Raw genomic sequence first — 57,671 nt, 5'->3', positions numbered from 1 at the left:
GGACAGCACCGCAAAGCAGCGTTTCCGCCGCGAAGCGCGCGCCGCCGGACGAATGCATCATCCGAACGCCGTCAGTGTCACAGATTTTGGCGCGACCGCCGACGGCTATCTCTACATCGTGATGGAGTTGCTGGAAGGTCAAACGCTGCGCGACCTGCTCGCGCGCGAGGCGCCGCTTGATATCGCCCGCGTCGTTTCGATCATGCTGCAGACATGCGCCGCAGTGAGCGCCGCCCACGATGTTGGATTGATTCATCGCGATCTCAAACCGGCAAACATTTTCATCGAGCAACGCGCGAACACGCCGGCCGTCGTGAAGGTGTTGGATTTCGGCGTCGCCAAGTTCGCCGTCGAAGAGCAGGCTGACGACGACTATCAAACGTTGACGCAGGTCGGGGCCATCATCGGCACACCGCGGTACATGTCGCCCGAGCAATGCTCCGGCAGCGGCGGTGTCACGCCCGCGTCGGATGTCTACAGCCTGGGAATAATTCTTTACGAGATGCTCTCAGGCGTCGTGCCGTTCAATGCTGAGACGCCTCTGGCGATCGCGCTGCGCCACGTTAGTCATACGCCGCGCCCTTTGCGCGAGATCGTGCCGGACGTGCCGGAGCAGCTTGCGGCAATTGCTCACAAAGCCCTGGCAAAACATCCGGGCGAACGCTATCCAGATGCGAACGAGTTACGGCGGGCAATCTTTGCGGCGGGCCAGGAGCTTGGTCTGGAACATGCGACGAGCGCCGCCGCCATGCCGGCAATCGAAACACTACGAGATGCCGGACAAGCGAGTCCGTCGGGGCGGCTGGTGATCGATATCGGGACTTTGCGAGAAGCGCAATCGTCAGGCGGGGCGATCGCAACCGTCGCCGATGACTCCACCAGGATCAGCGAATCCGATACCCGCCCGCCGTTACGACGCGAGATCTCTCGACTGAACATCGGCCTGGCTGACTCAAATAGAAGAAACCGCGTCTTCATTGTTGCGGCGCTCGTCGTAGTTATTGCGCTTCTGGCGTCCGTCGTAGTCGGGGGAAGGTGGTGGCGCGGCGAAAATTTTGCGGGAGCCAGTGCTAATCCAACAGCGGCCGCTTCACCAACACCAACACCGACTCCGGAAGTAACACCATCGCCCAGCCCCGCGCCATCGCCAAGACCAAAGCCAAAGAAACGCCAGAAAGAGCCTTCAAGAGCGAAAAAGGTTTGGGATAAAGTGAAAGGGATCTTTCGATAATTTGTGGTTTCGACTGGAGCGCAACCGTCTCGGTTGCGTTTATACATAGCAAGCGAGGCGCTTGCGCTGCAGTCCGGGGCCTGGGTCCTGCAACCCACCGTTTCGCAAGCTCAATCTTTCCATATTATATTGCTACCTCCATTTAGCTTCCGATGACTATCGCGAAAAAACCCATTCAAGTTGGCACAGCCACGTTCGGTGACGGACGGCTCGCCGTAATCGCCGGACCATGCGTCATTGAATCTGCAGAGCACGCGCTGATGATGGCCCGCGAGTGTCAGCAACGTGCGCGCAACGCTGGTCTGGATTTCGTGTTCAAGTCTTCGTTCGACAAGGCGAACCGGTCGTCGGTCAAAAGCTTTCGCGGGATTGGCATGAAAGACGGCCTGGAGATCCTCGCCGCGATTAAGCAAGAACTCGGTGTGCCCGTCCTGACCGATGTTCACGACATTGCGCAGATCGAAGCTACGGCCGAGGTCGTCGATGTGCTTCAGATTCCCGCGTTTCTTTGCCGGCAAACCGATCTTATTGTCGCGGCCGCAAAGTCAGGCCGCGCCGTCAACATTAAGAAAGGCCAATTTCTGGCCCCCGAGGATGCGCGAAACATTGTTGAGAAAGCACGCTCAGCAGGCAGCGATCGCGTGATGCTGACTGAGCGGGGCGTCAGTTTTGGCTATAACAATCTCGTCGTCGATATGCGTTCGTTTCCGATCATGAGTGAGTTCGGAGTTCCCGTTGTTTTCGACGTGACCCATTCGCTGCAATTGCCGGGTGGGCTGGGTCATGCAACCGGCGGCTTGTCGCAGTACATCGAACCGCTCGCCCGTGCCGGAGTGGCTTGCGGCGTAGATGCCGTGTTCATGGAAGTTCATGATGCGCCGGAACGCGCGCCCTCAGACGGCCCAAACATGCTGCCGCTGGAAAGAATGGGCCCGTTGCTCGAAAGCTTGAGAGACATTCATGCGCTGGTGCGCGGTTCGAATTGAAAAATTGAAAATGAAAATTGGAAATTGCAAATTCCTTCTTTCGCTTCTTCTGATTGTGTTTTGCGTTTCGGGCGGCGCGGCGCAGGAAGAAGCGCGCGCCGCCTGGCAAGTCACAAACTTCGATATTAACGTCGCGAATTTTGGCAGTGAGCGCGCGCTGAATGCTCGCGCCGTGCTGACTGTGCGAAACATCGGTCGCGGCTCGGGTACTACGCTGACGCTGCGCATAAACTCGAAAGCTGAAATAAAGAGTATTACGATCGGCGCCGCCACCGCCGTCTATCGTTCGCAACCCGAACCACGCGGTGGAGGTCAACGCGTCATTATCACTTTGCCGAGCACCGTCGCGGCGAATGAAAGCGTTGTCGCGACGGTCGATTATCGATTGCCGGTCGAAGAGAATGCAGGTCCCGCGGCGATCTCGCCTGTTGCGACACAGTTCCTCCCGTCCTCGATGTGGTATCCGGCGCCTAACACTGCGTTCGCGGTGCGCGGTCAGGATTACGCGCCGTTTCGCTTGACCGTGAATGGCTCAACGGCAATCACGTCCGGCGTGGAGAAGAGCGCGGGCGTATTCGAGCAGACGCTTAACGCTCTACCATTCTTCACGACTGGGAATTGGGATCGAGTTGAAGGATCCGCGAACGCGAAAGGCATCACCACGTTCGTGCCAAAAGGCGCGGGCGACGATGAGCGCAAACAATCCGACAACCTGATGCGACTGGCGGCGACCGCGCGTGAGTTCTACGCCGGGATGCTGGGCGCGGCTCCGGATGTGCCGATTCGCCTGGTGGCCGTGAAGCGCGGCGCTGGATTCGACGACGCCGGCACAATTCTCCTCAGCGAAGGCTCACTGCGCCGAAAGAAAATCGATTCGACGACCGCCCTGGCCGTGGCCGAAGGGGTCGCGCGAATCTGGATTGGTGCGAGCACCGCAGTTCGTGGAGAAGGCCACGGCGTTGTCCGAGAAGGCCTGGTGCGATTCTTCGCTAACCAGTTTCTCGAAAAAGAATTCGGCGCGGAAGCTGCCGCCGAAGAGCGCGCACGCCAACGGCTTTCGTATGCGGCAATCGCCAAGCGTGACGCGCCGCTGTCGCGCACGACGCCGCTCGACCCGACTTACTTCAATTCCGTTGGCAACAAAGGCGCGATGATGTGGCGGCTGGCCCACCACCTCGTTGGGCGCGAGCCGTTCATCGCGGCGGTGCGCGAGCTGTTGGCGTCGGGCAAGACCGAAACAGACGGATTGACACTCGCGCGGCTCCGCGGCGTTCTCAATGAACGTGGAGGTGCGGCGCTCAAAACTATTCTCGATCAGGAACTCGATCAGCCGACCGATATGGATTTGTTGGTGGGCGTACCGCGACAAGAAGCGGGACAGTGGCTGGCCGCCGTGCGAAACGTCGGTTCGTTTCCGGTGAAAGTTACGGTCGCCGCGGTCACCAACAATGGGCAGCGCGTGACGGCAGAAGCGACCATTCCCGCTCAGGATTTTGGACAAGTAAGTTTTCAGAGCGCCGCGCCGCTCACGCGTGTCGAGATTGATCCGGAAAAATTTTATCCGCAGCTCGACTATACGAATGATGTGGCGCCGCGACCGGTGGAAGCTGCTGTTTCAATCGGCGAGGCGATGCGATTGTTCGGTACGCAGGAGTACGCCAAAGCTGAGGCGCTGGCGCGGCAACTTTTGATCGCGGCGCCAGAAATGCAGGAGGCGCGCGTCCTTTTCGCCCGGGCGCTGCTGGCGCAAGCCAGGATTGACGATGCTGAACGCGAGTTGCGGCGTTTGAGCGAAGAGCGTTTACCGACACCAGCGGCCCTGGCCTGGTCCGCAATTGGCCTCGGCGAAATTGCCTTGCGCCGCGGTCAGGCGAAGGACGCTGCGCGGCTTTTCACCGACGCGGTGCGGGCCGACGCTGAGTATGCTTCCAGCCTGAATGCGCGGGCCGCTCGTATTCGCGCGGAGGCGGCGGGCGGAGCGCCGCCAATCGATGAAGCCGCGAAGGCTTTCGTTGCGCAAATGGACACGGCGCTGCGCACTGGCCGGCAGGCGGAGATTACGCCGCTGATGGTGCCGGGTGAACTGTTGAGATTCGTGCGGGGAGCGGTCGGTACTCAACCCGAAATTTGGCAGACTCGCGTGCTGCGGACAGAGCAGCTCGACGCAAACCAGGTGGCCGTTGAGGTCTCAATGCAGACAAAACAACTCGGCGTAGAGCACTCGGGCACCGCGGTGCTGATTTTGGCGCGTCTGGGGAATGGCTGGAAGCTGAACGCGATCGAATTGTTTGAAGTGAGATAGAAATAAGTTTCGAGTTTCGAGTTTCGCGTTTCGAGTTGAAACGTGAAACGTTAGAGCTTGAAGCTTCGAATTTGAAACTTGGAACTCGAAACTCGAAACTCAAAACTCGAAACTGAGGACTTGGCTCGTCGTGCCAAGCGCCTCAAGTTACTCTTGATGGACTGTGACGGAGTGTTGACCGACGGCCGAATTTGGCTAACGGCGGATGGTGAAGAGCAGAAGGCCTTTCACGTTCGTGACGGGCAGGGAATTGTCCTCCTTCATCGCGCGGGAGTCCGCACAGGAATTATCTCAGGTCGCGCCTCAGCAGCCACGGAAAGGCGCGCGGGCGAACTCAACATGAGCTTTCTGCACCAGGGCGTTGACGACAAAGTCCGAGTGCTTGAAGAAGTGCTGCGGGAAGCCGGGGTTTCACCCGGGGAATGCGGCTACATCGGCGATGACGTGGGAGATATCGAAGTCATGACGCGAGTTGGTCTGGCCGTGGCGGTCGCCGACGCGGCTGACGAAGCCAAACAGATCGCGCATTTCGTCACAACGGCCGCGGGTGGAAAAGGCGCCGTCCGCGAAGTGTGCGAGATGATCGTGGCGGCCCAGAAACACGAATCCAAAATGTCAGCTTAGCTCCGTTTTTCTCGGCCCCGCGAACGCTCTCATCACGGCGTCCTGACAATTGACAGAAGGAACATCATCCTTCATCCTTTCTCCGTCTTCCTGGCTCTTGCGGGTGTAACTCAATGGTAGAGTGTCAGCTTCCCAAGCTGAAAGTTGCGAGTTCGAGCCTCGTCACCCGCTCCAAATTCCTTAGTGATTCTTAAACTCAAGTTTCAAAAGTTAGAGGAACTTTAGAAACGTCCCGCAAACCGTCCCGCAAATCCTGTTGGCTTGAGTGTCAGTCTCCAGAGATGACACTCGCAACGGATCTTAAGAACGTTGGAGAAGGTACCATGTAGTCTGACGAAAGATATGAGCCGTTATTTACGCGCCTGGCGGTCGTCAAAGGATCGCTTCGGCTGGCTTCCTATCGACAGGTACGGTAACGGAATGATTGATAATGGCACTGAGCTGTTCGGCAATTTCACCTCTCAACCTGAAGCGCCTCCTGGCGATCGAAATGGGTTTCTTGCCCTCGCTGAATTCGACAAAACTGACAGAGGTGGAAACGCCGACGGGAAGATTGACACAGCAGATGCCATATTCTCTTCGCTTTGGTTGTGGCAAGATGTTGACCATAACGGTGTTTCCGCGCAAACTGAGTTACATCGTTTGAATGAGTTAGGTTTAAGCGTTTTAGAGCTTGACTTTAAAACCTCAAAACGAAAGGACGAATACGGCAATCGTTTTCGCTTTAGGGCAAAGGTAAAGGACGCTCATGGCGCACAGCTCGGGCGTTGGGCGTGGGACGTATTCCTCACGTATTAAGTGCCCAAGCGCGGACGCGACTTTCTTTCGGAGGCGTGCCGTATGATTAAGAAGAATAAATCGATAGCGATCGGTGCGATCCCTTCGCTGATTATCGTGACGATCGTTGCTCTGTCATTGGTATCTTGCTCGGCTATAAGAGGTTGGCAGAAGGCTAATAAACAGGGAGACGAAAGCGTCTTGCGCGACCGTCTAAAAACTATTCGTTATGGGATTCGCCTATACGCGACCGAAAAGCAGGAACTTCCGCAATCGCTTGAAGATCTCTATAACTGGAAAGTACCGCGCTTCATAGATCCAATGACCGGGCAGAGTGACTGGGAACCGATAATTGGCGAAGATCCTAGTATCCTGAAAGGCAAGCGCGGAGTCATCGACGTTCATAGCCGCTCAACGCAAAAATCTCTTGCTGGAATTCCTTACAATACATGGTGAGCTCGCATAGTCGGGGCCACTTATTACGCTACGCTCACATTAAAGAAGACCCAATAAGAAGCGATACGACCGCACGCGCGTATGCGCATTACAAGAAAGACCCGCAACGTTGAGTTACGAGTCTCCGCCAAGGACTTGGACACCTCCTTTTAAACTTGCGACCGTATTGTGACCGCAGTTCCTATAACAGTATCGGTACTGCATAATGTTGCATATAGAAACGTAAGAACTGGAGAAAAATCGCCGTAGCTGCAAGCTTTTTTGGTTGTGAGCGTCCGAGTCCCGATTCTCGCCGGAGATCTGCCGCACAACTTGGCGCGTGGACTTGGTGAAGAGCTGGGCCAAACGGAAGCAGGCCACCCCGCCCAAATCGCGCAGCTATGAAGAAAAACAGCGTCCCCCAAAACGTCCCCCAGCTGGACGCAAATCAGGCACGGTATGCGTTGCATGCACGTTGATTTTTCCTGAGTCATTTTGTAAGTTGTGCAAATAAAGGAGCGGTGACTTTGATTCCCAAGCTGAAAGTTGCGAGTTCGAGCCTCGTCACCCGCTCCAATTTTGCCCGAAACACCAAACTCATGCTCAGGCTGCTGTTGCCCGTTTTGCCTCTATTGTTGTTGGCGACGCCGGCGTTAGCCCAGGACGTTTCGGCGGATGAGACTCCGATCGCGGTTCTCAGTTACAAGTGGTCGAAGGACCGGCGCGCGATGGAATTGGTTGAGAACTCAAGTCGAAACAGTCCGCAGCCCGCAATGATTCCGCAGAACAAGAATTTTCAGCGGAATGCACGGATTAACGATCCTGCCGGCGTGCGCGATCCGAATGGGGATACGATAGATGGCCGCAGTGCTGAGCTGGACCGAATAACCGCGGCGGCCCGCGAAACCAAACCACAGACTGACGGTTTCACTTATCAGACAAAAGTCCAGAACAACAGCGCGAAGCCTGTCGCGGTACTGTTCTGGGAGTATCAGTTCCGCGAGAAAGGCAATCCCACGATCCTTTCGCGCCGGCAGTTCGTTTGTCTGGCAAAGCTTAAGCCGTCCAAGACGCGAGACCTCGAGATTTTCACACTCGCGGCGCCCAGTTCGGTCGTGAGCGTGAAGTCGTTGAGTAAGAAATCTGAACCGGCCTTTGACGAGGCGGTCATCGTCAATCGCGTCGAGTTCGAAGACGGTTCGACCTGGCAGCGCAAAGACTGGAACTACGACGACGTAAAGCTGACCGCCAAGCCTGCCGCCGATCCGAAGAAACTGCGGATGTGCCGAGGCCTGTAAGTTGCCACTGCATACTCTGTGCGAAGCTCTTATCTCTGCCTGAGCACAAGACTTCTCGCTCTAGTAAATAATCTTGTTGACTTTTGCCAACGCTCGCACTATCGTGCGCGCCATTCGTAAGCGAGGCTGAAGCCCCGAGCCTGCAGAGTCGCACTCTCGCCGAGTCAGCCTTCACGACAAGTAACTAGTTCAATCAACTTTTACCGTTCCGTTGATTCGCAATTGACGGTCAGCGTTGGAGTGTGCCACATCCGAGTTATTCGGCTCGCTCGACCGTGGTAATTCCAACCAAGCTTCAAGAGAGGTCAATCATGCTACTTCAGTCCAAACAGAAAACCATCTGCCTCAGGCGGCTGACTCTTACGCTGATCCTGCTTACGACTGCGTCGGTGGTTGCGTCCGCGCAGACAAATACTTTTCCAGCCAGTGGAAACGCCGGCGTGGGGACGACGTCGCCCACGGCCGATCTGGAGGTCAAAAATTCCTCGCACGTTGGCGTTACTGTCAATTCAGGCACGGGTTCAACCGATGCATCGATTCTGTTTCAACGGAGCGGGGTGAACAAGTGGTTCCTGCAGTCGCGTAATAGCGGCGCTCCGACTGATTCGTTTGTGATATACGACGCGGTTAATTACACGTTTCCGTTCGTGCTGACTCGATCTGGCAATGTCGGCATTGGTACCACTGCCCCAAATCAAGCGTTAGCGGTCGGGGGATGGAACCAATCAGCATATGGATTTACAGCGCAATTCTATAGTGGCAACACAACGACCCCCACAAACCAGCTAAATATTACCGATACTAAGGATACGTGGGGACTTATTTTCGGATCAAACGGAGCAGGCGTCGCTCAGACCGGCTATCATGGTCCAAGCTGGGCCCATGTAATCAACGTTAAAAATGCGCCACTCTCTTTGGGCGCCAACAACACCGCCGTACTGAACCTCACTAGCTCCGGCAACCCTGCCCCACACTGCGGCACCGCACTTCTTAACAACAGCAATGCATGGGGCGGCAGCGTTGCATACTACCCGCTGCTCGGATCCACGGGATGTCCTGGAGGAGTACAAGGACTCATCATGTTGAGCGCGCCGCATATTCCATACTCACCAGGCGGTGCCGGCGCCTTCACGCGCATGGCTGACAGCGTCGCGGCCACCAATTATTGGGATGTCGGGCTGCTCGGTGATCAGTACATGATACGTCGTAATTCAGGGTCCGCGTTCGTTACCGTAACGAACGGGGGCAACGTTGGCATCGGCACGACGCCAGCAGCTGGCTATAAGCTGGATGTCGCCGGTGAAATTCGCTCGAGTAGTGGTGGGTTCAGATTTCCTGACGGTACTGTTCAAACTACGGCCGCCACAGGCGGGGGCGGAGGTTCACAATGGACGCCCGGCACAAGTTCCATCCACTACAACGGCGGCAGCGTCGGCATTGGCACGTCTACTCCGAGCTCGCTGCTGAATCTTCACGTCACTTCGGGCGATGTCATTCAGAGGTTATCGAACGCTGGGGGCATCGGCGGGGCCCTCGACCTAAGGTACAGACATGAATCATCACAGCATCGCATCGGATTCACGGATGGCGGAGGGAATTGGTTGTTCTATACGCAGTACGCTGATCCGAATACCAGTGCGACTGCCTACTTCCCCGGAAACGTCACAGTCAACGGAACCATCAACGCGAAATACCAGGATCTGGCCGAATGGGTCCCATCGTCTGAACAACTTGCAGCCGGCACCGTCGTAGTTCTCGACACAAACAAATCCAATCAAGTCATCGCATCAGGCACAGCCTACGACACACGCGTCGCGGGAGTGATTTCGGCCCAGCCGGGCATCACTCTGGGTGAAGGTGGGGAAGGCAAAGTGCTGGTTGCCACCTCCGGCCGCGTGCGCGTGAAAGTCGATGCGTCCCGCGGCGCGATCCAGATCGGCGATCTACTCGTGACGAGTGACGCCGCCGGAGTCGCGATGAAGTCACAAGCGGTCAATCTCGGCGGAGTTCAGATTCATCGCCCGGGCACGATCATCGGCAAAGCACTCGAACCATTGGCCAAAGGCAAGGGCGAGATTTTGGTGTTGTTAAGTCTGCAATGAGCTAATCGAAGGGGAGGTTCACATGGGAATTGAAAGAGTCACAAGATTTTGGTTGGCGCTTGCCAGCGCGCTGTTGTTATTGGCGGCCCCGGTAGTCATCGCGGCGCAATGGACGACAAACGGAAACGACGTCTACAAGACAAATACGGCCGGCAATGTCGGGATTGGCACGACGAGCCCCGCGGCCAAAGTGCAGGTCCAGCAGGACGTGAACGGGGATAATTCGATCTATGTGTTGAATAACGGAGGCGGCACCTTGTCACGGAGCCTAATCCTTTTCGGCGAGGCATCCAGTAACGCGAAATACGCGTACTTCGGCCATTTTGGGGCCAATTACGTCGGTTCCGGGCCCGCGCAGCCCCGCGCCACATTGTTTGTGGGCGCGGACGCGGGGGGCTTCAACCTCGTTTCTTATGGCGGCGCGTCAGAGACGGGCGGAAAGATCAGCTTCTGGACTTCCCCAGACGCGGGCGGCGGTGGCAACGCGGCCGTCGCGGAGCGTATGAGGATTACTTCTAACGGGCATGTCGGCATTGGCACGACCAGCCCCGCATACAAGTTGCAGGTGAGATCTGGCAATGGCGCCGGGCTATTTGGCGATCCGACAGGTACACAGCTCTTCTATCAAATTCGTCCGGACGCAGGAAAACAGGGCTGGCTTGCTTTTACCGAAGATGCCGTTGCAGACCGGTGGGCAATTGGAATTAAGAACGGCGATCCGAAACTTTATTTTTCATCCGGCAACATCGGCACGCTAACCGATCGCATGAATCTCGATGCGGCCGGCAATCTTGCAGTTGGAGGCAATCTTACCGTCAGTGGAAATATCAATGCCAAGTATCAGGACCTCGCCGAATGGGTGCCATCGTCTGAACAACTTTCAGCCGGCACCGTCGTAGTTCTCGACACAAACAAATCTAATCAAGTCATCGCCTCAGGCACAGCCTACGACACGCGCGTCGCCGGAGTGATCTCCGCACAGCCCGGCATCACCCTGGGTGAAAGCGGTGAAGGCAAAGTGCTGGTCGCCACCACCGGCCGTGTGCGCGTGAAAGTCGATGCTTCCCGCGGAGCGATCCAGATCGGCGATCTTTTAGTCACAAGTGACGTCGCCGGAGTGGCTATGAAATCCGAAGCCGTTGAGTTCGCCGGCCGGAAAATGCACATGCCGGGGACGATCATCGGCAAAGCGCTTGAACCACTCGCAAAAGGTTCAGGTGAGATTTTGGTGTTGTTGAGTTTGCAGTAATCACCCAGGTCAACGGCTAATTCGATGTAACTCCAGACAATTTCGAAAGAGGTTAATCATGACACTTCAATCCCTGCGGAAAACTATTTGCCTCACTCGTTTCATTCTGATACCCACGCTTCTGATTCTGGCATCAGTTAGTGCGGCTGCGCAGACAAATACGTTTCCGACGACTGGAAACGCGGGCGCGGGCACCACTAGTCCAGACCGCAAGCTTGAAGCCCAGGATTCTGGAGGCCCTCAGTTGCGGCTTACCCATACCGATGCAAGTGTGTACGCCGACTTTCAAACCCTCGGTAGCGGTCATTTAATAATTTCCCCTACGGGCCCGGACATAACCGGAACGAAGCCGTTTACTGTCGCAGCCGACTCTGACGCATTTAGGTTCTATACGAACGCGGACACAAACCTGCGGTGGTCATTGACTACTGACGCATCTGGGCTCTTCCACATCGTGCAAAAGGGCGACGGTTGGGCCGGTCAGGGCACTCGCTTCTCAATGAACCGAAGTGGCAACGTGGGCATTGGCACTACGAGTCCGAGTCAGAAACTAAACGTTATTGGAAACGGCCTCTTCGGCGACATCACGAGTCGCACTCTGCTCTATTCAACGTACGATTCCCAACTGAACCCGTTTCTCGAAATCGGCTATGGCACCTCGCATTCCGCCATTACGCCGTTTCCGACTTTTGTTTTAAGCAACAATACAACCTCAACCACCAATGGTGAAGGAATCATCGGTCAGATCGCCTTCGCAAATCGCAGTATTGCAGACAACAACGACAAGCGAACGGCAGCCATCGTAAGCTGGGTTGACGGTGCGAGCAATTCCGGCACGTTGCAGTTTTACACCAGTAGCTCCGGCACGTTGGCCGAACGAATCAGGATCACGCCCACAGGCAAGGTTGGCATCGATAAGATCGATCCCGCATACAAACTGGACGTTAACGGCGAGATTAACGCGACCGGTCTTCGTATCAACGGAACGCCGATCTCCAGTGGAGGAAACTCGCCATGGCTCGGAACGGATTCCATTTACTACAACAGCGGCAATGTCGGTATTGGCACGACGAACCCGTCAACGAAACTCGAGTTAGCTCCCAATTCGGCCCTCAAACTTGGAAACGCTTACTTCAGCTCGGGAGGTGACTACGTCCACCTGTCTAACAACGAGTGGTTCACCGGCACTGCGTGGGCAGCCACTGCGCCCGGCGCTCTCATACAAATCAGCGGTCAAGACGTCAACTTTTACCGGCATGACGCGGCCGGATCTCACACCCAGTCAATGAATATCAATTCATCCGGCAACGTCGGGATCGGCATGAGTAATCCAGTCTACTCACTTGATGTGAATGGCGGGGTAAATGGTTTCCGTGCCAAAGCGGCGACTGCATCGTCCAGTGATGCCGTTGCCGTTTTTGAGAACAGCGGCGGAGTTCAGGCAATAGTCCGTGGCAATGGCTATGTCGGCATGGGAACAACGTCGCCGGCTGAAAAGCTGGAGATCAATGGCAATCTAAAATTATCAGGCACGGGGAATATTAACGCCGCGGGCACAATTGAAGCCGGCAACATCAAGGCCAAGTACCAGGACCTCGCCGAATGGGTGCCATCGTCCGAACAACTTGCCGCCGGCACTGTCGTAGTCCTCGACACAGCCAAATCCAATCAAGTCATTTCATCAAGCACTGCCTATGACACTCGCGTCGCAGGAGTGATTTCCGCACAGCCCGGCATCACTCTCGGTGAAGGCGGTGAAGGCAAAGTGCTGGTCGCCACCACCGGTCGCGTGCGCGTGAAAGTAGATGCGTCACGCGGACCGATTCAAATCGGCGATCTGCTTGTTACGAGTGAGGTGGCCGGTGTCGCTATGAAATCCGAAGCCGTTGAGTTTGCCGGCCGGAAAATGCACATGCCGGGGACGATCATCGGCAAAGCGCTCGAGCCGCTCGCTAAGGGTTCGGGTGAGATTCTGGTGCTGTTGAGTTTGCAGTAAGAGAGCTTTCAGCCTGCGCTAATCGCAGGCTCGATTGAGAAGAGGTTTTTATGTCGAAAAACAAAGTCTCGCGACGAGGGAAGTCAAAGTCCACACGCGCGCGGCGCAAGAAACATGTCATTGTCGGCGCGCTTGGGCTGGCTATTTTACTTTCGCTGGGCACGGTCGCCGGTCCGTGGAGAGACACTCGCGGCGCGAAGCATATTCGGGCGCTGTTTTGGACGCCGCCACCGCCAATTCCACCCGCTAACAACCCTTCCAAAGAGTACATCTACGCGGGAGGAAAGTTAGTGGCCACGGAAGCGCCGGTGACTCTGCTCGCGCCGACGAACGTTGCGGCCCTGACCTTGTCGAACGAGAACCCGGCCAGGGTAAGCATTAGTTGGACTGCGACCCCGGGCGCCGATCACTATCAGGTCGAGCGCACGACAAACCTGGGCGGCAATTACACCGTCGTCAATTCCAACGTGGCGACCACAACCTTTACCGACAACACGGTGACCAGCGTCACGGCTTACCTTTACCGGGTCAGGGCTGTGGACGGCGGTGGCAACCTCTCGCCGTACAGCAATCTCGATGTGGCAACGGCGATCACTTTTACTGACGACACGATCGTCACCGGCAGCACACTTGTAAAGGCAGCGCACATCAATGAGCTACGGCAAGCGGTAGACGCGGTCCGCGCGACCGCCAATCTTGGCGCGGCGAATTGGGGAGCTGCTATCACCGCTGGCGTTACCACCGTTCAAGCTGATCATATTCAGACCCTGCGGACAAACCTGGACCAGGCACGCGGCGCACTGAGCCTATCGGCATGTTCCTACACGAATGTGGGCGTGGGATTCCTTATTCAAAAAAACCATATCGATGAACTGCGGCAATGTGTCCGTTAGAGGAGTGAAGTCGATGAAGAAACGATACTCAATCTCACTGCGCCGAATGTTGATAAGCGGCCTGGTATTCACTTGCGCGCTAGTTTGTACGATTGGCGAGACGGCCGGGCAAAACATCCAGTTCACGCAGGGCAACGTTGGATCGGGCCTCGACAGTACCATTCAAATTCCGATCATTGGATATCCAGGGCGCGGCGCAAGCTTGCCGGTAAACCTCTATTACTCGTCAAAGGTTTGGAGACTCGGAAATCTTGCCACGGTCAACGACGTCTCGTACTACACGACGATCACAGAGGCGATCTATGCTGAACATACGACCGCGGGCTGGAAGACAAGTCTTGACTTGCCAATTATCGAATGGCCAAAGGAAACGGACCAGTACTACTACACGGGTAAGCAGTTTTGCTTCATATGTAGCTCAGGATTCCGGCGTTTCCGAGTGGCGCGTGTCTACATCACCATGCCCGACGGCTCGAAGCATGAGTTGCGCGAGAGCGATACGCCGTATGAAGGCACAATGAGGGTAACCGGCACGTTCTATGCGGTTGACGGCTCCCGATTGCGTTATGACGCCACATCGCAGACGACGGGCACCGTCTACATGCCGGATGGTAGCCGTTATGTGCTTAACGGTTCCACCGCGCAATTCATCGATCGGAACGGGAATACCCTGAATTACACCGCGTCAACGCGGCAATGGAAGGACACGCTGGGCAGAGAGATTAACGTCCCGCTGCCGGCAAGTCCGACCATCGGCACGCAGGAATACTACGCGCCGGGGCTTACTTCGCCGTACCAGTTAGTCTGGAAGAAACTCTCAGACCCGGGAGTGATCACATCTGGAGCGGGCCCGAAACCAGTAGGCAGTCACTATTTGCCGAATCCAGCGCAGCCGCCGACCCCTTACTACGGAAACAACTACCCGACGGTCGTGCCACAGGGCTGGTCAGGGAGCCTTTTTGTCAGCCAGGAAGCCGACTCGGAATCGCCGACCACCTGGGTGGTTGGCCGCGCCCAGGTTGGCGGTGAACTATTCGATCCGGTGGTGCTCACGGAAGTCGTGCTGCCTAACGGGCTGAAATACAAATTTGGTTACAACATCTACGGTGAGATCGACAAGATCACTTATCCTACCGGAGCGTACGAGCAATATTCATTCGACGATGCGCCGCCGATCGGTGACGTCAAGCCCCCGTACGCCCAAATGAACCGCGTCGTAACGCAGAGACAGCTTAGTGCCAAAGGCGACGGAAGTGATCTGGCAACATGGACCTATTCCATCTCGGGCGGGAGTGACCCTCAAATCGGCACATTTCAGATCACCGGGACGACCGCGCCTGACAACAGCTACAGCGAAGTGCGCAAGCACAACTTCATGGCTCCCCTCCAGCCGGGTCAGGGCAATCCTCATTTCTGGCCCTTCGGGTGGGAAGACGCGCGGCAGGGAGTGCCTTTCGAGGAACGAGTGTATGACAAGCCGCCCGGCCAAGGCGGAGTTGTGCTGCGACGGTCGCTGACGGATTTCGCCTGGGATGACAATCCTATCCCACCCCGGATAGGTCTGCAGGGCGAGCAGTGGGTGCACGCGTTTCGCAATGTGCGTCCCAAGAAAAGTGTCAGTCTCATTCTCGACACTGGTGGTGACGCCCTCGCGAAGTTGATTACCTACGGCTACAACTCGAACCCCGCTTACATATTTACGACAGGGCTTGATCAAACCGACATCGCTGAGACCCACTTCGCGTCGGTTCCCCAAGCGTCGGCCCAGGCTGACAACGTCACAACAATCTCCACCGGCTACTCGTACCCGCCCGCCAGCAGCTTAGTCACGACGTACCTTGATGATGCAGCTTATCAAAGCCGGCACATCCTTGGTTTGCCCACTTCCGTGCTCCTGAAAAATACGGCTGGCCAGGTTATTTCAAAGAGCGAATCGTTCTATGATGAGGCGGCGTATCCGCTGATTAACTACAACGATCTGACGGCACCCGAATACGCCGATCCGAACACCAACGCGCGCGGGAACGTGACCACGACACGGAGTTACTCAGATATCGGCGCGGGCCTTTATCTTGAAACGCACGCCCAATTCGACCAATGCGGGAACGTTAGAAACACCTGGAACGAGCGCGGTATTCAGACTGCCACTGAATACTCTTCTACCTATAAACACGCTTACGCCACGCAATCGATCACGGCAGTTCCTGATCCAACCGGGGTCCACGGATCGACTACAGCGTTTACCTCGAGCAGCACGTATGACTACACGACGGGGCTCACGCTGACTACCACTGACGCCAACGGTCAAGTTACAACGTTGAGCTATCAGAATGATCAGGGCCAGAACGATTCGATGAATCGCGTGCGTAAAGTGACACGGCCGGACGGAAGTTGGAGTAAGTATAGCTTTGGTGAGACGCTCGGTAATCTGTTCACCCTGACGGAAACCCAGCAAGATGCCACCCGTGTCTTGAAAGCCTATGAGTTCGTCGATCCAATGGGCCGCATCAGCCGAAGTTTTGGCGGTGAAGGCGGTGCTAACTACATTGCCACGGACACGATTTTCGATCAGATGGGGCGCGTCTGGAAGGTTTCAAATCCGTATCGCACCACGACACTGAATGGTGTGGCCGATTTGTCGCATACGACCGACTGGACTGTGTCGCACTACGATGCGATGTCACGTGTGGACTACGTGACGTTGCCCGACGCTTCACAAGTTCTCAACAATTACCAGGGCATCTACACGACGGTTACCGATCAAGCCGGCCGGCAAAGACGGACGAAGACGGACGCGCTGGGCCGAATTGTGCGCGTTGATGAACCGAACCAGGGGGGCAGTTTGGGTTCAATTGAAGCGCCGACGCAGCCAACCTATTACGACTACGACACGCAGGGCGCTTTGATTCACATCACCCAGGGTACCGGCAGCGGAACGGTGCAGCATCGCTATTTCAAATATGACGCGCTGGGCCGGCTCACGCATGAGCGTCAAGTCGAACAAGCAGGGACGCACACTGCTTCAGATCCGTTGACCGGCAACAGCGCCTGGTCGCGCAAACTGGTTTACGACGAGACCATCGGAGGCGTTACCTATGCAGGTTTGCTTACCAGCGGATACGACGCCCGCAACATTCACACTGAGTTTCGGTACGACAATCTGAACCGCATTTACCAGGTCAGTTACTCAGACAGCACGCCTACGGTCAGCAATTTTTACGACCAGCCGGCCACCGGATACTTCAACAAGGGCCGGCTGACGCAGGCGTCGACCGCGGCGGTCGGATCGATTCCGGCAACAGCGCAAAACTACAGGTTCGATGTGATAGGCCGCGTCAGCTATAGCCAGCAGACGGTGGGTGACCAGACCTACGTGATGGATCAATACACTTACAATCTCAAGGGAGCGCTTACAAGCCAGAAGTATCCGTCCGGAAGAGTGGTCAGCTACGCGTTTGACGATGGCGCCCGCCTGTCGCAGGTTTCCAGTGGCGCCATGATCTACGCCAATGCCTTTGATTACACCACGACGCAGGGATTGTTGAAGCAAGTAACCCTGGGCAACGGCGCGGTCGAAAGTTTTACGTACAATTCGCGCTTGCAAATTCAGAGCATGGATCTCGCCCGAAATGGCACCCAACTTCAGCACTACGATTACAAATACGGCGTTTACAATCCCGCGACGAACATCGTCGACGAAACGAAGAACACCGGCCAGATCGCGCGGATCGAAGGCTTCATTGCGACGCAAAAACAGTGGCAACAAAATTTTGCGTACGATTCGCTCGGGCGCTTGTCTTCAGCGCGCGAACTTCGCGGTGACAATGGTCAGCAGGTATGGCTGGCAAACTACGAATACGACGTTTTTGGGAACCGTTACCAGAAGCAAGCGCAGAACAACGGTAATCCGTTTACACAAATCTGGACGGAAGATGCGGATATCAATAAGAACACGAACCGCTACGCATCGGGACTGACATACGACGATGCCGGCAACGTTACGATCGATTCCAAGTTCCGCAATCTTAGCTTCCAATACGACGCCAATAATCGCCAAAAGCAAAGCACTAACGGCACCACGACCGTGGTGAATGTTTACGATGCCGGCGGCCAGCGAGTGGCCACGCAAGCGGGTGGTATGTTGACCAATGTGCTGGTCTATGACGCCATCGGCAAGCTGGTCGCCGAATACGGCCCGGTCGTTACCGGTGGCACTCAATTTGTCACAAGCGATCATCAGAACTCGCCCCGGGCGATTACCAATGCGACGGGAACCGTAATTTCTCGACACGACTATGCACCCTTCGGCGAAGATCTGCCCGCCGGAGTCGGCATGCGCTCCACGGGAGGCGGTTATTCTCAGCCCGACAGTGTGCGACAAAAGTATGCCGGAATGGAGAACGACGAGGCGACGGGTATGTCGCACACGTTGTGGCGCCAATACGACAACTTGTCGGCCCGCTGGACGGCGCCCGACCCCTACGGTGACAGCATGAGTATCGCGTCGCCACAGTCGTTCAATCGGTATAGCTACGTTGAAAATGATCCCGTCAACAAAATCGATCCACTCGGATTGATGACGATGATGGACGCCACGATGAGCTGGCAGACGGTAACGGACATCTGGGCGAATGAAAACAACTTTGGTGGACCGGAGACTGGCCGAACCATTATCGAGAACGGGATGAATGGTTTTGCCGACCGCGACGAGGAGGAGGAGGGCGGAGAAGAGGAGCAATCCGACTCAACCGGCAGCACCTCGGCAACTACGAGTGGAACTACCTCCGAGGAAACGCCACTGCCTCCACCGCCCGAGAACCCGACCGATCAGTCAGGTTCTTCGCAAGCTCCTGCGCAGGCGCCGGCGCAAGCGCCTGGCACGGCGCCGGCAAAGCCCCTCACGTCCGTTACGGTTCTCGGCAAGACGGTGAAGATCACTTATGCGAAGGGAATATCGGCTGCTAACAAACTGAAGGTCAGCAACAAAATAGCCGCCGCTGCCGCGTTAATTAACGCAAACGCAAGTACACTTACACCCGCCGAAAAGAAAGCGATTGGCCGCATTTCAGTTTTTTCTGTGGTCGGATCAAAAACTTACCTTGGTGCAACCGGTAGTAATGGGATGACTCTGTCGGTGAAGTACATTCTCGATCCAGGGAGTTCGGCGGCGTGGATCGCGTCCTTGTTCGCACATGAAGGCCAGCACCATCTGAATAAAGGAAAGTTTTCCGGCAAGAACCTTTGGAAGGATGAGCTGTCTGCACGCACTATTCAATTAGGTGTAGGTAATAAGGTTGGGTTCCAACCGTATGAGACTACTTATCTTCAAGGTGAAATGGCCCTGACGCCTGCGAACAAAGCAAAAATGCAGAAACACATGGAACAAGGATTGAAGTACTAGTAAGAGGAGGCCTATGCTTACAGCGAAATTCTTGCGTGTTAAGCTGTCCGCGATTTTTTTGGTTATTTTGATTGGGGTAAGCGGCGGGACCAGGGGTTCCGGCGTTTTGCAGTCAGGCATGTTTGGGGATCGAAACGGGCCCAGGCTAACGAGCGATCAGTCCAGTGTGGCCGGACAGATGAATCTGCGCATCTCGACTGATCAGCAGAAGTACTCGCGGCGGCAAGGTCTTACGTTGCATGCTTCGCTCGTGAACAATGGCGATGCGACTGTTTACATTGACAGGAGAATGTTCTGGACCGGATATGCCGGTGGGTTAAAACTGGAGATTGCTAATGAGAAGGGGCAATCTCTTCCGGCGCCCATGCTTTCAGATGCGATGATGCCGCCGCCGAGCAAAGACGATACGTCCATACTGATTGCCTTGGATGAAGGGTTCTTTTACGGAACCTCGGTCAATCTCAAAGTAAGTGAATTCTTCCCTACGCCCGGCCGATATTCACTTCGAGTCATTTATAAAAGCTGGCTCCAAAGAGATTTGGTGGCGCCACAATTTCGTAGCCTGCCTGCCCTTTGGGCAGACGCGCCTGAGATTTCATCTAATCGTCTCTGGATTCAAGTCACGCGTTAAGGCGTCTTGTGCATCCAATGCGTTTTGAGGAAGTCATGAGAACCAAAAGGGGGTCAGGCCTGCGATTCTGCGATTCACCGCGCGCCTACACTGCCACAGTGAACTAAGAAGAACAACGGCCGGCTTTCCTCCGAATTGTTGATTGCTGCTCGCCCACTTTCCCGCCTTTTCCTTGGAAATCCCAGCTGGTTCAGCGTTTTAACTCAAAGGAAGTTAAGTTATGACGCGCGAACTGACGACATCTGTCGGCAGACAGAACATCTCTCTACGTGACGGGGCGGCGGCGCTATTTCGGCGCAAAGGCCTCGTTTTGCTAACTTTTCTAACGGTCCTTATCGGCACCGTCGTCGTCACCCTCCTCCTTCCCAACAAATACGAATCGCGCATGAAGATTCTGGTAAAGAACCAGCGCGTGGACGTAGCCATCACTGCCGCTCATTCCGAAGCGCCCAGCATGATGGCCGACGGGGAAGTCACCGAAAACCAAATCAATTCCGAAATTGAGCTGCTGACCAGCAAAGACCTTCTGACGCAGGTGGTCAAAGAATCAGGTCTGGCGAGTGCGAAGCCCGGCTGGTTCTCGCGCACCCCACCTGCAGAAACTGTGCGGGTTGAGAGTGCCGTCAACCAGTTGGCGAAAGATCTTACGGTCACGCCGGTGCGCAAGGCGAACATCATCTCGGTCTCTTACGCGTCGAACTCTCCAGAGCTTTCGGCCAAAGTGCTGAAGCGGGTCGGCGAACTCTATCTCGAAAAGCATTTAAAACTGCATCACCCCGAAGGCGCCACCGATTTCTTTCAAACTCAGGCCGATGAGCGTGAAGGAATCTTGAAAGCGGCGGAACAGAAGTTCACGGAATTTCAACAGAGCAACAACCTGGTCGTGCTGTCTCAGCAGAAAGAGCTGACGCTTCAGAAGACAGCTGAAGCGAAAGCGAGCCTGATGGCCAGCGAAGCCGCCGTCAACGAAGCGACCCAAAAGATCAAGCGCGTCGAACAGCAGTTGGCTTCGATGCCCGAGCGCGTCGTGACGAGCAGCCGTTCACTGCCGAACCAGTTTTCCGCCGAACGCCTGAACACGATGATGGTTGAGCTGCAAACCCGGCGCACGCAGCTGCTGACGAAATTCAAACCTGACGATCGCCTGGTGCGCGAGGTCGATGAACAGATTCGCATCACGCGCGAAGCGCTCGAGAAAGCCGAAGGTAAATCTGCGGTCGAAGAAGCGACTGGCCTGAATCCTCTGCGACAAACATTGGAGACAGAGTTGGCACGCGCTCGTCTGGACCAAAGCGCGGCGCTGGCGCGGCGCACAACGCTGTCGGGACAATTACAGCAGTATCAGACGGCTTTGGATCAGCTCGAGTCGAACACGGCAACGCACAACGACCTGCAACGACAGGTGAAGGAAGCGGAAGACAACTATCAGCTCTACGCAAAGAAGCGCGAAGAGTCGCGCATCGGCGACGAACTGGACCGGCAAAAGATTACGAACGTTTCAATTGCCGAAGCGCCCACGCCGGCACAGCTTCCGACGTCACCGAATCGACCGTTGAACCTGGTACTGGGCACGGTGCTCGCCGGATTCCTGTGCATTGGCAGCGTAATTACGGCCGAGCTGCTCGACGACAAGGTGCATTCGGCCCGGCAACTTGAAGCGCTCACCGGCGGTCCAGTGTTAGCGACTGTGCCGGAGAACGGACGAAAGATGATTAGTCAGCGCGGGTCGCGCGCGCGACAGGTGAAGACCAAGCCAGTGCGGGCCGAGCTGCAAGCTTGATGACTGGAAGAGCAGGCGCGGACGCCTGCGTACCCAGCACGCGAGACGCGTGCGTACCTTATGCAAGTTGAAGAGCAAATAATTGAGCCGATGTTGCCGGTCAAAGCGCCGACCACGAATTCCGACAAACAGGGACGGCGTCACAACCTGCAACTGCTACTCGCGAACCTGAAGAACAGTTCGCAGGGCTTGCGCGGTGGCGCGGCCATCGCCTTCACCTCGGCGTCCGGCAACGAAGGCGTGTCGCACGTGACGCAACTCTTTGCGGTTGAGATGGCCCGCTATACCGGAAGGCGCACGCTCGTGATTTCTGCTGAGCGTCTACAAACACTGGGCGTCGAAGACTACATGCAGATGCCCTGGAACTGTCATCCGACCAACGTTGAGAACCTCTGGATGTTACCTGCCAATAAGTCGCTTCGCATGAATGGTAATGGAAGCCACCGTGACGACGACCAGGAACTTCCACAGCGCTCGCACTTGATGCGCATCGGCAAACAGGAAGATGAAGTGGACACGGGCCTCGATTCCGTCGACGCCCTCCGCGTCAGCTTTGACAACATCCTGATTGATTGCGGCCCGCTGCACGAATCCAGTGACGCCGCGGTGCTGGCTTCAAACGTTGATGGAGTGGTGATTGTCGTTGAGGCCGGGCGGTCGCGCCGCGATCAAATCGTCAATGCGCAACGCACCATCGAACAGGCCGGGGGCAAATTCCTCGGATTCGTTTTGAATAAACGGCGCTATCCCGTGCCGGAGTGGTTGTATCGACGTTTGTAATCAAGTCGTGTCCCTCTCCCAAAGAAAGAGGGAGCAAGAAGCAGACTCGGTTATACGCGTACCAGTTTCCCTCGCTCTTCTGGGCTTGGGATCAGGGGAGAGGGAATTACGTCGCGCGTCAAGACCCTCTCCCCAAGTCTTCTGATTGGTTCTGTTCCTCTCTCGAAGTGGGAGGGAGAAAGATTAGACACATGAGGCTTTTCTTCATCTCCATTGTCGCGGCCATCGCCATTTCAGCGCCGGTGGTCATTCACGCGCAGGACGCGCGGGCGCCGCGGCTCTCGACGGTGACTGAGGAGCGCTACCGTTTACAGCCCGGTGACGTGCTCGAGGTTCAGTTTCGTTACTCGCCGGAATTCAATCAGACCATGACGGTGCAACCGGACGGGTATGTCTCGCTCGAAATTGGTGGCGAGCTGAAGGTGGCCGGGCTCACCATCGAACAGACGCGCCAGGCGATCCTGAGACGCGCCAGCGCGCGTTTGCGGGAACCGGTGGCGACGATCGTGCTGAAAGAATTTCAGAAACCCTACTTTGTGGTCGCCGGCGAAGTTACCACGCCCGGAAAAATTGAAATGCGCGAACGCGTCACCGCGATCCAGGCAATCATGCTGGCCGGAGGCATGAAAGAGACCGCGCGATCCTCTCAGGTCGTCGTGTTTCGAAAAATCAATGGGGACATGGCTGAGGTAAAGCTGCTGAACCTGAAGAGCATCCGCCGCACCAGCGACTTGGAAAACGATCTAACGCTGCAACCGGGCGACATGGTTTACGTCCCGCGCGACAAGATTTCGAAGATTGAACGATTCATGAAACTGGCCAGCGTCGCGGCATTCATGACACCGATATTCTGATTTGGAGTGCGGCGACTTGGCGCCGCTTTCACATCTCCAGTCGGCCCGGTCCAGAAAATAAGAAAGCGGTGTCCAGCCACCGCACTCCAAAAGATATGACGGCACGATCCGGAGTCCTTTCAAATTTTGTGCTCAAGGTCACTGACCTGGCGCTGGTTCTGTCGGCGCTGGGCCTGACGATCGTGTTCCGTTTCTCGCCTTCTAATAACGTCGAATTCGCGGTTGATTACCTTTCCGAACGCATTAAGGTGAGCAACGCTTTGCTCGGGATTGGTCTGCTGATCACCTGGCATCTGGCGTTCGCAGTCCAGGGCCTGTATCTCTCGCACCGGTTCACCACGCAAGCGCGCGAGCTGAAAGAGATCGCGCGTGGTGTGCTGATTTGTTCGCTGGCGCTGCTGGTCGCCGCGCAAGCCGGGAAATGGCCGACGATCAATCTCGTCACCGTTGTCCTATTCGGCCTCATCGCTTTTTCCGTCATTGGCGCGATGCGTCTGTTGCTGCGCTGGAACCTGCGCAGGTTGCGCCGCCGCGGCCTTAACACCAAGTCACTGCTGCTGGTTGGCGGCGGACTACGCGGACGTACATTCGGAGAGCGGCTGCAGGCGCGCCACGACCTCGGATACAAACTCATCGGTTACGTAGACAACGAACGTTCTTTTGCGGATCAGCGAATTGCCGGGACTATTTGGTTGGGAACGCTGGACGACTTGCCGTTAATCCTGGCCAACGAAGTCATCGACGAAGCGGCGATTGCCCTGCCGATCAAATCTCAATACAGCGAAATCGAGGCGGCCGTGGGACTGCTGGAAGAGCAGGGAATCACCACGCACCTGCTGTCGGATTTGTTTCCGCAGAAATTGGCGCGGTCCCAGACCGGCGAACTGAATGGCGCCCCGATCATTTCGCTCCACAGCGTGCCGCCCTTTAGTTGGCGCACGGAAGCGAAGCGTTTGATCGATGTCGTGGCCGGCACAGTCTTGCTTGCGACTCTGTCGCCACTGCTCGTCATTGTTGCGATTGCGATCAAACTGGAATCGCAGGGGCCCGTGTTCTTTATTCAGGATCGATTTGGCCTGAACAAGCGGCGCTTTCGCATGCTTAAGTTCCGGACCATGCGGGCCGACGCCGAGGCGCGGATGAATGAAATTGAGCACCTGAACGAAAAGTCCGGTCCAATTTTCAAGATTCGCAACGACCCAAGGATTACGCGGGTTGGCCGTTGGCTGCGCAAGACGAGCATCGATGAGCTGCCGCAATTGATCAACGTGCTGATGGGCGACATGAGCATCGTCGGCCCGCGGCCGTTGTCGGTGCGTGATGCTCTGCGTATGGAACTCGCCTGGCAGAAACGCCGGTTCAGCGTGAAGCCGGGACTTACATGCCTGTGGCAGATTTCAGGTCGCAGCAATCTCTCTTTCGAACAGTGGATGGAGCTGGATTTGGAGTACATCGATCACTGGTCCTTGAAACTCGACGCCTCGATTCTGCTCCGGACTATCCCTGCGATTGTGACCGCGCGTGGCGCAAGTTAAGCAGAACATGTCTTTAAGCTCGGATATTCAGAAGACGAAATTCTTTCCCGGCGACCTGGTCATGGTGCGTCCGCTGGATGAGATCCTGGCCACGCTCGACGAGAAAGGCACGCTCGACAAGCTGCCGTTCATGCCCGAGATGCGGGCGTTTTGCGGACGTGAGTTTCGCGTATCGCGGCGCGCCTTCAAAACGTGCGTGGACGATACGGAGATGCGGCAGCTCGATGGCACCGTGTTTCTGGAAGAGGTTCGCTGTGATGGCCAGGCGCACGGCGGTTGTGACAAGGCTTGTCTGATTTTTTGGCGAGACGCCTGGTTGAAGCCGGCGGGTTCAACCGATCGTCCAAACCTTAGCCCGAGCCGAATTAAAGAGTCGGATCTTATCGGTCTCGCGCAGCAACACGATGAGTTCGTATGCCAGCTAAGCGAGATCATTGCGGCGTCGGAACCGCTGCCGTGGTGGGACCCGAAGCAATACGCCCTCGACCTTCTGCACAATCGAACACCTTTGCGTCGTTGGCTGAAAAGTCTGGCGATCGCTTTCTACAACAAGCTGGCGCATGTGAGCGGCCGGAAGAGTTGGCGATTTATAGCCGGACCCGGAACTTACAACGGAACGCGCTCAGACCTGAACCTTCAACCTGGCGACGTGGTGCGAGTGAAGACGCTCGACCAGATTCGGCAAACGCTCGACCCGGACGGCAAGCACCAACACCTGCTTTTTGCGCCGTCGATGGCCGAGTTCTGCGGTTCAGAAATGCGTGTGCAGAAGCGCGTCGAACGCATCACGCTCGAAGGTAGCCGCCGGCAGCGGCAAGTCAAGGATACGGTCCTGCTCGAAGGCGCGACCTGCGACGGCGTGTGCCATCGTTTGTGCCCGCGACAGTCGCTGCTTTTTTGGCGTGAGTGTTGGCTGGAAAAAGTGAACGGTTCGAACAATTAGTCATGGCTTCAGTACTTGTCTATCACTCGATTAGTTCGCCGGCTGAACCGATGGCCGGCGACATCGACATTTCTAAAGAGCGCTTCACGCAGCAACTTCAGTGGCTGGCGCGCGGGAACAAAGTTGTGCGTTTGGAACAAACTATGACGCAGTCACGCCGTGGCGCGATCGCGATCACTTTCGACGATGGTTTTCGAGACAACCTCACCGTCGCTCTGCCACTGCTGGAAAAATACAATTTGCCGATGACGCTTTTCGTGGTGGCCGGCTTCGTCGATAGCGATGGCTATCTCACGGAAGAGGACTTGCGCGAGATCGCGGCGCATCCGCTGATCACGATCGGATCCCATGGGCTGTGGCATCGCCATTTCAATCGGATAACGCTCGATGAAGCGCGGTTTGAACTGACAGAGTCGAAACGTTTGCTCGAGGACACGATTGGCAAACCTATCGATCTGATGGCGTGGCCCTACGGCGAATGCAGTGCGGAGGTCGAAGAGCTAGCCGGTGAGTGTGGCTATCGCGCCGGGTGGGCGGTGTGGCAAGGGACGAACGGAGCTTTTTCGCGCTGGCGGGTGCCGCTCGGCCGCAACGATAACCTGCCCCGATTTATTGCCAAGGCATCCGGCGTATACGGCCTGACTGAAGCGCCGTTGCACCGATATCACGAACGGCGCCGGCAAAAGAAAGATGCAGTCAGAGCGGACGGCAAAGTAACCGCTTTCGGAAATTTAGACACGTCTCTATCGAGAGAGAAGTACTGAGATGAATCACGGCGAACAAGAATTTGAAGGAGGTCGAATGCGCGTACTACGCATTGCCCACGCGAGTCTGACGCCCAGACTGCGCGAGCGCGAAAGGGCCCTGGCCCGCAACCATCCGGATGTGGATCTCGAGGTCGTCACGACTGAAAAATGGCGGGAAGCCGAAGTCGATGTCGAAATCACCGGCGACGACTTGTTTCCGGTGACGAAAGCGCGGCGGCTGCTATCCCGGCACGTGCAGCTCTTTGCCTACAATCCGAAACCCATCATCGCCGCGCTGCGCCGTCACCGTCCGCACCTAATCGACCTGAATGCTGAGCCATATAGTGTCGCCTGCGCGGAAGTGCTGACGCTGCGAAATTGGTTTGCGCCGCGCGCGCCCCTGGTCCTGCAAACCTGTCAAAACATTTTCCGAGACTATCCTCCGCCCTTCAATTGGCTTGAACGGCGCGCGTTAAGACAAATCGCGGCCGCGTATCCGTGCAGCGAAACCGCTCGCGAACTGCTCGACGCGAAAGGATTTGATAAGCCATCACCGGTCGTGCCGTTCGGAGTGAACCTGGAAGCGTTCACGCCGAAGCCGTTCAAACGGAAAGCCGACCAACCGCTCACCATTGGATATGTCGGCCGCATGCTACCGGGTAAGGGATTGAACGTCTTGGCAGAAGCGCTCGACAAAATTCGGGTCGTCGATTGGAAACTGCTGATGGTCGGAGACGGCTCAGAGCGGAAGCCTTTTGAACAAGCATTGATGGAGAAGGAGCTAATTGATCGGGCCGAATTTACCGGCGCCATCAGTTATGACGCGGTCCCGGAGCTCTTTCACAAAATGGACCTGTTGGTGATTCCGACTGAGACCACCGCGCGTATTCGCGAACAGTTCGGGCGGGTGATCGTGGAAGCGATGGCGGCCGGTGTCCCGGTGATTGGATCGACCTGCGGTGCGATTCCGGAAGTGATCGATTCGGCGGGCTTGGTATTTCCTGAACGTGACGCTGAGGCGCTGGCAGCCGCCATCCGACGCGTCTTGAACGACGCGACTTTGCGCGAAGAGTTTGCGCGGCTCGGTCGACGAAGAGCCGAGGAGCACTACTCATGGGATAGCGTCGCCAGCAAAACCCACGAACTGTATCGCCAGATTTTGAGGAAGCAGGCTTCCGCGGTCCGCAACCCGGAATTCGAGTTCGCGTCGTAATCTGATGAGCAAGAGTGAACACATCAACTGGAAGCTGATCACAGACGACGAAGCGCGTCGCTGGTGGGACGCGAAGCTGGAGGGCTTCGCCGATTGCTCGCCTTATCAAGCCTTCGGCTGGGGCAATTACCGCCGGTCGCTCGGTTGGCATCCTTGCCGGTTTGCCGCGTTCGACGGAGCAGGCGAGGTCGTCGCGATGATGCAGGCAGCGATGAAACGGCGTTTTGGCGTTGGCCTGTTGTGGAGCGAAGGCGGTCCGGTAGGTGATCTCTCAGTTTGCGATGAACGTCTTCAGTCCGCAATTAAGGAAGCCACCGGATTGAGGCTGGTGTATTGCCGATTTCGGTGTGATCGCAAGCGCGCTATCGAAGATGTGCTTCAGCTTAATACCCAAGGTTGGAGCGTCCCCTGGGCGCCAATGTTTTCGAACTACTCAATGTTGATGGATCTGTCGATGAGCGAAGAGAGTTTGCTGGCGGCATGCAACGTCAAGTGGCGACAGAACCTTCGTCGTGCGGACAAACAGAACCTGACGATTAGAGAATGGCCGGACGCCACAGCCGAGCAAGTCCAGTCCGTGTACCTGTCCATGCAGGCGGTGAAAGGACTGGAAGAACAACATTCACTCGAGGAAATCACTCAGGTGCTCGAGAATCTTCGCGACCGACTCGTGCTTTATCGCTGTGACGATGAGCGCGGGGAACTAATCAGCCTGAGTGGTTCGTTCCTGATCGGAAACCGGGCCGGCAACTGGTTTGCAGCGACGAGTGAAAACGGCCGGAAGGTTCGAGCTTCTTATAAAGTGTTTTGGGCAATGATTCAGCACTGTAAGAACGCCGGTGTCCGTTACTACGACTTGGCCGGCATCGATCCCGTGCAAAATCCTGGAGGCTACCAATTTAAGAAAGGGAGCGGCGCAACCCACCTGGAGTACTTAGGCGAGTGGGATTGGGCCAGTCATGCGTTCTTCCGTTGGTTTGGCAACTGGGCTATTGCGCGGCGCAGTAGCCTCACGAGCACTAAGAAGACGGCAGGAAAATCGGGTAACGAAAAATCAGCGAGCCTACCGCAGCTTGCTTCACCCGTTGCCTCGAATCTCGGTCTTCCGGAATCAGCGAATTAATCCAGTGATTTTAAAAAACACACGACTAATTTTAATTGCCGATGCTCTGAGCATTCTTTTTAGCGTCGTATCCAGCCTGGTCGGCGCGCGAGCACTCGGCCCTGCCGGGCGCGGCGATTTGTTAATCGTAGTGCTGTGGCCGCCATTCATCGCGATGTTTGCCGCAGTGGGAATGCCGACAGCTTATCGCTACTGGATCGCTAAAGAGCCGGAACGCGCCTCGGCCTTGTTTTCGAATGCGGTTATTTACACCGCCCTCGTCGGCACAGTCTGTATCGGTATCGCCGACCTTGTTATTCCATACCTCGTTGGTGAGCGGACCCCTGAGGTAATGACTCTGTTGCGCATCTATCAAATCAATATTCCGGCCGCGCTCTTCCTGGATTTGATGCGCGGGATGCTGGAAGGCACGCGCCGCTTCGGTTGGGCCGGGGCTGCGCGCGCGATTTTCTTTGGCGTGCAGGCATTCGGTTTCGCGGTGCTTTGGTTTGCCGGCCACCTCACGGTTACGACCGCAATGATCTCGATGATTACCGCGCAAACGGTTGCCATGGGCGTGGCGTCGGTTGGCGTGTGGCGGCAGTTTCGACCGCGTTGGGAGCCAAGTTGGCCGGACTTCAAGCGCACGATGAACTATGGCGCGCGCGACTACATGGGTAACCTCGCCGACTTTACCACGCTGCGTTTGGATCAATTGATGCTTGGCGCGATGGCTTCAAACGTGGCGATTGGCCTGTACGTAATGGCCGTTCGCCTTTCCGAAGTAACGAATCTCGCCGGTGGCGCAATTGCGTCCGCCCTCATGCCGGAAGTTGCTGCCGCGAGCACTCAAGAAGCAGCCGAAGCCTTGTGGGCGACCAGCCTCCGCATGTCGGTTTACATCCAGACTCTCGTGCTCATCCCGTTGTGGATGGGTGCACCATACGCCCTGAAGTTCCTGTTTGGTGAAGAGTTCGTGCCGGCAACGTCGGCGCTTCGCTGGTTATTGTTGGCCGCCGCGGTTTGGAGTTGGGGTTCGGTAGTGATCAGCGGCTTGCGAGGTTTTGGATATCCCGGCTTAAGCACTACGGCGCGTTTTCTTGCGGCAGTCGTGACGGCCGTATTGTTGCTGATTCTGCTTCCGCGACTGGGCATCACCGGCGCCGCGATAGCTTCGTTTGTCGGATACACCGTAATGTTTGTGGTGGCGCTGATAAGTTTCATGAAGAAGCGCCGGCTCAAATTCTGGGCCTCCCTGCGTCCTCAACGCCAGGACTTTCTGATTGCCAACTGGAGATCGGTGCGCGCCTTCCTTTTTGAAAGCGCGTGACATTTCCTGCCGGAGAACCACAAGGAAAATTTTGAGCGCCGTCATTCAACGTCCGAACGTTTCGCGCCGGTACCTGCCGCTTTGGCTGATCCCGGTCCAGGCGCTGTCGGTGCTGACCGTCAGCGCGGCGGCGTTTGGCGGTCAGGTGCTGCGCGGGTGGTTGCTCGCGGGCGCGACCTGGTTATTGGCGTTGCCGTTGCTCGTCAGTCTGGAAGCCGGTCTCATCGCGATGATGCTTTTTGAACCCCTCCGGGGACTGCTTCGGCGAGCGCAATATCTGTTCATTGAGTACAGCTCTCACGATCCGATTCACGTGCTGACGCCGGTGATCACGATCATGGCCGTTATTGCTCTGTTGAAATCGCACGGCCTCGGGATCGTGCGGGCCACGCCGATGGCCGGTTGGGTTTCCGCGCTCGCCGCACTGTACTTTGTGGAGATCTTCAACCCGCTCCAGGGTGGATTGTTAGTCGGGCTGTCCGGCGCGATGTTCTGGTTAGCGCCCCTGGTTTGGTTTTACTTCGGCCAATTTGTGACCAGCGACTTCATCACGAAAGTGCTGAAGCTGATGGTCGCTCTCGGCCTGATAACTTCGCTGTACGGCGTCTATCAACTGGTCATTGGCTACCCGGAGTTCGAGCTGTACTGGATCAGGAATACGGAGTTTTACACCTCGATCGCCTTGGGCCACGTTGAGCGTGCGCTCGCGACGTTTTCCAGCGCAGAAGAGTGGGGCCGGTACACCCAGTTTGCGGCGATCGCGGCATTCGGCCTGGCCCTGGGACAAAAGCGTCTCACCGCGCGCCTCGGTTGGCTGGTTGCCGGACTCGGACTGATCGGTTGTGTCGCGCTAACCGGTCAGCGTGCGGCAGCTTTTGGATTGGGGTTTGGGCTGATTGTCCTCTTCATGTTTACGGCCGTCAGTATCAGGCGCGGAATTTTGCGCGTGACGATGTTCCTGCTGCCGTTTGTCGTATTCGCGATGTTGGTGAAGCCACCACAGGCGGAAGAGGTTTGGAGCAACGATGAAACGCAGACGGTTTCGACCGTCTTGTCGCACACGCAGCGCGGCATGCTGAAGCCTGCCGAAGAAGCGAGCTTCCAGGAACGAATGACGAACTGGGCTTTTCTGCTCACGGAAGTCATTCCTTATCGCCCCCTGGGCGGGGGAATTGGCGCGGGCTCGCTCAGCGAGTGGCGCTTCAACAATGGCGCCGACGAGTTGCCGCCCGTCGATAGCTCGATTCTGATGAATGGAATCACCTGTGGCATTCCAGGCATCCTGCTATTCGTTTGGATATTGTTTCGCTCGACCCTTTTGTCAGTCCGAGTTGCCCGTCGCACTGAGCGAAACCGCGGCGATTGGATCACGAAGCAGATTGTTTTAGCCCTGATGGTGGCCACGGTCGTCAACAGCGTGTTTGGTCTGACGTTCACGCTGTATTCCATCGCACCGCTGGTGTGGTTGTTCATGGGTTGGGTCAGCGCTGAGACGTTAAAGCTCCGCCGCGAGGAGGAACGCGAAGTGTTCACGATCTGAAATCCCAGATCTGAAATCTGAAGTCTGAGATCTCAAATCTGAGACGCAATTTGAAGTCGGCCAACGTGAAAATTCTTTTTTACAACCATACCGGCAAAGTCAGCGGCGCTGAGCGTGTGCTGCTGACGATTCTCACCCGGCTTGACCGCGAACGCTTTCAGCCTTTGCTCGTATGCCCGGCAGATGGGCCACTCAAAGCCATGGCTGAAGACATCAACGTGAGAACGCTAGTGAGCGAGCCACTGAAGGCACGCTTCACGTGGCGGCCTGAAAGATTAATCCAGTATCTGATTTCACTCATTCAAATTGTGCGCGAAGTCCGGGCCACAATCAGAGCTGAAAGTCCCGACGTCGTGCACGCCAACAGCATACGCGCGGGCCTGGTCGTGAGCGCAGCCACCACGGGAATGCGCATGCCGATCATCTGGCATGTTCATGATTTGCTCCCGCGGCATCCTCTCAGCAGTGGGATTCGCTTGTTTGCCGCTTTGACGAACCGCAACCGTATCGTGGCCGTTTCCGAAGCAGTCGCCCGTCGCTTTCGTGGGCGCGTCCTGACGCTCTTCACCCGCCGCGTGCCGATTTTTACAATTCACAATGGCATTGAGCTTCAGAAGTTTGATCCGAATCGAAGTCACCGTGAGTCAATTCGTCGCTCGCTCGGCGCTGATGCGAATGCGCTGCTAATCGCAATCGTCGGTCAGTTAACGCCGCGCAAAGGCCAACTTGAATTGGTTCGGGCATTCGCCGAGATCTCGGGGGATTTTTCCCAGGCTCGGCTGCTGATCATTGGCGACCCTATATTTAACAGTGACCGCGAATACCGCGATCTAATTCACTCCGAAACACAGGAACTCGGGTTGTCAGATCGCATTCAGCTGCTTGGCGCGCGCGACGACGTTCCCGAACTCTTGCAGGCTTTTGACTTGTCGGTCGTCAATTCGCGCGCGGAACCTTTCGGCCTTACCGTGGTTGAGGCCATGGCTAGTTGCACGTGCGTCCTGGCAACCGCAGTGGACGGTATTCAGGAAATCGTTGAGCACCGCCAAACCGGCTGGCTTGTGCCCCCGAATGATCACGATGAATTGGTGGCTGCTTTGGGCAGACTCTTAAGCGACGCGACACTGCGCTCGCAGCTCGCAAAAAAGGCGCTGGCAGAAGTCCACCAGCGGTTTTCGGCCGATCGATTAATGAACCAATTTGAGGCTCTGTATCGACAAATGATTGATCGCAACAAGCTGCCGGCTGAAATAAAACTGCTTGTAACTTCGCGTACTTAGATCAATTGAAAACTGCACGCTTTTGAGCGTTTCTTATGATGAAACCGATTGAGGTCAGTCAATTTGTCGAGAATAGCACTCGTACACGATTACTTTGTTCAAATGGGCGGTGCCGAGCGCGTGGCCGAGGCCATGCACGAATCATTTCCGTCAGCTCCGATGTATACCACCGTGGCACTCCCGCAGAACCTGCCGCACCGACTGCGCCTCGCTGACATCCGCACATCACCGCTTCAACACTTGCCGGCGATCGAGCGTCGCTTTCGTCATTACTTCATGCTTTACCCGTTCGCGGTCGAGGGCTTTGACCTATCGCAATATGACCTGATCTTCAGCAGCAGCTCAGGCTATGCGAAAGGCGTGCGCCGGCGTCGCAATGCGATTCATGTTTGCTATTGCCACACTCCGATGCGTTGGGTATGGCGATACGACGATTACGTAGCGCGCGAGCGGTTCGGAAAACTTTCGCGCGGGCTACTGCCGTTGATGCTTTGGCCGTTGAAGAAGTGGGATCTGCGCGCCTCGCAACAGCCGAATTACTACATCGCAAATTCGCGTTTGGTCGCCGATCGCATCAAGAAGATTTACGGACGTGAAGCCCACGTCATCCCGCCGCCAATCGATGTGAATCGATTTCACATGTCGAATGAGATTGACGACTACTATCTGGTCTTGTCGCGCTTGATGCCTTACAAGCGCATCGACCTTGCAATCGAAGCGTGCAAGCGCATGAACCGGCGACTGATCGTGATCGGCGATGGGCCCGACCGCAATCGGTTGGAAAAGCTCGCGGATGATCGCATTGAATTCCTCGGGCGGCAACCCGACAAAATCGTGAATTACTATGCCGCGCGCTGTCGCGCGCTGCTGTTTCCGGGGGAAGAAGATTTCGGCATGGCGCCTTTGGAAGCGAATGCCGCCGGACGACCCGTCATCGCGTATCGAGCCGGCGGCGCGGTGGAAACCGTCGAGGAAGATGTGACCGGCGTCTTTTTCGATCAGGCAAACAGTGTTTCGCTCGCCGAAGCGATCGAGAAGTTTGAAGGGCTGCGGTTTGATCAGTACACGCTGCGAAGACATGCGGAGAAATTCGACCGCACAGTGTTCTCATTCCGCGTGTTGCAATTTCTGGGCTCGGTCGCACCGAGTTCCTGTTCGCCAGAACTGATTACCGGCGCGCGTTTGCTTTCGGAGAACATTTCGAGACGCGTTTGGCCGCGTCTCGCATTGGTTGGATAGAGGAAAAAAATGCGAACCTTAACGACCGCGGATGTTTTCATTCAATCGCTCAACGCGCCCGTCCAGGTTGGAGACGCTGCTGATGTCTGCGCAATTTCCGAGCAGGAAGTGCACGTCTGGACAGTCAATCTCACACGCGTACCCGTGCTCGACGAAGTCCTTTCTCACGACGAACACGAGCGCGCCGAGCAACTAAATTCTGAAGATGAGCGGCGGCGTTTTAAGGCTGCTCGATCTGCTCTGAGAACGATTCTCAGCCGTTACATTGAGCTACCGGCGTCATCATTTATCTTCGGACAGACAGAGTTTGGAAAGCCGTTTGTTGTTAATTCCGAAGCGGATGGGTTGCTGTTTAATCTGTCACGGTCGGGCGATGTGGTGACGATCGCCGTCACGCGGAATCGCGAAGTGGGAATTGACGTCGAATCGGTGCGACACGAATCCGATTCGATGGACATCGCCGAACAGTGTTTTTCGGTGGCGGAAATTTACACGTTGACGGGCTTGGATCAAGACGCGCGGACGGCTGCCTTCTTCAACTGCTGGACACGCAAAGAGGCGTATACAAAAGCGCGCGGGGAAGGGCGCTCAGTGCCGTGGGTCCAATTCGACATGTCGGTAGCGCCGGGCGTCAAGGCCGCCATGTTAAATAACCGTATCGATAAAGAAGAGTTGGCGCGCTGGGTGTTTCAGGACTTGCGCCTTCCACCGGGCTATACCGGCACTCTTGTCTTTGAATCTCTGCGGACACAGCCGCGGCTCTCTTGCTTCGCATTCGGCTGGTAAGACACGGCAATGCGCGCCGCACATCTCCTTCTTTCACTCTGCCTTTTATCTCTATCGTGTACCCACCGTGCGGCTGAACGCTGCGCTGATTCCTGGCAGCCTCAACCGCCGTCACAAACATTTCCGCGTGGCTTCGGAGTCAACATTCATTTCACCGATCCCGAGCCTGGCGAAATCAAAATGATTGCGGACGCCGGCTTTCGTTGGGTCCGCATGGACTTCAAATGGGATCTAACCGAACAGGTGCGCGGCCGCTATGATTTCTCTCCGTATGAACGATTGACGAAGGCGCTTGACGAGCATGGCATTCGCGCGCTTTTCATTCTCGACTATGGAAACCCGCTTTACGACAATGGGGCGCCACCGCGAACCGAGGCTGCGCGCCGGGCATTTGCGCAATGGGCCGTTGCGGTCGCTAAACACTTTTCCGGACGCGGAATAATTTGGGAACTCTATAACGAACCGAACCATCAGCTCTTTTGGCCGCCAAAACCAAATGTGAATGAGTACATCGCGCTGGCCCAAGTGGTGGGGCGCGCGTGGAAAGCCGAAGTGCCAGGTGAAATGCTGATTGGCCCAGCAACGTCGGCCATTGATTCGGAGTTCCTTGAAGCCTGCTTCAAAGGAGGCTTGCTCAATTACTGGAACGGCGTTTCCGTGCATCCTTATCGTCAGACAAATCCGGAAAGTGTTGCTGACGAATATTGTGTGTTGCGGCACACGGTCGCGCGTTACCGGACGCCTTCGACCAGTCGCGAGATGCCGATCGTCTCAGGAGAGTGGGGTTACTCATCCGTTTGGCGCGGTATGAATGAACAGATTCAAGGCGAGCTGCTCGCGCGCCAATTTCTCACGAACGTTGCCAACGGGATTCCCATTTCAATCTGGTATGACTGGCGTGACGACGGACCGGATCCCCGTGAGCCGGAGCATCACTTCGGGCTGGTGCACCATCGACACTTTCCCGCTCGCACGCCGCTTTACGATCCGAAACCTGCGTATCACGCCGCCCGGACACTGAACACATTCTTGAACGGCTACACTTTCGAAAAACGCATTAATGTCGGCAGTGACAGTGATTACGTTCTGCTGTTCAAAAGCGCCGGCGACTACCGCATCGCGGCGTGGACATCTTCACCAGTCACCCATCGCGTGACCTTGCCGGGAATGACCGGCGCGTTCATGGCAACTACTTTTACTGGTGCAGCGACCCGCGAACCCGTCTCCAGCACACAAGGCGTGACTCTCGAAATCTCCAGCGCACCGATTTACCTCACGGCTCGCAAGTAACCGTTTCGTTTTCGTACTCACCCCGTTCAGATTGAGGATCTGAAAGCTGCGCAACGGGTAAAAATCCATTCAAAAACCAAAGAACTTGAAGCTCGCCCGCGGATGTCTGCTGGCATGTCTATTGCCCATAATTTGTTCAAATATTCGTCTTTAAAGCTAACAGGAGGAAGATTGTGAATAAAAGACTACTTATCGCAGCGTTGGTTGTTGCGCTGGCATCATTCTTCGTAGGTTGTTCGTCGACCGATCAGGCAAACACCAACGCCAACCAAACGATCACAACGACCGGGCCGGATAATTCCGAGATCGTTACGACTACTGACAGCACGGGCACGCGAACTGAGACGCGAACGTTCCGCGACAATCCGCGCGTTTCGCGTGTGGTGGTAACGACCCGCGACGGCCGTCGCACAGTTAAGGTCTACTCGAAGACTGGGGAAGAAAAAGACGTTCCTGAAACGGTCGGAGACGCGCTAGCGGTGACCGGTAACGCACTCGCCGATGCGGCGGGATGGGTCGCGGCCGGTGCGGAGACAGCGGTCGACAAGACCAAGGCAGGTGTTAATGAAGTCGGCGATAAGGCTGAAGACGTGGGCGACAAAGCGGTGAGCGTCGGTAAAGAAGTCGGCGACAAAGCCGAAGACGTTGGTGACAAGACAAAGAGCACAGCGAAAACCGTAGCCAACAAGAGCGCTGATGCAGCCAAGAAAACCGGCAAGACAATCAAGAAAGTCATCGATCCCTAACCGGGTCGGTCTCAAGAGTAATTGGCAAAGAGCGGCTGGTCTGGACGGCCGCTCTTTCGTTTCTTGCGCGCCAGCTTTTATCGCAGACGATGTTATACTGACGGCAATTCGACGTTGGAGTTGCCATGGCCGACACTTCTCGATTCACAATCATTTGCCCGTGCTGTGAAGCTACGTTGATCATCGATGCCAACACCGGCGCGTTGATCTCGCATGAAGAGAAGCAGAAGCCCCTCGCGTCGTTTGAAGTACTGGCCAAAGACCTCGACAAGCAGAAGCAAAACCGCGAGCAAATCTTTGCGCAGGAAATGAGCTCAATGAAAGATCGCGAGCGTCTGCTGGAAGAGAAATTCCGCGAGGCGATGAAGCGCGCCGACAAAGACAAAGATAAGGTTTACCGGAATCCGCTCGATCTGGATTGAAACCCGCCCTAGATGCATCGAAATCTTCGTTCGTTTCTCGATCTGCTTCGCCGCGAAAACGATCTTCTCACCATCGAAACGGAAGTAGATCCGTATCTGGAACTCGCTGAAATTCACCGTCGTGTGATCGAACGCGGCGGGCCGGCGCTCTTGTTTCAGCGAGTGAAGGGAAGCAGCTTTCCAGTCGTCACAAACCTTTTCGGCACCCAGAAGAGAATTGAGCTCGCCTTTGGAAGACGTCCGGAAGAGTTTGTTAAGGAGATGGTCGGGGTCGCGGAGACTTTGATTCCTCCCAATGCCGGAAAGCTCTGGCGTCATCGGAAGCTGGGCCTCGAGTTTCTGAGATTGGGAACGCGAAAGGTTTCGCGCGCAGCGGTCACCGAGAACGTAATTCAACCGGCTCAACTCGATCGCCTGCCCGTTATCACCACGTGGCAGGAGGACGGAGGGCCATTCATCACGCTGCCGTTGGTTTACACGGAACATCCGGCCACGAAGCAGCACAACCTGGGCATCTATCGCATGCAGGTTTACGACGCTGAGACCGCCGGTTTGCATTGGCAAATTCAAAAGGGCGGCGGGTTTCATTATCGAGCGGCGGAACATCTGGGCCAGTCGCTGCCGGTGACGGTCTTTCTCGGCGGTCCGCCGGCTTTGCTGGTTTCGGCGATTGCGCCTTTGCCTGAAAACGTTCCCGAGTTGATGCTCGCGTCGCTGTTGCAAGGCGAGAAACTGAAAGTGACTCAGGCGCGCGATGCCGCGCATCGATTAATTGCCGAAGCCGAGTTCGCGCTGGTCGGAAACGCCCCGCCACACGAGCGCCGACTGGAGGGACCCTTCGGAGATCACTACGGTTACTACTCACTCGAACACGAATACCCGGTGTTTCATTGCGACGCGATCTACCACCGGCGTAATGCCATTTATCCGGCGACGGTCGTGGGCAAGCCGCGGCAGGAAGACTTTTTCATCGGCGACTATTTGCAGTCGCTTCTGGCGCCGCTGTTTCCATTAGTAATGCCCGGCGTGCGCGACCTGTGGAGTTACGGCGAGACTGGATTCCATTCGCTGGCAGCCGCCGTTGTCAGCGAACGTTACGCGCGCGAGGCGCTCATGCACGGCTTCCGGATTCTCGGTGAAGGCCAGTTAGCGCTGACGAAATTCCTCATCCTCACCGACTCAGACATTGACTTGCCTGATTTTCCCCGCGTGTTGGAGCACGTGCTGGCGCGTGTGAAGTGGGAGAGCGACCTCTTCATCTTCGCGAACACTTCGATGGACACGTTGGACTACACCAGCGGCACGGTCAACAAAGGCAGCAAGGCAATTCTGATGGGATTAGGTGACGCCGTCCGTGACTTGCCGCGCGAGTTCCGCGGCGAACTGCCTCACGGAGTCTCAGGCGCGGAGGTTTTTTGCGGCGGATGCCTCGTCGTTCAAGGCCAACCGTATCTGGAAGACAAGGAACAGGCAGCGCGTCTTGCCAGTGATCCCGCTTTTGCGGATTGGCCTTTAGTCGTACTTCATGACGATGCCAGCGTCGCAAAATCGCCGACAGCCTTCCTTTGGTCAACGTGGACGCGCTTTGAACCCGCTGGGGATATCCACGCTGCTGAGACGAGAGTCGTCCGGCATCATCTTTCTTATCAAGCACCGATAATGATTGACGCTCGCAAGAAACCGTCGCTGCCTGATGAACTCATCGTTCGCGACGACATTGCGGAACTAGTCGATCGTCGCTGGCGTGAATACTTTCCAAAAGAGAGTACTGACGACTAGCAGAGGGATTTCGCTTCTAGTTTGCAGGCTAATGCAGCAAGTCATGCGCTCCGTGCCAATCTCAGATGATAAACCTGGCCTACGTAGTCGCAATCGCAATTCTTATTGGCCTTCTGTTCTTTCTGTTTCAGGCACTCAGGCCCTTACCCGGCACGGTTGAAACCAGCCGTCGTCAATTGTGGCGAAGGCGACTACGTGTTGCTGTGGGGCTTTTCCTGCTCGCAGTTTTGTTGTGCGAAATCTGGGGTTTCCTCATTGAGCCCAATCGTCTCGTCGTCAATCAACAGGCAATTCAAATCAACAACTGGCCGAGTGACCTTCATGGACTTCGCATCGCCGTCATTGGGGACATTCATGCCGGAGCTCCGTTTGTCGATGATCTAAAGTTACGGCTGCTCGTCGAACGCACGAATCAACAACAACCCGATTTAGTGGTTCTGCTTGGCGATTTCATGTCGCAGGATACCTGGCACGGTCATCGAGTGGCGCCGGAAATTATCGCCAATCACTTGAAGTATCTTCAGGCCCCGCTTGGGATCTACGCAGTGCTTGGCAATCATGACTGGTGGGACAACGGCTATCACGTACGCCGGGCGCTTGAAGAGGCAGGCATCCAGGTTCTTGAAAACGAGGTGAGGGAGGTCAAGCGAAAGGATGCAGGTCTTTGGCTGGCAGGCTTGTCTGATATCTGGACGCGTCCGCAAAAAGTGGTCGAGACGCTTGCGAAGATACCTTCGGGCTCCTCAATAATCGCACTGACGCATAATCCCGACGTGTTTCAGAACCTTCCTAAGACCGTCCCGTTGATGCTCGCTGCTCACACGCATGGCGGCCAGGTGAAGTTCCCTTTGCTCGGTGCACCAATCGTACCGTCGCGCTTCGGCCAAAAATATTCCGCCGGTCATGTCTTCGAGAATGAACATCACTTGTTCGTCACAACTGGAATCGGCACGAGCATTCTGCCACTTCGTTTTCGTGTCCCGCCGGAGATTGCCATCCTGACGGTTGAATCCTCGAACAATCGCTAGACCTGACTGAGCACGTCGATAATGTGAGGCACGTCGTTACTCTCACGCAGGCGAATGATCCGCAAAGCGAGACTAATAAGCCATTCGCGCGGATTAGCGATCAGCGCACCAAGTTTGGCAACGCCGTCGTCGAGGATTTCCAACTCCCGGCCCAGTTTATCGGTGGGCGTCGAGTTGATGAGGTTTGCGACCAGCCACGCGCTGTTTCGTGATTTGTTCAAACTGAAATTGATCAGTCGATCGTCGGTTTGCGATGGGAACATGTTGAGCATGCGAATCCACGGCGAAACCTCGCCGACGTCCGTGCGAACTTTGTTAATCATGCCGCCGAGAATGTCGTTAATCCGGTTGAAATCCGTTTTAAGAGCAGGCAACGCGTTTCCCGGGGCGACCGCCTGCGCGGCGATGCCCAAATCGAAATTAATGTGCGCGTTGATCCCGACCAGGAGTTGCTGCAGAACGGTCGGCGCCGACGTGCCGGCAATTTGAAAGGCGGTAACCCAGCACTTGCTCGCCGGTTTCCCAGCGCGAAAACTCTGGAGCGCCGATAAGTAGCGATTGGCAAACGTGACGTCGAGCTGCTCCATCCGCGCAGCGTCTTCAAAAAAACCCGTGGCGATACCTTCTTTCACTTTGATCGTGACATTCCGGTAGAGCGCGGTGAAGAACCCGAGGCGGCTCTGTTCGTTTCGCGATTGAAGAATTATCTGATCGAGCTCGACAAGGACTTCATCGATCGTTCGTGGCGGCATGGGAGATAGCTCCTTTGGGCTGATGGGCAATCGCTAAGGCGCGGCGCAATTATATAACCCAATCTGTTCTCAACAATATCGCCGAACGTTTGTTACCAGAAGTAGTAGCGGCATATTCCTTTCGCTGGGCCGCCCGGGAAGTAATTCGCGGCGGCCGTACTAAAAATATTGACAGCTTAACCTCGCCGTCATAGATTCACTGCTCCCCCCTTACCGATTTTTCCACTTTCAATGCAGAGAGGCGGCTGGAAATGCCCCCTGGAAGGAGACTACAAATGACTAAGAATCTCGTGCGCCGTAGTGTGGTGGCCGGTTTGGTCGGCGTTGCTTTACTGGTGCTGTCGGTGCCGATCGCAAAGTTGGCCACGAACAATGCTGCGGTGTTCGAAGCTTGTATCAATCCCGGCAACGGAGGGATGCGATTAGTGGATGCGAGCACGGCGTGTCACAACAATGAAACCCGCATAAGTTGGAATGAAGAAGGGCCTCCGGGCCCAACCGGCCCAACCGGCCCAACTGGCCCAACCGGCCCAACGGGACCGACCGGTCCGACAGGTCCCACCGGCCCCACAGGTCCAACCGGTCCAACCGGTCCAACCGGTCCAACCGGTCCAACAGGCCCAACCGGCCCGACGGGTCCGCCAGGGCCTTCATCAGGAGGAGCGCCGTATGTTTGGATATGCATGGCAGCACACCGTCCGAACACTATCGGTAATCAACGTCTGGATCTGTATGTTTTTAACGGCAGTTCCAGTGGTGCGGATGTATCCGTCAATATCCTGAATGGCACTGGCGTTAACCTCGTCGGTACGGCGATACCTGGTACAGCCAGCGAAACTTACCCGGGCGACGCCGACGGCGCGACTGTACCGCTAGCGGCCGGTCATACCCGCGATGTTTCTTGGACGATGCCGACATCTGGCAGCTCTCCCACTACTGAGGCCAACGTGTCCGTTGCAGTACGCGTCACCTCGAACCAGCCGATTGTCGTGGGAGCAAACTTCATGGTCGGGGGCTTTTTGGAAAGCAAGTGCAGTCTGCTGCCGAAGTAGCCTTAGACATCTTTCGCCAACGCAAAAGGCCTCGCTTAAATGCGAGGCCTTTTTGCATGTTACATTGGTTCTTCGACTGCGCGTGAGCGTGTGCGCACTAGATTTCCATCAAGTCCTTCCCAACAATGATCCGCCCCTTGAAATGTTTGCGCACACCTTCCGACCACTGCTCGTCGGTGACTGAAGGATCGTTGCCCGGCACAAAGTGAGTTAACACGAGTGTCTTGACGCCGGCCCGGGCCGCGATTCGACCGACGTCTTCCGTCGAGGTATGTGAAGCAAGCAGATGTTCGCGCAGGCGCGTCGCGCCCGCATTCTGTCGAATCAATTTATCGATGGCCGGCAGGTACATCACTTCGTGAGTTAGCACGTCGGCGCCTTTGGCGAACTCTGCGAGTTCGGGCAGGTAGGCGGTATCGCCGGAGATGACAATCGAGCGATCTTTTGCATCGAAACGATAAGCGTACGATTGCGTGATCGGCGGATGGCGCACACGTAAACTGGTGACTCTCACATCCGCGTTCTCCATCACGGCTCCCGGACGGTCAAATTCATGAGCCGTGATGAGCTTCCGGGGATCTATCAAGCCTTCATCAGCAATACGCGTATCAATGTCGAACTTCTGATACGCAAAGAAATCACTGGTAAGCTGGCGCAAGCCTGCCGGTCCGTACGTGTCGATCTTAATTGGTTGCGAGGTGATCCAGGCATTGTAGAGCAGCGGTCCGTACTCAAGGTTGTGATCGGAGTGATGATGCGTGATGAAGATGTAGCGCAGACGATTGAGTGCGACTCCCGCAGTGACCATCTGTCGTGAGACGCCATAGCCACAATCGATTAAATAAGGAACGTCGTTAATTAAGATGAGCGTCGCGAAGATGCTCCGGCCAATCGTGCCCAGCGTCGGCCCGCCTTTCGTGCCCAGCAGCACGATGCGGGTTCCTCGCTGCTGCTGGCCTGCGTCGATGCTCGCGGGCAGCACCGAACAACCAGCCAACGCTGCTGAGCCCACCAGAAACTGTCGGCGATTCCACACGTGTCTGTGCGTACCTTTACGGCTTCGCGTGAAGTCAGAATCCCGACTCTTCGAGATAGCTAGAGGTTGATCTAACCATCTGCGACCTGGAGCGGAAGTTCAACCACCCGCTAAAGCTTCGCACCCTCACCTAACCTCTCCCAAAGGCAGAGGAACAGCAGCAGAGGGTTCTGACGGGCGCCAATGCCACGGCCGATCAAGACACTTCAGCCAGGCATAAGCACAGCTGGGTCCGCCGTCGCGCGCGGTGCCGGGAATGTCAGCTATCAGCGTCGAGCTCGAGTTGATCAAGTCCGGGGTGATGCAACTGAGAGGAACTTTCAAACGACGGCTCCAGCATGTGTTCTCCTGGCCGGCGTACGTTCCGATGTCGATGTAGAAGTAGCGATCGCCGCGCGCTCCTTGTACGAAGGGTCCGGAAAAATCAGGCGCACCGTCCTTGCCGGTCTTCACGCCCACCGCAAATTCGAACTTCAAATTCTCTCCGGTGGAGCGCTGCTTCTGTACGACTTCGTATTTGCTGCCGCGACCTTTCTGCAGACCGAAATCCACGCCGGCGGTTGGCTTTCTCAAAATGATACGCAGCGAAATCTCCATGGCGATCACGATTGGGGTTGGCCAATCATGTAGCAGAGGCCGTCCGGTGCGACGACGAAAAAGACGCGCTGCGACCACTTGCCCTCTATTTGTAATTCGAGGTCAGACCCGGCCGGTTTTCGACCCTTGATTTCTTCAAACGCGAACTCAACGTTGTCGACTTCGAAGTAGCAGCCTTCCTGTGTCGGGTCGCCGCCGTTTTCAGCCAGCCCGATCTGGATTTCATCGCGCGCCAGCACCGCCGACTTCACCGGCGAGTCTTGTTTGCCGACAACGCGAAAATTGAAGGTCTTCTCGTAAAAGGGAATGGCAGCCTCTACGTTTGCGACCGGTAGATTCATAGCATCCTCGGCGTATGGTACAGCGCGTTTGAAGACTGCTTTCATGAGACTACTCGGCAATCGACGCATTTCCCAGGTGGAGCCCCCGTGAGTGGTCCGGCCGGTCGTGTTATTTTTTCCTTCTCCGTGTCTCAATGCATCCTCGGTGCCTCTGTGGTGAAAAGATCTAAACGAAACTCACCACAGAGACACAGAGCATTTCACAGAGACACAGCGCGTTTGTGAATGACTACGCTACTTCAAGAGTTCCGAAAGCAGCGCATTATTCTTTTTCAAGTCCCGCGCTCACCCGAAACGTGTGTCCATCGGGATGCCGCAAGTGAAACTCGCGCACATTCCATGGCTCGTCGGTCGGTGGCATTGTGACCGTGATTCCATGCTTCAACGCCAGTTGATACGCTTCGTCAACGGCGGCCGGTGATTCCAACCACCAACTCATCCAGGTGCCACCGGTTTCATCGTCGCCGACGAATTGCGGCATCGGCCCACCGCGCGATCCCTGGCCGCCCTGACAAAGAAAGATCTCAGTCTTGCCATTGCAGACCCCACCGAAAGTGGGCGGGTCGCCCCAGTCCCAACCTTTTTCCCATCCGATTTTTGCAAACCACTCGAAGCTCTCAACGATATTCGAGACGTTCAGGATTGGTGTTAGTTTCTTGACGTTCATAGGGTGTCAGCTCTCGGGCTACCGCCCCTTCAGGGCGGGACTTTCTTACCCAAACTGATCCAGGGGTGTCGCAACTAGCACCCCAGCGGAGATGCTCCACTGGGGACCCGCGCTGCGCTCGCTTACCCCTGGCACCTTCTCTCACGCCTTCGCGTAAACCGCTCTATTGGACTCGCTTCGACAGAAACACACCGCCAGGTGTGATTTGTCTGAGTCCCGTAATCTGGCCGCCCTCTTCCACGAACTCGATGATCACGTCCGCGAATTCCGGGATGCGGAATCTCAGTCCTTTGTAAGGAATCAGTTTCTGATCCGGCGCGCCAATGCGCACGACGTAAAGCATTCCGTCAGGACGGAACACCACCTGAAATTTTGCGCCGCTTGGTGTCTCGTAAGTGCCTGAGAGGCGTTGCCCGGCTGCTGCATCGAGGGCCGCCGGCTTGCGCACGAAGGTAACTTCCGCTTCGTCGAGTGACATCGTCGCCTTATCGATGTCGCCCTGCGGATTCGTGGCGAAGTTCACCGACCACTTGCCCTCTTCCTCGTCATTCGGCGAATCGAAGCGATCGTAATGAAAGTGCGTCAGTGGCAGCTTGATCTTGTGAAACTCAAACTGCAGCGCGTTGTCTTTCATTCCGATCTTCACACTGCCGTATGACGGATGGTCGTACTCACCAACGTAATCCGCGAGCGCGTGCGAAGGCTTGGTATCGGCCACGCGGCCGGCGCCTTCCTGCTTGCGCGCTTCCGCGCCCGCTTTCTTGTTCCGCAGTCGAATGTCCAGCAGCCTTTGCGTCCACGGCGTCTCTTCCATCCCGAGCAGACGCTCGTATACGTTCCAGCTGATGGGGTTGTAAAGCGGCGCCGGGTGATTGCCGATGACAAAGACAATCACGCCGATGCGTTCGTTCGGCATGAACGAGACCTGCGAGTGAAAACCCGGCAGGTCGCCACCGTGAAACGTGACGAAGCGGCCGCGATACGAAGCCGTCCAACGCCCCATGCCATATGCCTGATTCAGAACCTCCCACCAGCCGCGCGTTTGCGCGCCCGTGTTCGGCAGCGCGATCGCCGGTTCCAGCGTGGCTTGCAGCACCTTCGCCGGCAGCACTTGCTTACCGTTGTACTTGCCGTTGTTCATCAAAGCGATGAGCCAGTGCGAAAGGTCTTCGATGTTCGAGACGATGGCGCCGGCCGCTGCGAGCCCGTCGGTGTCTTCGTAATACGGAATCTTGTAGAGATCGAACGAGTCGCGGCGTTCGGTGAAGGGAACTCCATAGTCGGGTTGCTTCAGCATCTCGCTGATCGTGAAGCCGCTGCTTTTCATTTCGAGCGGTTGAAAAATTCTTTCGCGCACGAACTGCGTCCAGGGCTTGCCTGACTGAAGCTCAGTCGCGTACCCGACACCTGCGTACATCATGTTGTTGTAGAGGAACAACTGGCGCGGCGATTCCTTCGGCTCGAGATATTTCAGCCGTTCAAAAAGCTGTTTCGTAGAGTAATCGGATTTGTACCAGATTGAATCGTGCCGCGTGATGCCCGTGCGATGCGCCAGCATGTCGCGCAGAGTAATCGAGTTGTTGAGGTAGCTGTCGTAGAACTGAATCGTGGGCACAGATTCCTTGATCGGGCGGTCCCATGTCAGTTTGCCTTCTTCAACCAGCAACCCCGCGCCGACGGCGGTAAACAGTTTGGTGTTCGAGGCGATCGGGAACATGGTGTTGGCGGTGATTGGCAACTTCTTCTCGTAATCGCGATAGCCATAGCCTTTCGCGAAAACGAGTTTGTCGCCGACGACAATACCGACGCCGATGCCCGGGGCGTTCCAATCCTTCAAAGTTTTTTCCATGAACGCGTCAAAGCCGGCAAGCTTTTGATTGACGTCAAGCGGTGGCGTCGTGGCCGGACCCTGCGCCTTGACCGGCAAGGATAAGAAAGCGAAGAGAAGTGCGAACGCGACAACGTTCGCTAAACGGCGTCGAGACGATTTCATGAATTAATCCTCCTGGTCAGCAAGGGAAAGTGGAGCAGATTTAGCTTCGCTGCTACGCAGTCAGGCCGTGCGGTTTACTCCGGGTTAATATTCAAGCGCACGATCTTCCCGTCAGGTTTCAGCGTCATTCCAAACACAACGTTGCCGTCCTGATACTTAAGCCGATAACGGTAGACGCGATTGCCGTTCTGTTCGGTGGCCGCGAGCAGTTCGATGTTGCTTAACGGGCCGTAGTTTTTCAGGAACGCACTGGCGTCAGCGGCGCCACGCGAAATTTGTGGCCAGGCTTCGGGCGTAAACAAACTTGCGTCTAACGAGCCTTCGGTAGCTTTGCGAACGATCTCTTTTGCCCGCGCAGTGACCGCAGGCTCTTTGTCTGCGATGGCTTCGGCAACGGGCGGCGCTAAGTCGGCGTGGTAAATGCCGGCGACTTTCTGTGCGATGCGTGAAGGGTTCGCCTGCCGCAGGTTCGCGAACACAATCACCGTCAATTTGTCGTCAACATAACGAGCGATGTAAGACTTGAATCCCTGCCACGTTCCGCCATGGTCAATTAAGCGGTGGCCGCGAACATCACTCACGGCCCAGCCGAAACCGTATTTCTCACTCTTCCCGTTGTTCAGCTTGACGGGCGTCCACATGGCCACGAGGCTTTCTTTCTTAACCAGCTTTTCGGTGTAGAGCGCCGCGTCCCACTTGGCCACGTCGAACACCGTGAGATAGAGCGCGCCATCCGCGGTTGTATTCAAAGTCGGTGAAACCCAGTTCTGGTTTTTTAGCTGGCCTTGCAAGAGCTGATAACCGGCGGCGCGATTCGGCACAATGTCGGCTTCGCTAATGATCCGGGCCGTGGTCATTCCCAACGGCCGAAACACACGCTCCTGCAAATAATCTCCGTAGAACTGGCCGCTCGCTTTGTGAATCAAGATGCCAAGCAAGACATATCCCAGGTTGCTGTAAGCCCACTTTTCTCCAGGTTGAAAGGCAAGCGGAACCTGCTGGGCGCGCTTGAGCAATTCGTCTTCCGTGTAATCGCGACGGAAATCGAAATCGCGCGGGTAATCCGTCGTGCCGGCCGTGTGCGTAAGCAGATGCCGCACAGTAATGTTCTTCCAGGTGGCCGGCGAGTCAGGGAAGTATTTGGTGATGGGATCCGAAAGACTGACTTTGCCCGCTTCCACCAGCATCATGACAGCCATCGCCGTGAACTGTTTGCCCATGGATCCCGATTGAAAGATGGTTTCGGCTTTTGCAGGCACCTGGTGCTCAACATTCGCCAGGCCGTAACCCTTAGCCAGAACGATCTGGCCGTCCTTCACTACGGCGAGTGAGAGTCCGGGGATACGCTGTAGCTTCATCTCCGTTTTAACGAGTTCGTCGATTTGCGCGCTGGTGGCATCCTGCGCACATACGACTGTTTTAAAGCCAGCGGCCAGGAAGGCGATGGCTATTGCGGTTTTAATGACGCGCAACCACAACAGATTCATGGTGAAGTTCATAAGTTTAATAACGCTTCGAGAGAATTAAAGTTAACAATCGCGCGGGCTTACTTCGGATCGCGATAATTTAACTGCTGCCAGGTAATCCGGCCACACTGATCGCAGACCAGTCGAGTGCTTGGCGACCCGGCCGCTTTCCACCTGACGCCGCCATGCTCCCACAGTGATTTTTCGAAGCCGCATTCGCGGCAGCTCGCGATCCACTTGCGCGATTCAGCTTCCATGTCGCTTGCCCAGTTTCCGGGAAGGGATCGAATCAAACGCTGGACGAAGCTTAGTTTCTCTTCCATGTTCTGGATTGCGGCCTTGCCGCGACGGTGGCGTGTTAAATAGCCGTTCTGAGTAGTCAGAGTCAAGTACAAGATCGCGTGCAATTGCGGTTGCACGATTCAGTCGACAGATCACCGATTCGGTGTGTGGCGGCCAGGCCCGGCCGTCGATTGCACCCGCAGTTGAATTACGTTTTCGGCGCGACCTCTTTCTCTATCTAATGGCACACAGCTTGTTTTAGTGGACAATGCCCGACCTGAGCCTGAACGAAAGTAGGAAAAAGCCGATGATGAATTCAGGAAAAATCGTTCCGTTTGCCCTGGCGGCGACAGCTTTTTTGCTGTTTGCGTTTGTCATGACGCCGGCCCAAACGCGCTGGCCGGATCTCGGCGGCGTCAAAGATATCGGTCGCATCGGCGATGCCGTTAATGTTCAGATCAAAGTCGGCGAAATTACACTCGAATCAATCGATTTTCGTAATCAGACGGCGAGCTTGAATGTTGGCCTCGACATCGCGAACGGATTTATTCCGGTGAGTCTGAAGGACTTCGATTATCGGTTACGCCTGGCGGACCGCGACGTGATCGAGGGCACTCATCACGGCACGCTGAAGGTCGGCGGCCGGCGGGCATCGCGCGTTAATCTGCCGCTGACGGTACATTTGCGCTCGATTCCGGAGGTGGTGTGGTCGGCATTCACTAATCGAGGTCAGCTTCGTTACGATCTCGATTCCGCGTTTACCCTGCCGTTATTTATTACGGAAAAGCGCTTCGACCAAAGTTTCTCAGGCGAAGTCCCGCTTCGTTCGCTGGTGGACGCCGCTTCGATCGTTCGCGCGCGCGGTGTAAGCCACGGCCGTTCAGGCGGCAGCATCTGGGACGCGCTACCCTGGTAACGATTTTCAAAAGGGTTGTCGAGTGCGAGTGGAAGGAAACGGCGGGGCGCTGGATGATCCAGCGCCCCTCTCGTATGAGATATCAAAGAATGTCTAGGGTTGATTTGTCGAGGCGGTGTTAAGCCCGCGGTTAATAAGCATTTTTACTTCGACGCGACGGTTTTGCGCGCGCCCAGAGGCGGTCGTGTTGTCAGCAACCGCTTCGTTCTTGCCGTACCCGAGCGGCGTAATGAAACGTCGCGCCGGAATCTTGTGATTAATCGCCAGATAATCGACGACCGCGTCGGCTCGCGCGCGACTCAGACGAATGTTTTTCGCTTCGCCGCCGGTTGAGTCGGTATGTCCGGCAACTTCGATCATATAGCCCCTCGCCGCCAAAGCTTTTGCGGCAAACTCATCAAGCTGACGCTTGGCCTCCAGCGAGAGGATTGCGCTGTTCACTTTAAAAGTAACGGCGACGCTTGCCTGTTCATCAACTTCATCGAGTGAGGTGACCCGATCGTTCACCTTGGCGACCTCTGCTCGTGCTTCCTGGGCGATGGCGTGCAGTTCGTCGATCTGTCCGGCGATTTTCTGCTGGTTCTCTTCAACGGGGCCCACGCGCGTTTCGGAAGTAATCGCCGCGCGCATGTCAGATTCGCGGAACCTGATCTTGTCGGCGACCAGTTGACCCTGCGCGTCGCCACGTCCTTCGACCTCGACAATCAAACCGCGCAGGATGTCGGTAACCGGATACTTTTTGCCGCTGCGGAGAAACCCGCCATTCGTTTTGATGCTCGTTTCATCGGTGATCAGCACTTGATAGTCGGCGCGCGATCGATCGCGAATGGTGAAAGTGTCGGCGTTACGTTCAATCACCACGCCCTGGAATTTCATCTTTGCGCCGTTCGGCACTGATCGGTAAATCTGTGCCGGGCCTTGGGCGTTCGACGTTTGGGCGAAACTCACTGATACCGTGCTCAGCAAGAGGGCGGCTGCGAAAAAGAAAGGGACTGCGCGTAGTTTTCTCAGTTTGTAAATATTCATTCCGGACTCCTTTTAGATGATGGATGTTGCCTTACAAAATTCGCGCGCCGGTTGAGGAGGGAACTGCATTGGGCAGATGACGCTACGAAAACGAGAATTCTTTCGTAATCGGCGTGGAGTTATGTTGCAAAAAGCAGATCGTTCCGTGGTAAATGGCTGGCCGGCATTCCACCGGCGAAGCTTGCAGTGTCTAGTTCATGTCTTCGGCTCGCTTCGGCCAGTCTTCGCGCAGCAAGCGCGAAAGTGCGCGATCCGCCAGTAACCGGCCGCCTGTCTGACAACCCGGACAGTAATTCGTCTCGTTAGACGCGTAGCGAATTCGCTGGATCTTCGTGCCGCAGCGTGGGCACGGCTCGCGGTAACGGCCGTGCGTCGCCATTTCTTTTCGAAACGCAGTGACTTTTTCCGGGAACCGTTCGCCGGTTTCTTGACGCAACCGCTCAATCCATTCCATCAGCGTGTCACGCGTGGCGTTGTGAAGCCGCGTGATTTCTTCTTCAGTAAGTTTCTGCGTCAGCTTCACCGGCGAAAGCCGCGCGTGCCAAAGAATCTCGTCAGAATATGCGTTGCCAACGCCACTAAAGAGTCGCGGGTCGGTCAGCGCACGTTTCAGCGTGTGGTTTTCCGATTTAAGAACGCGGGCGAAGTTTGCGAGATCGATAAAGTGGCCGCCCCCTCCCTTATCGCCGGGCTTCTTACGGAACAGCTCAATGCCACCGGGGTCGAGTCCGCGCAAACCTTCCTCGCCCTGCACGATGTGAAGCGAAGCTCGGCGTTGGGTCCCGGCCTCAGTCAATGAAAGCTGGCCGTTTTCGAAGTGAAAGATGGCCAGCGTGTTTTTAGGGAATTTCAGCGGCGACTTCTTCTCCCGCTCGCTTACGCGACCGGTTGTGACAAACTCTTTCCAGTGCAACCGCCCGGCAATCATCAAGTGCAGGACCATCCAAAGACTACCTTCAAATCCCACGCAGATTCGCTTGCCTAACCGTTGTAACGCAACGACTTCCTTTCCTTCCACAGCCGAGATCGGTGGCGCGGCAGTTCGCAACAGGAACGGTGATGCTAACTGGACCCGCTGGAGACGGCCATGGAAAATCCGCTTTTCCAGGGCCTCAAGGTAGATCGTGATGTCGGGGAGTTCAGGCACAGCCGCAGGTTAACCTGAATCAGAAGGACTTAGTTAGCCTCCCAATCTGGGAAGCAAGATAAAAAAAAGGGCGAACATCAGAACGATGTTCGCCCCTGGCTGAAACGATCCGTAACTAAGGACAGCTACTCAGCTTGAATGAGTAGATGTAAGTGGTCCAGTTGAAGTTACCATCCGCCGGCTGGTACTGAGACGTAAATACCATCGTGCAACCGTCTACTGGGTCGACGCTGATGGTGCTGTAGTCTCCCCAGCGAGATAGGCTCGGTGTCTGAACACCGGGTCCGGCCTTTGCTTCCGTCTCGTTGCCTAGCGTGCCGAGAGGATCGAGAGGGGAGCGGTACGCATAACGGATGCTCGGTTTGATTGACGAACTGGAGATGTTGTAGCCGATAGCAATTCCGCCCGTCTGATCAATTGCGGCGCTGCCCATCCAGCGATGGTCGGAACTTGGCGAGAACGTTCCCTGTTGCCGAACCACCGGGGTGGCGCTGTTTATCGTTTGACCCGCTGCGTTGGTCAACTCGTACCACCGAATGGCGCTCACGCCGCCCGTCGCAACCGAGTGATTAATCACGAGTGCTTCGCGCGTGCCGAGGTTGCGGTAGCTCAAGCGGTACATCAAACGATCGGCGAGTGTGTCGAGTTGCTGTGACGTGCCCGGTTGCGGAATACAAGCGCCGCCGCCGCAGGCCCTGGAGAACGACACGCCCCCGATCGTTGTTGGCCCCGTCAGCGTTCCTGTCCCAGCACCCCAGTTGACGGCGAATCGCCAAAATTGGAGTGTGTTGGTTGTAATACTTAGCAGGAAGTTCCGCGAGCCGGCGGGTGGTAACGTCGAACCCTCGAGGTCAGCCGGTTCCAGACTATGTCCCGCAGTCGTTTTAGCGCAAGCTTGTCGCGCGGCGCCTCCCGTCAACATTTGACTACGCTCAAAAGCGCAGACCTGACCACCGGCGAAGGTGCGGCCATTCTTGAACATGTTGTAGCTGATGTAGTACGCGTCCGGCCACACGCCCATTTTCGGATAATCCGGAAAATCGCGGTTGTACGAGAAGGCGTAGCGATGGTACGTGCCGGTGGGATCTGGTCCGGTGGAAACGGCAACGCATTGTGTATAGGGCGTGGCCGAAACGGCAAACTGCGTCAGGACCCAACGATCAGCCAATTGGTCGTACTGGACGATGGGATCGCCGTCGTTGTCCGATTGGCACCGGCCACCGAAACCTTGCCATACGACGTTGCCATTTTTCGGAAAGCCCGGCACTGGTGTGAAACCTGTGATTTCATTCGAAGTGTTACGCGTCAGCGTGTAGATCGAGTAGCGTAGGTTGACCCACTGAACGTAATGATTCGGACCAACGTCGCCAGTGGTGTCGGGAGGCGCCACCCGCGCACTTGGATCGACCGGCGTGCCGTCCGTTGCAGCTTTCGGCTGCGCGAATGCAGACGGAGCCCCGACGCCTCTTTCGGCAAGCGGATCGATGCCAGGAGGATTTGCTTTGCCAACTGGCGCTGGTCGTCCAGGTTCAAAGTCCCGGCCTCCTCGAGCTGGGCCCGGTCGGTCTCCTCGTTCAAACATCTCACGCAAGGGCACCGTCGTTGTGTCGTGATGAGTTGCGCGGCTGATTTCAGCACGTTCGTTTTGAGCTTGTGGTGGTGGTGAGTTTTTGCCTTGAGCAAATGCGACATTTAATGGCGTCAGCGCGGTAAGGCAGAGCGCGACGAATACAAGAACGGCAAACACTTTTTTCATATTTCCTCCTGATTGCGGGTTTAGTGCACGTGAGTTGACAGCTTCCGACACACCTCGTCTTTAGGGATTGATGAGACTAAGCGAGGCCGCCAACTCCAACTGTCTAACAAACGGCGCATGATAGTAGTGGTGAGCGGCCAAGTCAATAGTTTTTATCTCGTTGGAGAGATCTAAAACTGCCAACTGCAAGCGCATTCGGCTGTTAGCAATCCTCATTACTTCGGTTCTAGTCCCGAATGTCGAGGCGTTCCGCATTTTTTGGAAAATATCTTGTCACGTGTTAATCAGTGTGGTAGCTTTTCTGCGCATTTCGGTAGTTCCCCCCACTAAGACCAGTGTTCGCATCCGGCCTTCGTGCCTCACGCCCGACTCGCCACGGTAACCGCGGCTGGTGCATTTGTGACATTTAGGAGGAGCTGAATGAAATTCGCCAAACTGTTTGCCGCACTGGGCGGCTGTTTATTGCTTGTCACTCTTTTGGTTTTGCCACAGGTGATGGAAGCCGCACGCGCTCGCTGGGCGGCACAGCCAGTACAAGGCCAGGGCAAGAATGTGAGCGTAGTTGCTTCAGAACACAATGACACGTCGCCGCCGCTGCGCGAGATGCCGCAGCATCCGGTAAAGTTCAAGGAGAAGAAGGAAGCCAACAAGAATCCGAAGGTCATCCCGCACCGGCACGTCGACCGCTCGGATCCCGTCGTCCAAACCTCCGAATCCGGTCCGAGTGCGCCGACGGTTGGAATGCCCGGAACGTCGCTCAACTTCGATGGCGTCCCGTTTCCAGGCGTCGCTTGCAACTGCGCGCCGCCCGATACGAACGGCGAAGTGGGCGCAACTCAGTATGTGCAGATCGTCAACGAGGGTTACCAGGTCTTCAACAAGACGACCGGAGCGTCGATGTTAGGGCCGTCAGGTATTTCGACGGTCTGGAGCGGCTTCGGCGGCGTTTGCGAATTCAACGGCAGCGGCGATCCGGTAGTGCTTTATGATCAACTCGCGAATCGCTGGGTCATCACTCAGTTTGCCGGCGTGAGCATTCCCACTAACGAGTGCGTTGCGGTCTCAACCACCAGCGACGCAACGGGTTCGTATCACCGATACTCCTTTAACCTAGGCACGAACTTTTTTGATTATCCGAAGCTCAGCGTGTGGCCCGATGCCTACTACATGAGCATGAACGTGTTTAACTCTTCTGCGACGGCGTACCTCGGCCCTCAGCCATTCGCGTTTGATCGCGCGAAGATGCTTGCCGGATTACCGGCAACGTTCATCACTACCGGAATCACCGGCGGTTCGTCTGAAGAAACTTATCTGCCGGCGGATCTCGACGGTTCGAACCTCCCGCCGCCGGGCGCGCCCGCGACTTTCGTTCAATGGCCCGGCACTGGGTCTTATCGTTTGTTCCATTTCCATGTGGACTTTGTGACGCCGGCGAACTCGAGCTTTACGCTGTTCGCGAGCCCGCCCGCGGCCGGCTTCTCAATGTTATGTGCCACGACCCGGAACTGCGTTCCGCAAGCCGGCACGACAACGCGCTTGGACGCCATCGGCGATCGGTTGATGTTCAGACTGGCGTATCGAAACTTCGGTACGCATGAAGCAGTCGTCGGGAATTACACCGTCGCCTCAGGCGGGGCTGCCGGCGTGCGGTGGTTTGAATTGCGAAACGTCACCGCCGGACCGGTCACGGTTGCGCAGGAGAGCACCTATCAACCCGATACTACCTGGCGTTGGATGGGTAGCGCGGCGATGGACCAGCAAGGCAACCTGGCGCTCGGTTACAGCGCTTCGAGCGCATCGATCAATCCGCAAATTCGTTACGCGGGCCGGCTCGCGACGGATCCGGTGAACACCCTGGCGCAAGGCGAGACGCTTATGTTCGCCGGCACCGGCAGCCAGGTAAGCACAGGTAGCCGATGGGGTGACTATAGCGCGATGACGATCGATCCGGTTGACGACTGTACCTTCTGGTACACGCAGGAGTACTACTCGACAACCAGCCAATTCAATTGGCGCACGCGCATCGGATCGTTCAAGTTCCCGGGCTGTGGTGGCGCACCAACTCCGACGCCAACACCAACGGTGACGCCCACTCCACCACCGACGCCGACTCCAACGCCGACACCTACACCGGTGCCGGCGGCGCCGACTAACCTGACGGCAACGCCGGTCTCGGCCACCCAAGTCAATCTGGCGTGGACCGACAATTCGAACAACGAACAGGGCTTCAGCATCGAGCGTTGCACCGGCCAAAACTGCACGAATTTTGCGCAGATTGCTCAGGTCGGGGCGAATGTCACGAGTTTCCCGAATACAGGGTTGGCCGCGAACACGCGCTATCGCTATCGCGTGCGCGCATTCAACGGAAGCGGCAACTCAGCGTATTCGAATATCGCAAACGCGAGAACTCCGAAGCGTTAGCTCTCGGACCTACTGAAGAAGAGCGGCGGACGCAGGGAACTGGGTCCGCCGTTTTGTTTTGGGGGCATTTCAGAAAAGCGTAGGTTGCCGCTTCTTTCCCACGAAATAGTTTCGCGCGGGGGAATCATCGAAGACGGTGCGACCATCAAGCGAAGCTGAAATGACATGCTCGTGCTTCATGAGGGCGTCGAAATCAGCATCCGGCTTCATACGTTTCTCGACGGCGCGGGTGAAGCGTTCAAGGCGGCGCAGCGCCTGCAGCTTCTCTTGGCCGAAATCCAAATTTATTCGGTCGCTATCCCGACTAGTGGGGCTACTGACCGCTTTGGCCCGATCGAGCGCGCCCTGCAGGAAGTTTATCGATTCGTCGTACGTTTTCAGCGGTACGGGAAACGGATGCCCATCTTTCCCGCCGTGTGCAAATGAAAAGCGCGCCGGATCGTCGAAGCGCGTGGGCGCGCCGTGAATGACTTCGGCAACTAAGGCAAGCGATTGAAGAGTTCGCGGTCCGAGCTTTTCCAACAGCAGTAACTCGGCAAAGTTGTGCAGGTCGCGTTCGTAAGCAACCGCGAGCACGGCGCCTAGTCGTTTCCGGTTCACGTCTGGCGCGCGCACATCATGATGCGCAGGCATCCGGAGATGGCGAATCTCGCCGAGGGTTCTGTCCGGTTGCTGCTGCGCCACATCGAGCATCGCTTTCTGCGCCGGCTTCGCACTCGCGTCGACGAGATTCATGATTGTACCCTGGTGCTCGCCGACGATCCCTGTGTGCGGTTCTTCGACAAAATCCCTTACCGCCGCCGAGTGCCAGTGATACCGGCGCGCCATGCCGGTGGCGTCGTTCAAGCCCTGCTGCACCACCGCCCACTCGCCGTCAGCAGTCACCACGAAACTGTGCAAATAGATCTGAAAGCCATCGGCAATTGCGTTGTTGTCGATGCGTGCGGTCAAACGGCTGGTGCGCACCAGTGATTCACCATCGAACCCACGACGATTGGAGATCGAGCGCAATTCACTCGGTGTGTTTCGCGAAAACCGGCCCCGGCCGCCGCAGATGTAGATGCCCAATTCGTCGGCCTTAGGCGCGAGCCCGCGTTTCAGCGCGCCCATGACCGAAGTCGTCACGCCGGACGAATGCCAGTCCATTCCCATCACTGCGCCAAGCGCCTGAAACCAAAACGGATCGCTCAATCGTGAAATAAACGCGGACGCGCCGTAATCGTGAATGATCGCTTCGGTGATCGCCGTTCCCAGAGCCGTCATCCGCTGCGCCAACCATTCAGGCACACGGCCTCCGTGCAATGGAAGATCGGCGACTCCCGAGCGTTTCATAGATGGGATTGTAGCCGACTTTTGCAACGCCTGTCGCGTCGCAGCGATCTAGTTGGCGGGCAATCGTAGAGTGAAAAGCGCTCCGCCGTGGGGTACATTTGCAGCGCTGAGCGTGCCACCGTGCTGAGTTACGATGCGATGCGCCAGCGGCAAACCGATTCCGTGCCCGGAGGCTTTGGTAGTGAAGAAGGGAATGAAAACTTTGGGAAGGTCCGTCTCATCAATTCCCGGCCCCGTGTCACGGATGCTCGCTGCTACCCAGCCGTTTCCCTCAACAACGTCGTTTGCGGCCTCAACCACGACCCGGCGATCTTTCTGCTCCTCCGGAATCGCTTCAGCTGCGTTGCGTATGAGATTTAAAAGCGCTTGCCGCAGCAGCCTGGGATCGGCGCGTACATCCAGGCTCCCTTGCGAATAGTTCGTCGCGAAGTCCACCCGTCTTTGCTCAAACAACGGCGCCAGTTCGCGCGCGCAGTCATCGATCAATTCGCCCAGCGAAATCTCCTCAAGCTGCAAAGGCTGTGGCTTTGCGAAATTCAAGAAAGCCGTGGTCATCTCGGAAAGATTCC

General features: G+C 56.3%; 47 protein-coding genes and 1 tRNA gene (2 of these 48 running past the window's edge). 35 read left to right on the top strand and 13 right to left on the bottom strand.

Going from position 1 to position 57,671, the window contains the following annotated elements; all coding sequences use genetic code 11:
* From VFX97_03965 to VFX97_03810, 32 genes are all read left to right on the top strand, one after another.
* Positions 1-1,231: the 3' portion of a protein kinase gene (locus tag VFX97_03965; protein ID HEX5702356.1), read on the top strand. 254 nt of this gene lie to the left of the window's left edge; 1,231 of the gene's 1,485 nt are visible here — the last part of the coding sequence; its start codon lies off the left edge, out of view; its stop codon occupies positions 1,229-1,231.
* A gap of 152 nt (positions 1,232-1,383) precedes the next feature.
* Positions 1,384-2,217 carry a 3-deoxy-8-phosphooctulonate synthase gene (gene kdsA, locus VFX97_03960; protein ID HEX5702355.1) on the top strand — a complete coding sequence of 278 codons (834 nt, stop codon included), beginning with the start codon at positions 1,384-1,386 and terminating at the stop codon, positions 2,215-2,217.
* 10 nt (positions 2,218-2,227) lie between these two features.
* Positions 2,228-4,519, top strand: coding sequence for a tetratricopeptide repeat protein (locus tag VFX97_03955; protein ID HEX5702354.1), 2,292 nt, complete (start codon positions 2,228-2,230; stop codon positions 4,517-4,519).
* A gap of 78 nt (positions 4,520-4,597) precedes the next feature.
* A complete protein-coding gene (locus VFX97_03950) occupies positions 4,598-5,143 on the top strand; it encodes an HAD hydrolase family protein (GenBank protein ID HEX5702353.1) in 546 nt (181 codons plus the stop codon).
* 99 nt (positions 5,144-5,242) lie between these two features.
* Positions 5,243-5,317 (top strand) — tRNA-Gly (locus VFX97_03945).
* 246 nt (positions 5,318-5,563) lie between these two features.
* A complete protein-coding gene (locus tag VFX97_03940) occupies positions 5,564-5,941 on the top strand; it encodes a hypothetical protein (protein HEX5702352.1) in 378 nt (125 codons plus the stop codon).
* A gap of 42 nt (positions 5,942-5,983) precedes the next feature.
* Positions 5,984-6,376 (top strand): hypothetical protein, encoded by a 393-nt coding sequence (locus VFX97_03935; GenBank protein ID HEX5702351.1) that lies wholly within the window; start codon positions 5,984-5,986, stop codon positions 6,374-6,376.
* A gap of 578 nt (positions 6,377-6,954) precedes the next feature.
* Positions 6,955-7,653 (top strand): hypothetical protein, encoded by a 699-nt coding sequence (locus VFX97_03930; GenBank protein ID HEX5702350.1) that lies wholly within the window; start codon positions 6,955-6,957, stop codon positions 7,651-7,653.
* 311 nt (positions 7,654-7,964) lie between these two features.
* Positions 7,965-9,755, top strand: a complete 1,791-nt coding sequence (locus VFX97_03925) for a hypothetical protein (protein ID HEX5702349.1) — start codon at positions 7,965-7,967, stop codon at positions 9,753-9,755.
* Between the two features lie 22 nt (positions 9,756-9,777).
* Positions 9,778-11,004 (top strand): hypothetical protein, encoded by a 1,227-nt coding sequence (locus tag VFX97_03920; protein ID HEX5702348.1) that lies wholly within the window; start codon positions 9,778-9,780, stop codon positions 11,002-11,004.
* Positions 11,005-11,062: 58 nt separating this feature from the next.
* Entirely contained in the window at positions 11,063-13,000 is a 1,938-nt protein-coding gene (locus VFX97_03915) for a hypothetical protein (protein HEX5702347.1), read from the top strand.
* Between the two features lie 50 nt (positions 13,001-13,050).
* A complete protein-coding gene (locus VFX97_03910; GenBank protein HEX5702346.1) occupies positions 13,051-13,893 on the top strand; it encodes a fibronectin type III domain-containing protein in 843 nt (280 codons plus the stop codon).
* Positions 13,894-13,906: 13 nt separating this feature from the next.
* Entirely contained in the window at positions 13,907-19,294 is a 5,388-nt protein-coding gene (locus tag VFX97_03905; protein ID HEX5702345.1) for an RHS repeat-associated core domain-containing protein, read from the top strand.
* Between the two features lie 178 nt (positions 19,295-19,472).
* A complete protein-coding gene (locus VFX97_03900; GenBank protein ID HEX5702344.1) occupies positions 19,473-19,925 on the top strand; it encodes a hypothetical protein in 453 nt (150 codons plus the stop codon).
* 220 nt (positions 19,926-20,145) lie between these two features.
* Positions 20,146-21,705, top strand: a complete 1,560-nt coding sequence (locus VFX97_03895) for a Wzz/FepE/Etk N-terminal domain-containing protein (protein HEX5702343.1) — start codon at positions 20,146-20,148, stop codon at positions 21,703-21,705.
* Between the two features lie 60 nt (positions 21,706-21,765).
* Positions 21,766-22,485 carry a CpsD/CapB family tyrosine-protein kinase gene (locus VFX97_03890; GenBank protein HEX5702342.1) on the top strand — a complete coding sequence of 240 codons (720 nt, stop codon included), beginning with the start codon at positions 21,766-21,768 and terminating at the stop codon, positions 22,483-22,485.
* 191 nt (positions 22,486-22,676) lie between these two features.
* The gene (locus VFX97_03885) at positions 22,677-23,339 is read left to right on the top strand and encodes a polysaccharide biosynthesis/export family protein (protein ID HEX5702341.1); all 663 of its coding nucleotides are present in this window, start codon (positions 22,677-22,679) and stop codon (positions 23,337-23,339) included.
* A gap of 95 nt (positions 23,340-23,434) precedes the next feature.
* Complete coding sequence (locus VFX97_03880; GenBank protein ID HEX5702340.1) at positions 23,435-24,874, top strand: sugar transferase; 1,440 nt, start codon at positions 23,435-23,437, stop codon at positions 24,872-24,874.
* A gap of 7 nt (positions 24,875-24,881) precedes the next feature.
* Entirely contained in the window at positions 24,882-25,817 is a 936-nt protein-coding gene (locus VFX97_03875) for a hypothetical protein (protein ID HEX5702339.1), read from the top strand.
* 2 nt (positions 25,818-25,819) lie between these two features.
* Positions 25,820-26,581 (top strand): polysaccharide deacetylase family protein, encoded by a 762-nt coding sequence (locus tag VFX97_03870; protein HEX5702338.1) that lies wholly within the window; start codon positions 25,820-25,822, stop codon positions 26,579-26,581.
* 37 nt (positions 26,582-26,618) lie between these two features.
* Positions 26,619-27,776, top strand: a complete 1,158-nt coding sequence (locus tag VFX97_03865; GenBank protein ID HEX5702337.1) for a glycosyltransferase family 4 protein — start codon at positions 26,619-26,621, stop codon at positions 27,774-27,776.
* 4 nt (positions 27,777-27,780) lie between these two features.
* Positions 27,781-28,899, top strand: a complete 1,119-nt coding sequence (locus VFX97_03860; GenBank protein HEX5702336.1) for a peptidoglycan bridge formation glycyltransferase FemA/FemB family protein — start codon at positions 27,781-27,783, stop codon at positions 28,897-28,899.
* A gap of 4 nt (positions 28,900-28,903) precedes the next feature.
* Positions 28,904-30,208, top strand: coding sequence for an oligosaccharide flippase family protein (locus tag VFX97_03855; GenBank protein ID HEX5702335.1), 1,305 nt, complete (start codon positions 28,904-28,906; stop codon positions 30,206-30,208).
* Between the two features lie 31 nt (positions 30,209-30,239).
* Entirely contained in the window at positions 30,240-31,748 is a 1,509-nt protein-coding gene (locus VFX97_03850; protein HEX5702334.1) for a hypothetical protein, read from the top strand.
* A 65-nt stretch (positions 31,749-31,813) separates the two neighbouring features.
* Entirely contained in the window at positions 31,814-33,028 is a 1,215-nt protein-coding gene (locus VFX97_03845) for a glycosyltransferase family 4 protein (protein ID HEX5702333.1), read from the top strand.
* Between the two features lie 63 nt (positions 33,029-33,091).
* Positions 33,092-34,267 carry a glycosyltransferase gene (locus tag VFX97_03840; GenBank protein ID HEX5702332.1) on the top strand — a complete coding sequence of 392 codons (1,176 nt, stop codon included), beginning with the start codon at positions 33,092-33,094 and terminating at the stop codon, positions 34,265-34,267.
* Between the two features lie 9 nt (positions 34,268-34,276).
* On the top strand, positions 34,277-35,053 hold the full coding sequence (locus VFX97_03835; GenBank protein HEX5702331.1) for a 4'-phosphopantetheinyl transferase superfamily protein: 777 nt from the start codon (positions 34,277-34,279) through the stop codon (positions 35,051-35,053).
* A gap of 9 nt (positions 35,054-35,062) precedes the next feature.
* On the top strand, positions 35,063-36,343 hold the full coding sequence (locus VFX97_03830) for a cellulase family glycosylhydrolase (GenBank protein ID HEX5702330.1): 1,281 nt from the start codon (positions 35,063-35,065) through the stop codon (positions 36,341-36,343).
* A 173-nt stretch (positions 36,344-36,516) separates the two neighbouring features.
* Positions 36,517-37,089, top strand: coding sequence for a hypothetical protein (locus VFX97_03825; GenBank protein ID HEX5702329.1), 573 nt, complete (start codon positions 36,517-36,519; stop codon positions 37,087-37,089).
* Positions 37,090-37,214: 125 nt separating this feature from the next.
* Complete coding sequence (locus VFX97_03820; protein HEX5702328.1) at positions 37,215-37,511, top strand: hypothetical protein; 297 nt, start codon at positions 37,215-37,217, stop codon at positions 37,509-37,511.
* A gap of 12 nt (positions 37,512-37,523) precedes the next feature.
* Complete coding sequence (locus tag VFX97_03815; protein HEX5702327.1) at positions 37,524-39,290, top strand: menaquinone biosynthesis decarboxylase; 1,767 nt, start codon at positions 37,524-37,526, stop codon at positions 39,288-39,290.
* Between the two features lie 65 nt (positions 39,291-39,355).
* A complete protein-coding gene (locus tag VFX97_03810; GenBank protein ID HEX5702326.1) occupies positions 39,356-40,318 on the top strand; it encodes a metallophosphoesterase in 963 nt (320 codons plus the stop codon).
* Here the strand turns inward: VFX97_03810 and VFX97_03805 are convergent.
* Entirely contained in the window at positions 40,315-41,070 is a 756-nt protein-coding gene (locus VFX97_03805) for a DUF5995 family protein (protein ID HEX5702325.1), read from the bottom strand. The genes VFX97_03810 and VFX97_03805 overlap by 4 nt on opposite strands.
* A 275-nt stretch (positions 41,071-41,345) precedes the next feature.
* Between VFX97_03805 and VFX97_03800 the strand changes: the two genes are divergently transcribed.
* Positions 41,346-42,122 (top strand): hypothetical protein, encoded by a 777-nt coding sequence (locus VFX97_03800; GenBank protein HEX5702324.1) that lies wholly within the window; start codon positions 41,346-41,348, stop codon positions 42,120-42,122.
* A 97-nt stretch (positions 42,123-42,219) separates the two neighbouring features.
* Here the strand turns inward: VFX97_03800 and VFX97_03795 are convergent, their stop codons facing one another.
* The 7 genes from VFX97_03795 to VFX97_03765 form a co-directional block, all read right to left on the bottom strand.
* Complete coding sequence (locus VFX97_03795; protein ID HEX5702323.1) at positions 42,220-43,158, bottom strand: MBL fold metallo-hydrolase; 939 nt, start codon at positions 43,156-43,158, stop codon at positions 42,220-42,222.
* A gap of 126 nt (positions 43,159-43,284) precedes the next feature.
* Positions 43,285-43,755 (bottom strand): DUF5990 family protein, encoded by a 471-nt coding sequence (locus VFX97_03790; GenBank protein ID HEX5702322.1) that lies wholly within the window; start codon positions 43,753-43,755, stop codon positions 43,285-43,287.
* A gap of 5 nt (positions 43,756-43,760) precedes the next feature.
* Entirely contained in the window at positions 43,761-44,141 is a 381-nt protein-coding gene (locus VFX97_03785) for a VOC family protein (protein ID HEX5702321.1), read from the bottom strand.
* A 217-nt stretch (positions 44,142-44,358) separates the two neighbouring features.
* Positions 44,359-44,763, bottom strand: coding sequence for a bleomycin resistance family protein (locus VFX97_03780; protein ID HEX5702320.1), 405 nt, complete (start codon positions 44,761-44,763; stop codon positions 44,359-44,361).
* Between the two features lie 163 nt (positions 44,764-44,926).
* Positions 44,927-46,756, bottom strand: a complete 1,830-nt coding sequence (locus VFX97_03775) for a serine hydrolase (protein ID HEX5702319.1) — start codon at positions 46,754-46,756, stop codon at positions 44,927-44,929.
* A 74-nt stretch (positions 46,757-46,830) separates the two neighbouring features.
* Positions 46,831-48,255 carry a serine hydrolase gene (locus VFX97_03770; GenBank protein ID HEX5702318.1) on the bottom strand — a complete coding sequence of 475 codons (1,425 nt, stop codon included), beginning with the start codon at positions 48,253-48,255 and terminating at the stop codon, positions 46,831-46,833.
* A gap of 47 nt (positions 48,256-48,302) precedes the next feature.
* Positions 48,303-48,545 carry a hypothetical protein gene (locus VFX97_03765; GenBank protein ID HEX5702317.1) on the bottom strand — a complete coding sequence of 81 codons (243 nt, stop codon included), beginning with the start codon at positions 48,543-48,545 and terminating at the stop codon, positions 48,303-48,305.
* Positions 48,546-48,811: 266 nt separating this feature from the next.
* Between VFX97_03765 and VFX97_03760 the strand changes: the two genes are divergently transcribed.
* Positions 48,812-49,420: an LEA type 2 family protein gene (locus VFX97_03760; protein HEX5702316.1), complete on the top strand. Its 609-nt coding sequence runs from the start codon at positions 48,812-48,814 to the stop codon at positions 49,418-49,420.
* Between the two features lie 93 nt (positions 49,421-49,513).
* Here VFX97_03760 and VFX97_03755 read toward each other — a convergent pair whose 3' ends face one another.
* From VFX97_03755 to VFX97_03745, 3 genes are all read right to left on the bottom strand, one after another.
* Positions 49,514-50,446, bottom strand: a complete 933-nt coding sequence (locus tag VFX97_03755) for an OmpA family protein (GenBank protein ID HEX5702315.1) — start codon at positions 50,444-50,446, stop codon at positions 49,514-49,516.
* A gap of 190 nt (positions 50,447-50,636) precedes the next feature.
* A complete protein-coding gene (locus VFX97_03750; protein ID HEX5702314.1) occupies positions 50,637-51,593 on the bottom strand; it encodes a DNA-formamidopyrimidine glycosylase family protein in 957 nt (318 codons plus the stop codon).
* Between the two features lie 115 nt (positions 51,594-51,708).
* Positions 51,709-53,349: a hypothetical protein gene (locus tag VFX97_03745; GenBank protein HEX5702313.1), complete on the bottom strand. Its 1,641-nt coding sequence runs from the start codon at positions 53,347-53,349 to the stop codon at positions 51,709-51,711.
* Positions 53,350-53,769: 420 nt separating this feature from the next.
* Between VFX97_03745 and VFX97_03740 the strand changes: the two genes are divergently transcribed.
* The gene (locus VFX97_03740; GenBank protein ID HEX5702312.1) at positions 53,770-55,770 is read left to right on the top strand and encodes a fibronectin type III domain-containing protein; all 2,001 of its coding nucleotides are present in this window, start codon (positions 53,770-53,772) and stop codon (positions 55,768-55,770) included.
* A 69-nt stretch (positions 55,771-55,839) separates the two neighbouring features.
* Here VFX97_03740 and VFX97_03735 read toward each other — a convergent pair whose 3' ends face one another.
* Both VFX97_03735 and VFX97_03730 read right to left on the bottom strand, forming a co-directional pair.
* A complete protein-coding gene (locus VFX97_03735) occupies positions 55,840-57,102 on the bottom strand; it encodes a DUF763 domain-containing protein (GenBank protein ID HEX5702311.1) in 1,263 nt (420 codons plus the stop codon).
* A 48-nt stretch (positions 57,103-57,150) separates the two neighbouring features.
* Positions 57,151-57,671: the final stretch of an ATP-binding protein gene (locus VFX97_03730; GenBank protein ID HEX5702310.1), read on the bottom strand. Its footprint extends 898 nt past the window's final position; only the last 521 of its 1,419 coding nucleotides appear in the window; its start codon lies beyond the right edge, outside the window — the gene reads right to left on this strand; its stop codon occupies positions 57,151-57,153.

This window comes from Pyrinomonadaceae bacterium (assembly GCA_036277115.1).
GTDB lineage: Bacteria > Acidobacteriota > Blastocatellia > Pyrinomonadales > Pyrinomonadaceae > UBA11740.
Note: the sequence above shows the minus strand (reverse complement) of the source record. Positions and strands in the feature narration are given on the sequence as shown.

Excerpts from the sequence above, each read along its gene's own strand:
- VFX97_03805 (HEX5702325.1), bottom strand. The coding sequence starts at position 41,070 with ATGCCGCCACGAACGATCGATGAAGTCCTTGTCGAGCTCGATCAGATA.
- VFX97_03885 (HEX5702341.1), top strand. The coding sequence starts at position 22,677 with ATGAGGCTTTTCTTCATCTCCATTGTCGCGGCCATCGCCATTTCAGCG.
- VFX97_03890 (HEX5702342.1), top strand. The coding sequence starts at position 21,766 with ATGCAAGTTGAAGAGCAAATAATTGAGCCGATGTTGCCGGTCAAAGCG.
- VFX97_03820 (HEX5702328.1), top strand. The coding sequence starts at position 37,215 with ATGGCCGACACTTCTCGATTCACAATCATTTGCCCGTGCTGTGAAGCT.
- VFX97_03815 (HEX5702327.1), top strand. The coding sequence starts at position 37,524 with ATGCATCGAAATCTTCGTTCGTTTCTCGATCTGCTTCGCCGCGAAAAC.
- VFX97_03940 (HEX5702352.1), top strand. The coding sequence starts at position 5,564 with ATGATTGATAATGGCACTGAGCTGTTCGGCAATTTCACCTCTCAACCT.
- VFX97_03930 (HEX5702350.1), top strand. The coding sequence starts at position 6,955 with ATGCTCAGGCTGCTGTTGCCCGTTTTGCCTCTATTGTTGTTGGCGACG.
- VFX97_03905 (HEX5702345.1), top strand. The coding sequence starts at position 13,907 with ATGAAGAAACGATACTCAATCTCACTGCGCCGAATGTTGATAAGCGGC.
- VFX97_03770 (HEX5702318.1), bottom strand. The coding sequence starts at position 48,255 with ATGAACTTCACCATGAATCTGTTGTGGTTGCGCGTCATTAAAACCGCA.
- VFX97_03785 (HEX5702321.1), bottom strand. The coding sequence starts at position 44,141 with ATGAAAGCAGTCTTCAAACGCGCTGTACCATACGCCGAGGATGCTATG.
- VFX97_03835 (HEX5702331.1), top strand. The coding sequence starts at position 34,277 with ATGCGAACCTTAACGACCGCGGATGTTTTCATTCAATCGCTCAACGCG.
- VFX97_03900 (HEX5702344.1), top strand. The coding sequence starts at position 19,473 with ATGAATCTGCGCATCTCGACTGATCAGCAGAAGTACTCGCGGCGGCAA.
- kdsA (HEX5702355.1), top strand. The coding sequence starts at position 1,384 with ATGACTATCGCGAAAAAACCCATTCAAGTTGGCACAGCCACGTTCGGT.
- VFX97_03910 (HEX5702346.1), top strand. The coding sequence starts at position 13,051 with ATGTCGAAAAACAAAGTCTCGCGACGAGGGAAGTCAAAGTCCACACGC.
- VFX97_03870 (HEX5702338.1), top strand. The coding sequence starts at position 25,820 with ATGGCTTCAGTACTTGTCTATCACTCGATTAGTTCGCCGGCTGAACCG.
- VFX97_03800 (HEX5702324.1), top strand. The coding sequence starts at position 41,346 with ATGACTAAGAATCTCGTGCGCCGTAGTGTGGTGGCCGGTTTGGTCGGC.
- VFX97_03810 (HEX5702326.1), top strand. The coding sequence starts at position 39,356 with ATGATAAACCTGGCCTACGTAGTCGCAATCGCAATTCTTATTGGCCTT.
- VFX97_03790 (HEX5702322.1), bottom strand. The coding sequence starts at position 43,755 with ATGGAGATTTCGCTGCGTATCATTTTGAGAAAGCCAACCGCCGGCGTG.
- VFX97_03935 (HEX5702351.1), top strand. The coding sequence starts at position 5,984 with ATGATTAAGAAGAATAAATCGATAGCGATCGGTGCGATCCCTTCGCTG.
- VFX97_03735 (HEX5702311.1), bottom strand. The coding sequence starts at position 57,102 with ATGAAACGCTCGGGAGTCGCCGATCTTCCATTGCACGGAGGCCGTGTG.
- VFX97_03765 (HEX5702317.1), bottom strand. The coding sequence starts at position 48,545 with ATGGAAGAGAAACTAAGCTTCGTCCAGCGTTTGATTCGATCCCTTCCC.
- VFX97_03925 (HEX5702349.1), top strand. The coding sequence starts at position 7,965 with ATGCTACTTCAGTCCAAACAGAAAACCATCTGCCTCAGGCGGCTGACT.
- VFX97_03865 (HEX5702337.1), top strand. The coding sequence starts at position 26,619 with ATGCGCGTACTACGCATTGCCCACGCGAGTCTGACGCCCAGACTGCGC.
- VFX97_03745 (HEX5702313.1), bottom strand. The coding sequence starts at position 53,349 with ATGAAAAAAGTGTTTGCCGTTCTTGTATTCGTCGCGCTCTGCCTTACC.
- VFX97_03760 (HEX5702316.1), top strand. The coding sequence starts at position 48,812 with ATGATGAATTCAGGAAAAATCGTTCCGTTTGCCCTGGCGGCGACAGCT.
- VFX97_03895 (HEX5702343.1), top strand. The coding sequence starts at position 20,146 with ATGACGCGCGAACTGACGACATCTGTCGGCAGACAGAACATCTCTCTA.
- VFX97_03740 (HEX5702312.1), top strand. The coding sequence starts at position 53,770 with ATGAAATTCGCCAAACTGTTTGCCGCACTGGGCGGCTGTTTATTGCTT.
- VFX97_03880 (HEX5702340.1), top strand. The coding sequence starts at position 23,435 with ATGACGGCACGATCCGGAGTCCTTTCAAATTTTGTGCTCAAGGTCACT.
- VFX97_03915 (HEX5702347.1), top strand. The coding sequence starts at position 11,063 with ATGACACTTCAATCCCTGCGGAAAACTATTTGCCTCACTCGTTTCATT.
- VFX97_03875 (HEX5702339.1), top strand. The coding sequence starts at position 24,882 with ATGTCTTTAAGCTCGGATATTCAGAAGACGAAATTCTTTCCCGGCGAC.
- VFX97_03860 (HEX5702336.1), top strand. The coding sequence starts at position 27,781 with ATGAGCAAGAGTGAACACATCAACTGGAAGCTGATCACAGACGACGAA.
- VFX97_03780 (HEX5702320.1), bottom strand. The coding sequence starts at position 44,763 with ATGAACGTCAAGAAACTAACACCAATCCTGAACGTCTCGAATATCGTT.
- VFX97_03920 (HEX5702348.1), top strand. The coding sequence starts at position 9,778 with ATGGGAATTGAAAGAGTCACAAGATTTTGGTTGGCGCTTGCCAGCGCG.
- VFX97_03955 (HEX5702354.1), top strand. The coding sequence starts at position 2,228 with ATGAAAATTGGAAATTGCAAATTCCTTCTTTCGCTTCTTCTGATTGTG.
- VFX97_03755 (HEX5702315.1), bottom strand. The coding sequence starts at position 50,446 with ATGAATATTTACAAACTGAGAAAACTACGCGCAGTCCCTTTCTTTTTC.
- VFX97_03830 (HEX5702330.1), top strand. The coding sequence starts at position 35,063 with ATGCGCGCCGCACATCTCCTTCTTTCACTCTGCCTTTTATCTCTATCG.
- VFX97_03775 (HEX5702319.1), bottom strand. The coding sequence starts at position 46,756 with ATGAAATCGTCTCGACGCCGTTTAGCGAACGTTGTCGCGTTCGCACTT.